Source organism: Pelomonas nitida (assembly GCF_043555975.1).
GTDB lineage: Bacteria > Pseudomonadota > Gammaproteobacteria > Burkholderiales > Burkholderiaceae_C > Pelomonas > Pelomonas nitida.
Window position 1 is genome coordinate 169,465 of record NZ_JBIGIA010000010.1, and the last position, 57,671, is coordinate 227,135.

Consider the following 57,671-nt stretch of genomic DNA (forward strand, 5'->3'; position numbering starts at 1 on the left):
CGCTGCGCCGGAGCCCCTTTTGAAGCCCATCGCCAAGTCCAGCAAGCTCGCCAGCGTCAGCTATGACATCCGCGGCCCCGTGCTCGACAAGGCCCGTCAGATGGAGGAAGAGGGCCAGAAGATCATCAAGCTCAACATCGGCAACACGGCGGTGTTCGGCCTGACGCCGCCGGACGAGATCGTGCAGGACATGATCCGCAATCTCGGCGATGCCGGCGGCTACACCGACAGCAAGGGGTTGTTCGCGCCGCGCAAGGCGGTGGTGCACTACACGCAGCAAAAAGGCGTCAAGGGCGTCACGGTGGACGACGTCTACCTGGGCAACGGTGCTTCCGAGCTGATCCAGATGGCGATCAATGCGCTGGTCAACGACGGCGACGAGATCCTGATCCCTGCGCCCGACTTCCCGCTCTACACGGCCGTCGTCGGGCTGTCGGGCGGTCGTCCGGTGCACTACCGCTGCGACGAAGGCGCCGGCTGGCTGCCTGACCTGGCGGACATCGAGTCCAAGATCACGCCGCGCACGCGCGGCATCATGGTCTGCAACCCGAACAACCCGACCGGCGCGCTGTACCCGAACGACCTGCTGCTGGGCATCATCGAGCTGGCCCGCAGGCACCAGCTGGTCGTCTTTGCCGACGAGATCTACGACAAGACGCTGTACGACGGCAACACGCACACCAGCATGGCTTCGCTGGCCGACGACGTGCTGTTCATCACCTTCAACGGCTTGTCGAAGAACTATCGCTCCTGTGGCTACCGCGCTGGCTGGATGATCGTCAGCGGCGAGAAGCGCCATGCCCGGGACTACATCGAGGGCCTGAACATGCTGGCCTCGCTGCGGCTGTGCTCCAACACGCCCGGCCAGCTGGCCATCCAGACCGCACTGGGCGGGCACCAGAGCATCGACGACCTCGTCGCCCCCACCGGGCGGCTGTGCCGCCAGCGTGACCTGGCCTACGAGCTGCTGACGCAGATCCCCGGCGTCAGCGTCGTCAAACCCAAGGCTGCGCTCTACATGTTCCCGCGGATGGACCCGAAGATGTACCCCATCGCCGACGACCAGCAGTTCGCCTACGAACTGCTGGCCGAGGAAAAGGTGCTGATCGTCCAGGGCACCGGCTTCAACTGGCCCGAGCACGACCATTTCCGCCTCGTCTTCCTGCCCAACGTGGACGACCTGCGCGAGGCCGTCGGCCGCATCGACCACTTCCTGGCCGGCTACCGCCGCCGCCACACCAGCTGAAATCCTGGTGGGACGAGCCGCCCGAGCGAAGCGCGGCGGGCCGTCCCCAACTGACATTGACTGAAAGCCCTGCAATGAAAGCGATCCAAGTCGGCCTCATCGGCCTCGGCACCGTCGGCGCCGGCACCTTCAACGTCCTGCAGCGCAACCAGACCGAGATTCGTGGCCGCGCCGGCCGGGGCATCGAGATCGCCATGGTGGCGGCGCGCAATGCCGAGCGGGCCAAGGCTTACCAGGCCGTCGTGGGCGATGCCGTGCCCGTCGTCGGCGACGCGCAACAACTGGTCGACAACCCGGCGATCGACATCGTCGTGGAGCTGATCGGCGGCATCGAGCCGGCGCGCTCGCTGGTGCTCAGGGCCATTGCCAACGGCAAGCATGTCGTCACGGCCAACAAGGCGCTGCTGGCGCTGCACGGCACGGAGATCTTCGAGGCCGCGCGCGAGAAGGGCGTCGTGGTGGCGTTCGAGGCCGCCGTGGCGGGCGGCATTCCCATCATCAAGGCGCTGCGCGAAGGGCTGACGGCCAACCGCATCGAATGGATCGCCGGCATCATCAACGGCACGACCAACTTCATCCTGTCGGAGATGCGCGGCAAGGGCCTGGACTTCGCCACCGTGCTGAAGGAGGCGCAGCGCCTGGGCTACGCCGAGAGCGACCCGACCTTCGACATCGAAGGCGTGGACGCCGCCCACAAGCTCACCATCATGAGCGCGATCGCCTTCGGCGTGCCGGTGCAGTTCGCCAAGGCGCATGTGGAAGGCATCTCCAGCCTGCAGGCCACCGACATCAAATACGCCGAGCAACTGGGCTACCGCATCAAGCTGCTGGGCATCACGCGCCGCCGTGAAGGCATCGCAGGCGCGCCGGCCGGCACGCCCGGCATCGAGCTGCGCGTGCACCCGACGCTGATCCCGTCCAGCCGCCTCATCGCCAACGTCGAAGGCGCGATGAACGCCGTCGTTGTGCAGGCCGATGCCGTCGGCACGACCTTGTATTACGGCAAGGGCGCCGGTGCCGAGCCCACCGCGTCGGCCGTCGTCGCCGACCTGGTGGATGTGACCCGCCTGCACACCGCCGACCCCGACCACCGCGTGCCTCATCTGGCCTTCCAGCCCGATGCAATGAGCGACACGCCGGTGCTGCCCATGGCCGACGTGCAGACGGCGTTCTACCTGCGCCTCGTCGTGGCCGACCAGGCCGGCGTGCTGTCGCGCATCACCACCATCCTGGCCGAGCACGACATCTCCATCGACGCCGTGCTGCAGCGCGAGTCGGCGGAAGGCGAGCGGCAGACCGACCTCATCATCCTCACGCACGACACCGTCGAGGGCCGCATGAACGAGGCGCTGGCCAAGATGCAGAGCCTGCCCACCGTGCTGGCGCCCATCGTCAAGCTGCGCAAGGAAGAGCTCGCCTGAGTGAGTGGCGTCGTCAGGTGCCAAAATCCGGCATCGCTCCACCGATGCCGTTCCTGATGCCTGACGCCACCCGTTCGCTGGTCGAATTAGTCGACGACTTCTCCAGCATTCTCGCGAACGACCCTGGGCCTCTCGCGCCAGACCGCCAGGAGTACGTGCACAACCTGCACGGCGCGGGTGTGGAGGATCAGGTGGCCTTGCTTGAGCGTCAGATTCGTCTGACCCGAGGCGGCCAGCTCTACTACTTCAGTGGCATGCGGGGCACGGGCAAGAGCACCGAGCTCAAGCGCCTCGAGTTGATGCTCAACGGCCGCCCGAACACGCGGGCCTATGTCGTTGATGCCCTCGACTACATCAGCGACACGCATGAGCTTGACACCTTGGACCTGCTGCTCGTCGTGGCGGCAGCGTTCGCGCATCGGCTGAGCCAGGATGACGCCCTGGGCGAGCCGCAACTCGACCAGGAAGGTCCGTTGAAGCGCTTCAGTACCTGGCTGCAGAGTGACGTCGAGATCCAAGGCGCCACCGTCGCCGGCATCAAGGTCGACTTCAAGCGCCAGCAGCAGAGCATCATCCAGCGCATCCGTGCCTTCGACCTCGCGCGCCAGGAGCGTGTGATGGCCGAGTGCCAGGCCTTCATCACCGACATGGCGGATGCGGTGCGGCAGAAATGGAAGATCGAAAAGGTCGTGCTGATGGTCGACTCGCTGGAGCGGCTGCGCGGCGTTGGCAGCGGTGCGGCGCAGATGTTCGAGCGCATCGTCAAGGTCTTCTACGGCGATGAGCGCCGTCTGCGTGTCCGCGACGTGCAGATGGTTTTTTCGGTGCCGCCGTACCTGCCTTACCTCACCAATGTGAAGGCCTTCGTGCAGCTGTTCATGCTGGCCTCCGTGCGTGTTTGCCAGCCGCCGGACGTGGCACGGCGCCAGCCGCGGCCTGAGGGGCTGGATGCGCTGGAGACCTTGGTCACGAAGCGCTTTGCCGATTGGCAGCGCGTTCTCAGCCGCGACGCGCTGCACAAGCTGTGCATCCACTCCGGTGGCGATTTGCGCCAACTGCTGCGCCGGCTGCTTGCCAGCACGCTGGAGCACGCCGCTTTTCTGCCGCCTGAGCGGCTGCCGCTGCAGGCAGGCGACGAGGTCATCCAGACCGTGCTGGACGCGCACCGGGTCGATTTCGAGGATCTGGTCGTCCAGGCCGAGTACCCGCTGCTCAAGAGCATTGCGGAGCGCAACGCGCTCGAACTGCCCGAGCGGTCTGACCTGCCCGTGCTGGCCCATTTCTTCGATCTGCGGGCCGTCTTGAACTACCGCAACGGCAAGGATTGGCTCGACATCAATCCCTTGCTGTGGCCCTTGATCGATAGCTGGACACCTCCCGCCCCCCATGCAAGCCCCGCTGCCGGCAGCGCTTGAGGTCGCGCTGGCCCAGGCCTGGCGCCCGTTGGAGCGCCGCCTGCGGCTGAACCAGGGTTTTGCTGTCATGCCGGTCATCGTCCGGGAGCCGATGCTGGTCTCGCCGCTGAAGGCGCGCCTCGAAGCCTGGATGCGGGCGCAGTCCTGGAACTGGGTGGACGTGAGCCTGGCGGACCCCCGCGGCTTTGCCGAGCGGGCCTTGCTGTCGCTGTTTGCGCAGCTGCGCGCCAAGCCGGCACGGCTGGCCTGGTTCGAGGCGCATCGCGGCGCGAACGAGGCCGACTGGGTGGAGCAGCGCCGCGAGCTGTTCAGCCGCCTGAACGAGCGGCGTGGTCGGCTGGAATCGGAACTGGCAGGGGCGCTGCTGCTGTTGCTGCCAGCCGGTGGCGAGCGCGATGCGGGCCGCTATGCGCCCGATTTGTGGCATGTCCGGGGGCCATCGTTGCGTCTCCAGGCGAGTGAGCCCGTTCGTGCCCCGGCGCCGCCCGAGCCGGTGGCCGAAGCGCCGTCGGTCGCCGTGCCCCTCGCGGCTGCCCAGCCCGGGCCGGCGGAGCTGCGGTGGCGGGAGCAATGGGCTGCCGTGTTTGGCGACAGGCCCGTGTCGGCACTGAAGCAGAGGGACCAGCGTATCCGGTCCCTCTCGGTGGCAGACGGCGTCCATGCCGTGGATGAGGCATGTCGCAGCGGCCGGCTGACGCAGGCGCGCGAACTGGGGCAAAACCTGCTGGGCCTGGCCCGGCTGCGGCAGCGGGCCGCAGTGTCATCTGCGGAGGAGCTTGCCTGGGTACTGGGTGCCGTCGGCCAGGTGGCGAGGGCGCAGGGCGACTGGGCGCAGGCCGAGGGCGTCTACCGCGAAAGCCTGGCACTGAGACGGCAGCGTGCGGAGCGTTTGGGCGACACGCCCGAGGCGCTGCGCGACCTGTCCATCTCGCTGGACAACGTGGGGGACGTGGCGAGGGCGCAGGGCGACTGGGCGCAGGCCGAGAGCGTCTACCGCGAAGGCCTGGCGCTGCGGCGGCAATTGGTGGCGCTGCTGGGCGGCACGCCCGAGGCGCTGCGCGACCTGTCCATTTCGTGGAGCAACGTGGGCCGGGGGGCGGAAGCGCAGGGCGACTGGGCGCAGGCCGAGAGCGTTTACCGCGAAAGCCTGGCGTTGAGCCGGCAACTGGTGCAGCGACTGGGTGACACGCCCGAAGCACTGCGCGACCTGTCCGTTTCGTTGAACAACATGGGCCAGGTGGCCACGGCGCAGTGCGACTGGGCGCTGGCCGAGAGCGTCTACCGCGAGGGCTTGGCATTGAGCCGGCAACTGGTGCAGCGGCTGGGCGACACGCCCGAGGCGCTGCGTGACCTGTCGGTCTCGCTGGACAACATGGGCCGGGTGGCGGAAGCGCAGGGCGACTGGGCGCAGGCCGAGAGTGTTTACCGCGAAAGCCTGGCGTTGAGCCGGCAACTGGTAGAGCGGCTGGGCGACACGCCCGAAGCGCTGCGCGACCTGTCCATTTCGTTGAACAACGTGGGCGGGGTGGCGGGAGCGCAGGGCGACTGGGCGCAGGCCGAGAGCGTCTACCGCGAGGGCTTGGCGTTGAGCCGGCAACTGGTGCAGCGGCTGGGCGACACGCCCGAGGTGCTGCGCGACCTGTCCATTTCGTTGAACAGCGTGGGCCGGGTGGCGGAAGCGCAGGGCGACTGGGCGCAGGCCGAGAGCGTCTACCGCGAGGGCTTGGCGTTGAGGCGGCAACTGGTAGAGCGGCTGGGCGGTACGCCCGAGGCTCTGCGTGACGTGTCGGTATCGCTGGACAACGTGGGCCGGGTGGCCATGGCGCAGGGCGACTGGGCGCAGGCCGAGAGCGTCTACCGCGAAGGCCTGGCGCTGCGACGGCAATTGGCGGAGCGGCTGGGCGACAGGCCCGAGGCGCTGCGCGACCTGTCCATTTCGCTGAACCATGTGGGCGACGTGGCGAGGGCGCAAGGCGACTGGGCGCAGGCCGAAAGCGTCTATTGCGAGGGCTTGGCGTTGAGCCGGCAATTGGTGGAGCGGCTGGGCGGCACGCCCGAGGCGCTGCGTGACCTGTCCCTTTCGTTGAACAACATGGGCGACGTGGCCACGGCGCAGGGCGACTGGGCGCAGGCCGAGAGCGCCTACCGCGAAAGCCTGCGCATCAGTCGGCAACTGGCGGAGCTTCTGGGCGGCACGCCGGAATCGCTGAACGATCTGGCCATGGGCCTGGCGAATCTGGACCGGTGCCCTGGCGGCAACCCCGCTGCGCGGGCCGAGGCCTTGCAGATTCGTGAGGCTCTGGTGCAGCGTTGTCCGGATGTGAAGCGCTACCGCGACGCGCTGGCTGCGCTGAAGGCTGACAATCCGGCTTCCGTTCCTGACGCCTCATCATGAAGTACATCTCCACCCGCGGTGACCAGACCGAACGCGGCTTCTCGGACATCCTGCTCGAAGGCCTGGCGCCCGATGGCGGCCTCTACCTGCCCAAGACCTACCCGAAGGTCGACGCCGCCACGCTGACGCGCTGGCGCGGCCTGGCGTATGCCGACCTTGCGTTCGAGATCCTGTCGCTCTACATCGACGACATCCCGGCCGACGATCTGCGGGCGATCACGCGCCGTGTCTACACGGCAGAAGTCTTTGGCACCGACAAGATCACGCCGCTGACCTGGCTGGGCACGGGCATCGCGCTGCAAGGCCTGTCCAACGGCCCCACGCTGGCCTTCAAGGACATGGCCATGCAACTGCTGGGCGCCTTGTTCGAGTACGAACTGGGCCGCCGCGGCGAGACGCTGAACATCCTGGGCGCGACGTCGGGTGACACCGGCAGTGCGGCCGAATACGCGATGCGCGGCAAGAAGGGCGTGAACGTGTTCATGCTGAGCCCGCACGGTCGCATGAGCCCCTTCCAGCAGGCGCAGATGTTCAGCCTGCAGGACGCCAACATCCACAACATCGCCGTGGAAGGCGTGTTCGACGACTGCCAAGACATCGTCAAGGCAGTGTCGGCGGACCTGGCCTTCAAGCGCGAGCACCGCATCGGCACGGTGAACTCCATCAACTGGGCGCGGCTGCTGGCCCAGGTCGTCTACTACTTTGCGGGCTACTTCCAGGCCACGAAGAGCAACACCGAGAAGGTCAGCTTCACGGTGCCGTCGGGCAATTTCGGCAATGTCTGCGCGGGCCATGTGGCGCGCCAGATGGGTCTGCCGATCGACCGGCTGGTGGTGGCCACCAACGAGAACGATGTGCTCGACGAGTTCTTCCGCACCGGCCACTACCGCCCGCGCGGCACGGCCGACACGCACGAGACCTCCAGCCCGTCGATGGACATCTCCAAGGCCAGCAATTTCGAGCGTTTCGTGTTCGACCTGCTGGGCCGCGACGGCGCGCGCGTGAAGCAGCTGTTCGGCGCCGGGCAGTTCACGCTCAGCGCCGGTGAGCATGCCGAGATCGCGCGCTTCGGCTTCGGCTCCGGCCGCAGCACGCATGCCGACCGCATTGCCACCATTCGCCGCTGCCATGCCGAACACGGCATCGTCATCGACCCGCACACGGCCGACGGCCTCAAGGTGGCCCTGGAAGCGCGCGCTGCCGACACGATCATGCTGGTGCTGGAGACGGCGCTGCCTGCCAAGTTCGCCGCCACCATCCACGAGGCGCTGGCCATCGAGCCGCCCCGGCCCGCCGCGCTCGACGGCATCGAGGACCTGCCCAAGCGGGTCACCGTCATGCCGGCCGATGCCGAGCGAATCAAGGCCTACATCCATTCCCATGTCTGACGGCAAGAAGCCCGCGTTGATCGCACTGGACGATGTGCTGGCGTCGCTGCTGGCGCAGATGACGCCGCTGACCGGCACCGACACCGTCGCCACGGTCGAGGCGCGTGGCCGCGTGCTGGCGGCCGACCTGGTCTCCCCGGTGGACGTGCCGCCCGAGGACAACTCGGCGATGGACGGTTACGCGCTGCGCTTTGCCGACCTGGCCGCCCCGCTGCCCGTCACGCAGCGGGTGCCGGCCGGCAGCGTGCCCGTGCCGCTGCCGCCCGGCGAGGCCGCGCGCATCTTCACCGGCGCGCAACTGCCACCGGGCGCCGACACGGTCGTCATGCAGGAGCATGCCGAGCTGGTGGACGGCCGCCTGCGCGTCACGCAGCCCGCCCGGGCGGGCCAGCATGTGCGCCGCCGCGGCGAGGACGTGCGGACCGGCTCGGTCGTGCTGCCCGCCGGCACGCGGCTGGACGCCGTCTCGCTGGGCCTCGCGGCCACGGCCGGTGCAGCGCAGCTGACCGTCGCGCGCCGGCCGCGCGTGGCGCTGTTCTCGACCGGCGACGAACTCGTCATGCCGGGTCAGCCGCTGCCGCCCGGTGCCATCTACAACTCCAACCGCTTCACGCTGCGGGCGCTGCTGGAGGGGCTGGGTTGCGAGGTCGTCGACCTGGGCATCGTGCCGGACCGGCTCGACGCGACCCGCGCAGCGTTGCGCGACGCGGCTTCGCGGGCCGACGTCATCGTCACCTCCGGCGGCGTGTCGGTCGGCGAGGAAGACCATCTCAAGCCCGCCGTGCAGGCCGAGGGCCGGCTGGACCTGTGGTCGGTGGCCATCAAGCCGGGCAAGCCCTTCGCTTACGGCAAGGTGCGCAGGCCCGGCGCCAGCGCCGAACCGGGTGGCGAGGGCGAGGCCCATTTCATCGGGCTGCCCGGCAATCCGGTGTCCAGCCTCGTGACCTTCCTCGTGCTCGTGCGGCCGGTGCTGCTGAAGCTGCAGGGCGCCACACAGCTCGCGCCACGCGGCTACCGCGTCGCGGCCGGCTTCGACTGGCCCAAGCCCGACAAGCGCCGCGAGTTCATGCGTGTGCGGCTGGACGAGGCTGGCGGCCTGGCGCTGTTCGGCAACCAGAGCAGCGGCGTGCTGACCTCGGCCTTCTGGGCCGACGGCCTGCTGGACAACCCGGCCGGCCAGGCGTTCGCCAAGGGCGACTCGGTGCGCTTCATCCCGTTCGCGGAGTTGCTGGCATGACGGTCACCGTGAAACTGCGCTTCTTCGCGTCGCTGCGGGAGAAGCTGGGCGAAGGCGAGGCGCTGGTACTACCCGATGGCAGCACCGTCGGCGCGGCCCGTGAGGCACTGCGCTCGCGCGGCGGCGTCCATGCGGAAGCACTGGCCCCCGGCCGTGCGGTGCGCTCGGCACTCAACCAGAAGATGTGCACCGAGTCAGCCGTGCTGGCGGACGGCGACGAGCTGGCGTTCTTCCCGCCCGTGACCGGCGGATGAAAGGCTTGCATCTCACGGCCGACTTGCGCGGCTGCGACCCGTCGGCGGCTCGGATGTTCGATGCGGCACAGCTGTCCCGCCTATGCCAGCACGCCGTGAGTCTGTCGGGCCTGACAGGCGTGGCCGAGCTCATGCATCGTTTCGGCCCGGCCGACGGGCAAAGCGGCATCACCGGCGTCGTGCTGCTGGCCGAGTCCCACGTGGCCGTGCACACCTGGCCGGAGCTGGGGGCGGTAACGCTGGACGTCTACGTCTGCAACTACGGCGGCGACAACAGCGAGAAGGCCCGCGTGCTGCTCGACGCCTTGATTCAGGTGTTCGAGCCGAGCGAAGTCAGCCGCCAGCAACTGCTCAGAGGCTGATCCGCGCCGCTGCACCCACGCCCGCCGTGTAGGCCTCCTCGAACACCGAATAGCTCGCCAGGTCGGCATGCGCGAAGGCGATGCGGCCGCGCGCCTCGTTCAGCGCCGCCAGCGCCGCCGACCCGCGCACGCCCGGCGTCGGGATGCTCATCGCATGGCCGAGGCGGCACAGGTCGATGCGGGCCAGCTTGGCCGGCAGGTCGGGGTGCGTCTGCGCCAGCTCATCCGTGACGACGCGTGCCCAGTGCTGCCAGGGCTGCTTCAACAGGTCGCCACGCTGTGCGGCGGGCAGCGCGAAATAGGCGGTCAGCAGCGGCGGGCGAGGCGTCGGGTCCAGCGACTGGTGGCGGGCGTCGACATAGCCCAGTGCTGTCGTGCCGTAGCGCACGTTGTCCCAGGCCGGCGGCGCGCCGGGGCGGGTCAGCAGCGGCTCGCGCAGCGCGAGGTTGGCCGTCAGCCAGGGTGCATAACTGAATTGGCCGGCGGCCTGGCGCAGCGCATCCGGCGGTGAGGCCAGCAGCCTGGCGGCGATGAACAGCGGCGTGGCCATGACGACGGCGCGGGCCTGCCAGCGCTCCGGCGCCCCGGCGGCTTCGTTCCAGGCCAGCAGGTCCACGCCGTGTTTGCCCTCCGTTACGCGCAGCACCACGCGGCCGACGTGGAGGCGGTCGCGCAGCGGCTCGGCGAGTCGGGCCGACAACCAGCCGTTGCCCTCGGCCCAGGTGAGCACCGGCTCACGCTCCGCGGTCTCGTCGCCTGGCGCATGAAAGCCGTGGCGGCTGGCGAAGTAGTGCAGGCCGGCCCAGGCCGACACCGTGGCCGCGCCGGCACCGAAGTCGTCGCGGCAGCAGTAGTCGAGGTACCAGCGCAGGCGGATGTCGGTCAGCGCGTTCGCGTCCAGCCAGGCGGCGAAGGTCTGTGCATCGAGCGCGGCGTGGCCGGGTGTCCAGCGCGCGTGGCGCGTCGGCATGGCGAAGCCCAGCTCGCGCTGCGCCTGCGCCACCAGCGCCGAGAAGCGGCGGTACTGCTCGCGGGCAGCTGGTGTTTGCGGCGGCGGCAGCAGGCCGTCGCGCCATTCGCCGTCGATGAACAGGCGCTCCTGCGGGCTGTGGCACAGGTGCCGCTCGTCCCATTCGGTGCGGCCCAGCACCTGGCGTGACAAGCCCAGCTCGGCCAGCAACTGCGCGACTTCGCGCGCCTGCGCGCCGGGCAGCGGCAGGTAGTGGGCGCCGAGCGGGCAGGGCGCGCCGCCCACGGTGTGGCCGCGGCTGTTACCGCCCGCCTGGGCTTCCAGGTCCAGCAGCGCGAGGTCGGTGACGCCGCGCTGGCTCAAGGCGCGCGCGGCGGCCAGCCCCGCAATGCCGGCGCCGACGATGACGACGTCGGCCTTCCTGAGCGGCCCGTCACCCGCGGGCAGTTCGCCGCGCAGCCGGTGGCCGCGTTCGGGGTGGGTGCCGACCCAGCCGCCTTGCAGCGGCGGTGTGTCGGGCGTGCAGCCGGCTGCGGCCAGGCCCGCGAGCAGCAACTCACGCCGCTTCAATGCACCTGACCCCATTCTTCCTCGAAGGTCTGCACCAGCGCCTGGTTGCTCAGCCGGTTCACTTCGGTCGGCACGCGGGCCATGTCGGGCGGGAAGTCCAGCAGCGCCGGCAGGCTGCTCGGGCTGACGAAGCGCAGCCCCGGCGGGAACTGCGTGGGCCGCCGGAACGGCCGGCGCGCCGCCAGCACGAAGCCCCATTCGCCGAAGCTGGGCACATGGGCGTGGTAGGGCGTGGTGGTCAGCCCGGTCGCCTCGATGGTGGTCACGACGGTCCAGAAGCTGCGCCGCGCGATCAGCGGTGACGTGGTCTGCACGACGGCGTAGCCGCCAGCAGCAAGGTGCTGATCCACCAGTTCGTAGAAGCTGGCCGTGTAGAGCTTGCCGAGGGCGAAGTTGGACGGGTCGGGGAAGTCGATGACGATGACGTCGAACACGTCCTGCTGCTGCTCCAGCCAGCCGAAGGCGTCGGCGTTGACGATGCGCAGCTTGGGCGACGACAGCGAATGGCCGTTCAAGGCCGCGAGCTTCGCGTTGTCGCGGAACAGCGTGGTCATCAGCGGGTCCAGCTCGACGAGGGTGACCTGCTCGACGCTCGGGTACTTGAGGATCTCGCGCACCGCCATGCCGTCGCCGCCGCCGAGAACCAGCACGCGCTTCGGCGCGCCGTGCGCCGCCATGGCGGGCTGCACCAGCGCCTCGTGGTAACGGTATTCGTCCTTGGAATGGAACTGCAGGTTGCCGTTCAAGAACAGCCGCGTGCCGGCGCGGCCGTCGGTGACGACGATGCGCTGGTAGGCGCTGCTCTGCTTGAAGACGATGTGCTCGCCGTAGAAGCGGTCTTCGGCCCAGGTGGTCAACTGCTCGGCGCCCAGCAGCGCGGTGAACAGCATGAGCGCGGACAGCGCGCAAGCCGCCGTCAGTGAGACGCGTGCCCGCAGCTCGGCGCGGAACAGCCACAGCGCCCACACCGCCACGGCCACGTTCAGCAGGCCGAACGCCACGCCTGTGCGCACCAGGCCCAGGTGGGGCACCAGCACCAGCGGGAAGGCCAGCGCGACGAGCAGCGCGCCGAGGTAGTCGAAGGTCAGCACCTGCGAGACCAGGTCCTTCAGCCCGTAGCGCGCGCTGAAGTGGCGCTTGAGGATGCGCATGACCAGCGGGATCTCCAGCCCCACCAGCGTGCCGACCAGCAGCACCAGCGCGTAGAGCAACACGCGGAAGGTGGCGGCCTCGCCCGGCGGCAGCAGGCTGTGCACGGCGAACAGCGCCGCCGGCATCAAGCCGCCGACGACGCCCACCAGCAGCTCCACCTGCAGGAACACGCCGACGAGCTGGCGCTCGACGAAGCGCGACAGCCATGAGCCCAGGCCCATCGCGAACAGGTAGACGCCGATGACCGTGGAGAACTGCAGCACGGAGTCGCCCAGCAGATAGCTGGCCAGCGCGCCGGCCGCCAGCTCATAGACCAGGCCGCAGGCTGCGATCAGGAAGACGCTGGTCAGTAGCAGCAGCTCGGCGACCGAGACGCGGGAGGCTGCGGGGCTTTGGGAATCGCTCAAGGCTTGGGTGGCGTCAAGGTGACCGAGAACGCCAACCGCTTGCCGTCGGCGCTGGCGGCGATGTTGCGCACGGCGCCGCCCAGCTCGGGCAGGTCGGCGAACGGCTGGAAGCTGCTGCCGGGCTTGCCGTCCCAGCGCAGGAACAGGTGGCCGCGGGCCATCAGCAGCGAACCGTCGGGCAGCCACGCGAAATACTGGCTGCGGTTGGCGGGCTTGTCGCCCCCGGGCAGCGGCGGTGTCTGGACGAGCACCTGCGGCTGCGCGTCGCCCGGGCCCATGGCCGCGACGACCCAGCGGTCGGCATCGGTCTGGTCGACGAAGGTGGCACGCTTGCCGTCCGGCGTGCGGCCAAAAGAGCGGCCGGGCTTGGCGGTAAGCAGCGTCTGCTGGCCGGTGGTGCGGTCGATCAGCACGGCACGGTGCTGGTTGCGCTCGGGTACGTCGTCGACGATGAACGCGGCCAGCAGCGAGGGTGTGACCCATGCGTGGTAGCCGATGCGCTTGGTCGGCACGACGGGCGCGACGGGCTTGCCGTCCCAGCCGAAGCGCCACAGCGAGGGCTCGTTCATCTCGATGCCGTAGGCGGGGTCTGCGGTGATGACGCGGATGGCCGAGAACCCGCTGCCGTCGGCCAGCGGCGTGGGTGAGTAGAGGTTCTCGGTGGTCGCGGTGACGGCCGTCGTCGCGCCGCTGGCGATGTCGTAGCGGTAGACGTTGTTGGAGCCGGAGCGCCCCGACGCGTAGACCACGGCCGCACCGTCGGGCGTGAAGGCCGGCTGGCTGTTGCTGCCCTTGCCGGGCGTGATGTTGCGCACGTCGCGGATGCCGGCCTTGACGTCCAGCTGGGCGACGAAGACGGCCACGTCGGGCGGCGCGTCGGCGGCGCGGGCGGACCACGCGGGCAGGGCGAGTGCCAGAAGCAGGGCCTGGGCGAGGCCGCGGGCGGTGAATCTCATGGAAGGGGCCTGTGCAGTCGTTCGGCGGAGCGCGAGTGTCCGCTAGAAGCTGACGGCCTGCGGCAACGCCTTGCTCCAGTAGAAGATGTCCCAGCCGGCGCGCAGGCCGCCGGTGGTGAACGGGTCGGTGGCGATCAAGGCCTCGACGGCTGCCTTGTCCGGCGCGCGCAGCACCCACAGGCCGCCCACCGGCGTTGCCTCGGGCGATTCGCGCAGCGAGCCTGCCGCGCGCACCACGTCCTGGTGCGCCGCCACCCATTCGAGATGGGCCTGCAGCAACTGCCGGTGCAACTCAGCGGCGCCGGGTTTGTCGTGGAAGCGGACGGCGAACAAGGTCCAGTCTTCGTGGGCGTTCGTCGTCAGCGCGGAGAAGTCGTGGTTCAGCGGCGCGGCCTGAGTCGACTCACCCATGAATCGCCGCGGCGATGATGTGACCGATGGACAGGCACATCGCGCCCACCACGATGGCCAGCGCGACGTTCTTGTGCTCCACGATCTCTTCCCACAGCTTGTAGGGCGTGATCTTGTCGACGATGACGAAGGAGACCCAGAAGATGACGACGCCGATGATGGCGTACATCATGGAGCCGAGGACGATTTCGGGTTTGAGCCAGTCGAGGGTCATGGTGATTGCTCCAGGTGTGTGGTCCTACTTGTGGCCGCCGCCGCCGCTGCTGTAGCCGCCATAGCTGCCGCCGCTCGAGCTGCCGGAATAGCCGCTGCGCGTGCTGCTGCGGCATTGCTGGTACTCGGCACTGTTCTCGCCGAAGCTGTCCTTGTAGCGCTGGCAGTCGTCCCTGGAGCAGGCGCGCAGCAGGGCGAACAGCAACACGATCAGCAGCAAGCCGATGAGGATGTTGCGCAGCAGCGTGCCGCCGCTGCTCTTGAAGGCGGAGGCGTCGCGCGCGAACTGCGCGGCAGGCGCTTTCAACCCGAAGGCCTTCTGCACGGCCGCCGCCGGCAGCGTCTGGCCGCCGCTCCACGTGACCTCCGGGCCCTGCTTTTCTCGGCTCAGCAGGTGCTGGCCGTCGGGGCTGGCGAAGTCGGTCACCTGCACGCGATCGTCCAGCCGCACGGGCCAGTAGAACTCGCCCAGCACATGCGTCGTCTTGGCGCCGTAGACCCAGCGCTGCCGGTAGCTGCGGCCTTGCCACGTGACGCCGCCACGGCCCTGGCTTGGCGCGCCCGTCAAGGTGCGCACCAGGCTCCAGCCTTCGCGCGTGTCGACGAGGAAGGCGAAGCCGGCCAGGCGGTTGTAGAGCAGGTATTCACGCCAGAAACTCTGCTCGTCGTCTGCGTCCTCGGGGATGTCGCAGCGCTCCTGGTAGCCGACGACCTGCCAGGCCAGCGGCTTCTCGCCCGCCAGCGCCAGCGTGCCGGTGCGGCCCAGCGGGATCAGCGGGTCCAGCCCCGGCGGCTGCGCGATGAAGCCCAGCGCCTTGGCGTCGCCCTCGGGCAGGTCGACGATGGCCTGGCACTGCGCGCAGGCCATGCTCTTGCTTTGCGCCAGCTTGGGCGCCAGCGGCGCGCCGCAACTGGGGCAGGCGATGGACCGGCCCTTGAACTTCGCCTCGGCAACGGATTCGCCCTCGGCCGTCGTGCGCAGGCCCTGCAAGGCCAGGTCGGCGAGCTTCACGCCGCGGCCTACGCTCCATACGGGCGGGCCGTCCTCGCGGAACTCCAGCGAGCCGACCTCGTCGCGATCGTTGCGCAACTCCACCACGCGGCCAGTGCGCGGCACGCGCGGCAGTTCGCCCTCGGCCGCCCGCAGTGCGGCGTCGACGACGGCGGCGACCTGCCAGCGTTGGCCAGCGAGCGTCAGCGGCAGGCCGACCTGCGGCTCACGCGGTGGGGCGTCGGTGAGGGGTGCTTCCAGGCTGAGGACGAACTGCCCGTTGTCCTCGCTGAGCCAGGCGACGCGTGTCTGACCGCTGGCTTCGAACAGCAGATGCCATTCGTTCCAGTTGCCCAGGTCCGAGCCGCGCTGCACCCGGCCGACCACGGCGAAGCCGCTGCCCATCCAGCGGCCGGTGGCGCCCAGCTGCAGCGGGGAGTAGTCCTCGAAGATCTCCGCGCTCTGGCCGATGCGCGCCAGCGTGTCGCCGTCGCGCAGCAGCGTGCTGCGGCAGAAGCCGCAGACGGCCGTCGACGAGGCAGCGCTGGCGAACTCGACCGGCGCGCCGCAGTTGGGGCAGCTCGCGCGCCAGCGGCGCTGCGCGGCTGGCGCGGGGTCAGCCAAGCTTCTTGAGGAGGTCGGCCTTCTTCGCGGCGAATTCCTCGTCGGTCAGGATGCCCTTGGCCTTGAGGTCGCCGAGCTTCTCGAGCAGCGCGACGATGTCGTCGGGCCTGCTGGCCGTCGGGGCGGGGGCGGCGGTGCCCACACCGGCCAGGCCCTGGCCCAGCGTCTGCGCGAGCGTCTGGCCCAGGGCCACGCCGGCGCCCAGGCCCACGGCTTCACCAGCGATGCCGCTGCCACCGTTGCCCACGCCCTTGGCCATCTCGGGCAGTGCCTGGGCCGCCTGGTATTGCATGAACTGGCCCATGTTCTGGCCAATGATGCCCATGCCGATGCGCTGGTCGAGGATCTTCTGCAGCTCCTCGGGCAGCGACACGTTCTGCATCGTGACCGACAGCAGCTCCAGCCCCAGCGCCGAGAAGGCGGGCGCCGTGGCGTTCTTCAGCGCGTTGGCGAATTCGACCTGGTTGGCAGCGAGATCCAGGAAGGGCGTGCCGCTGCCGGCCACCGCGTCGCTGATGTGCTGCAGCATCAGCCCGCGCAGTTGGCCTTCCAGGTCGGCGACGGTATAGCGTTCTCGCGTCCCTGAAATCTGGGTATGAAAAGCCTTGGGGTCCTGGATGCGGAAGGCATAGTTGCCGAACGCGCGCAGCCGCACGGCGCCGAAATCCTTGTCGCGGATGGAGATCGGTTGGCTGGTGCCCCAGCGCTGGTCGATCTGCTGGCGGGTGCTGAAGAAATAGACGTCGCTCTTGAAGGGCGACTCGAACAGCTTGTCCCAGTTCTTGAGGTAGGTCAGCACCGGCAGCGTCTGCGTCGTCAGGCGGTGCGTGCCGGGGCCGAAGACGTCGGCGATCTGGCCTTCGTTGACGAACACGGCGACCTGGGATTCGCGCACGACGAGCTGGCCGCCGTTCTGGATTTCCATGCCGGCCATCGGGAAGCGCCAGGCCAGCGTACCGTCGCCATCCTCGGTCCATTGGATGATGTCGATGAACTGTTTCTTGATGAAATCCATCAGAGCCATGTCGTTTCCCGGATGCGGTAGAGAAAAAGTTAGGCGGGAGTATCCGGCGCACATGGCCTGTTGCTTGTGCCAAACAGGTGAATCTCACCGCCGGTCAGGGTGAGAATCTGTGTCATGTCGCGAGTTTGTATCCAGACCGAAGATTTTGACCTTGGCCACGAAACCTTGGCGCTGCGCGCCGACGATGGCGGCGTCGGCGCCGTCGTTGCCTTTGTCGGCACGGTGCGGGAGCACAGTGCCGGCGAGCAGGTCAGCGCGATGGAGCTGGAGCATTACCCCGGCATGACCGAGGCGGCCATCGAGGCCATGGTGGATGACGCCTTCGCGCGGTTCGACATCCGTGCGGCCCGGGTCATCCACCGCGTCGGCCGGCTGGAGGCGCGCGACCAGATCGTGCTGGTGCTGGTGAGCAGCGCCCACCGCGGACAGGCCTTCCAGGCCTGCGAATTCCTGATGGACTATTTGAAGACCCAGGCGCCGTTCTGGAAGAAGGAACACACCCCCGCCGGCGCCCACTGGGTGGATGCGCGCGTGGCCGACGACGAGGCGCTGGCCCGCTGGGGCATCGTGGCGGGGAACGCAGCGTGAACGCGCTGGCGGTGGCCGCTGGTGCGGCAATCGGGGCGTTGACCCGCTGGCAGGCCGGCTTGCTGTTCAACACGCGCTGGTCGGGGTTTCCGCTCGGCACGCTGCTGGTGAACCTGGTGGGCGGTTTCCTGATCGGCATCGCGCTGGAGTGGTTCGGTCGCCAGCCCAACGAGGTGCTGAAACTGTTGCTGGTGACCGGCTTCCTGGGCGGGTTGACGACGTTCTCGGCGTTTTCGGGCGAGTCGCTGGCGCTGCTGCGCCATGGCGAGCTGGGGTTGGCCGCCTTGCACACGCTGGCGCATGTCATGGGATCGCTGTTCGCCGCCTGGCTGGGCATGCGACTCGTGCAGGCCTTGATCTAGGACAACTTGAAAAGCGCCAGGGGGCGCCCACTTGGCATCGCAACTGGAGGAATGATCCATGCGTGCCGACAAGTTCACCACCCGTTTTCAGGAAGCCCTGAGTGATGCCCAGAGCCTGGCGCTGGGCCGAGACAACCCCTACATCGAGCCCGTCCACGTGCTGTCGGCGATGCTGGCGCAGGACGATGGCCCGCGCGCGCTGCTGGAACGAGCCGGCGTGAAGGCGCCGGCGCTGAAGACGGCGCTGGAGGGCTTGATGGCCGGCCTGCCGCAGGTCAGCGGGGCCGGGCAGACGGTGCAGGCGGGCCGTGACCTCGTCGCGCTGCTGCAGGCGGCCGAGAAGGAGGCCACCAAGCGTGGCGACCAGTTCATTGCCAGCGAGATGTTCCTGCTGGCGCTGGCCGACGCCAAGACGGACCTGGCGGGCGTCGTGCGCGGCCACGGCCTGACGCGCAAGGCGCTGGAGGCGGCCATCGAGGCGGTGCGGGGCGGCCAGTCCGTGGACAACGCCGAGGCCGAAGGCCAGCGCGAGGCGCTCAAGAAGTACACGCTGGACCTGACCGAGCGCGCCCGCCTGGGCAAGCTGGACCCGGTCATCGGCCGCGACGAGGAGATCCGCCGCGCCATCCAGGTGCTGCAGCGCCGCAGCAAGAACAACCCCGTCTTGATCGGTGAGCCGGGCGTGGGCAAGACGGCCATCGTCGAAGGCCTGGCGCAGCGCATCGTCAACGGCGAGGTGCCCGATTCCCTGAAGAACAAGCGCGTGCTGGTGCTGGACATGGCGCTGCTGCTGGCCGGCGCCAAGTACCGCGGCGATTTCGAGGAGCGTCTGAAGGGCGTGCTGAAGGAGGTGGCGCAGGACGAAGGCCAGACCATCCTGTTCATCGACGAGATCCACACCATGGTGGGCGCCGGCAAGGCCGAAGGTGCCATCGACGCCGGCAACATGCTGAAGCCCGCGTTGGCGCGTGGCGAGCTGCACTGCATCGGCGCGACGACGCTGGATGAATACCGCAAATACGTCGAGAAGGACGCGGCGCTGGAGCGCCGTTTCCAGAAGGTGCTGGTCGACGAGCCCAGCGTGGAGGCCACCATCGCCATCCTGCGCGGGCTGCAGGAGAAGTACGAGGTGCACCATGGTGTGGAGATCACCGACCCGGCCATCGTTGCCGCGGCCGAGCTGAGCCACCGCTACATCACCGACCGCTTCCTGCCCGACAAGGCCATCGACTTGATCGACGAGGCAGCGGCCAAGATCAAGATCGAGATCGACTCCAAGCCCGAGGCGATGGACCGGCTCGACCGCCGCATGATCCAGCTCAAGATCGAGCGCGAGGCCGTGCGCAAGGAGAAGGACGAGGGTTCGCTGAAGCGCTTCGCCCTGATCGAAGAAGAGCTGGGGAAACTGCAGCGCGAGTACGAGGACCTCGAAGAGATCTGGACCGCCGAGAAGGCGCAGGCCCAGGGTTCGGCCCACGTCAAGGAAGAGATCGACCGCATCCGTGTGCAGATTGAGGAACTCAAGCGCAAGGGTGACTTCAACAAGCTCGCCGAGCTGCAGTACGACCGCCTGCCCAAGCTGGAAAAGCAGCTGAAGGAAGCGCAGGACAAGGAGGCCAGCAAGGCCGGCGGCAGCAAGCCGCAGCTGCTGCGCACGCTGGTCGGCGCCGAGGAGATCGCCGAGGTCGTGGCGCGGGCCACGGGCATTCCGGTGTCCAAGCTCATGCAGGGCGAGCGCGAGAAGCTGCTGCAGATGGAAGCCAAGCTGCATGACCGCGTGGTGGGCCAGGACGAGGCCATCCAGGCCGTGTCCGACGCCATCCGCCGCTCACGTGCCGGCCTGTCCGACCCCAACCGGCCGCTGGGCAGCTTCCTGTTCCTCGGCCCCACGGGTGTCGGCAAGACCGAGCTGTGCAAGGCGCTCGCCGGCTTCCTGTTCGACAGCGAAGACCACATGGTGCGTATCGACATGAGCGAGTTCATGGAGAAGCACTCGGTGAGCCGCCTGATCGGCGCGCCTCCGGGCTATGTCGGCTACGAGGAGGGCGGCACGCTGACCGAAGCCGTGCGCCGCAAGCCTTACTCCGTGCTGCTGCTCGACGAGGTGGAGAAGGCTCACCCGGACGTGTTCAACGTGCTGCTGCAGGTGCTGGACGACGGCCGGCTCACCGACGGCCAGGGCCGCACGGTGGACTTCAAGAACACCGTCATCGTGATGACCAGCAACCTTGGCTCGCAGCACATCATGGCGCTGGCGGGTCAGGGCGAGGACGTCATCCGCGATGCGGTGTGGGGCGAGGTCAAGAGCCATTTCCGGCCCGAGTTCCTGAACCGCATCGACGAGACGGTCATCTTCCATGCGCTGGGCGCCGAGCACATCAAGTCCATCGCCAAGATCCAGCTGCGTCAGCTCGAGGCGCGCCTGGACAAGCTGGAGATGAAGCTGGATGTCTCCGACGCGGCGCTGGACGAGCTGGCCAAGGTCGGTTTCGACCCGGTGTTCGGCGCGCGGCCGCTCAAGCGCGCCATCCAGCAGCGGGTGGAGAACCCGCTGTCCAAGCTGATCCTGGAAGGGAAGTTCGGTCCCAAGGACCTGATCCCGGTGGACGTGGACGGCGGCGAGTTCTCGTTCGGCCGCGTCGTCCACTGACGGTTACGGCTGCGCTCCGTAGGTGACGGTGTTGGACTGCAGCGCGAAGACGCCGGCGTAGGTGCGCAGCCAGACGGTGGTTCCGGATTGCTCGATGAGCGATCCGGCCATTTCCAGGTCGAAGCGTGGGCTCACGAAGGCGGATCTGAAGATGACCTTCTGCTCACCGGCGCTGGATTCGGGCTTGTCGCGGTTGTAGAAGGTCAGCAGCTTGCGGTAACCCGCGCGAAGGTCGTCGCGCAGAGCGGCCGTCTGGGTGTCGCTCAAGGCAGCCAGGCTGTCCAGCGAGTAGCTGCCGGGCAGCTGCAGCACGTATTTCGTCGACCAGGGCTTGCCGTTGGCGCCGGTGGCTTCGATGAACAGCGCCGCGCCGGTGTTCAGCGTTGTTTCGTTGACCTTGATGACCAGCAGATAAGGCGTCAACCGCACGGTGGCCGTCGTGCCGTCGGGTTGCAGCGCCAAGCGCTGCGTTGCGGCGGCCTCCTGGAACAGCGTCACGGGGTCGACCTTGACCTTGCCGGTCAGCTTGGCGGCGTCGGCCTTGGTCGCCGACTCGATCATCGACACGTTGGCCGCCACGCCGAGCGGCCCCAGCAGGCCCAGGGCTGCACCGGCGCCGCCGAAGTTCTGCGAGTAGACGATGGATTTCTCGTTGTTCAGATGCTGCGCGGTATGGTCGGCGCGCTTGATGGTCTCGGCGATTGCGACGCCATGGGTGTCGGCGGGCGAGCGGACCCGGGCCGTGGGCAGAGCGGGCGCGGCCGCGCAGCCGGCAAGCGTGGCGGCCGTGAGGGCGAGCAGGAACAGGCGCATCGGGCGCATGGGAAACCTTCGTGAAGTGGGAAATTACCTGGTAGGGCACGCAGCCGAGGTGCGCGCACGGCCCGAAGTATGGCGCCATCACGTAACAAGTCCGTGAGGCGGCAATGCCCCGGGTTGGCGCGGCTCATGCGGTCTTCGGCGAGTCTCCGATCAGCGTCTGGTCGGTCTCGACGCGGTTGCGGCCGGAGTGCTTGGCTCGGTAGAGCGCTTCGTCCGCCCGCTTGAGCGCGCCGGCCACCGGCGCCCCGGGTGGCGCCAGCGCGACGCCGAAACTGGCCGTGACGCTCAAGCGGCCGCTGCTGCTGCGGATCTCGGCCTGCTGAACCCGCTCGCGTAACTTCTCGGCCAGCCGGCCGGCGTCGTCCAGGCGGATGCCCCGGCAGGCGATGAGGAATTCCTCACCCCCCAGCGCCCGAAGACGTCGCTGGTGCGCAGGTTGGCGGCGACGACGGCGGTCACGCGCTTGAGCACCTCGTCGCCGCAATCGTGGCCGTGGCGGTCGTTGATGAGCTTGAAGTGGTCGATGTCCAGCAACACCAGCGTTGCGCCCTGGGCGGCTTCTTCGAAGTCGTCCAGCGCCTGCTCCAGCCCGCGGCGGTTCAGCACGCCGGTGAGTTCGTCGATGGTGGCCAGCCGGCGCAACCGGTCTTGCTCGATGCGCAGTTGCCGCGTACGCGTCGTCAGCGCGTCGATCTCCTGCCGCTGTCGGTTGTGGCGCCGGTTGAGCTGCTTCCAGCGGCGCAGCGCCAGCAGCGAGGCGACCAGCAGCCAGCCGCACAGAATGCCCAGATAGATCCGTTCGTGGTGGACCCAGACGCCCTTGAGCGTCAGCCGGCGCAATTGCAGATCGTGCTCCTGGCCGGTCAGCTCGGAGGGCAGGTCGATGGCCACGGCCGTCGCGTTCTCGAGCCCCGGGCGGTTGTATTCGCGCGGCAGATCGAACTGCTGCACCCACCATTCCGGCACCGTCAGCTCTGCGAGCTGCAGCGCCAACGGCTGGGCCAGGTCGCGGGGGCGCAGGTTGATGGAGTGGATGCGTGCGCTGTTGGCGTCGTCCACGCGGGAGAAGCGCGGGTCGAAGTTGCGGATCCCGACGCGCACGTGCGGCGCGGGGCCCTGGTAGCGAATGTCCAGCTCCAGGGTGTCGAAGCCGCTGAGGTCAAGCCCCCGGGCCGGGTCGTCGCCGCCCAGCACGAAGGTCAGGCCGCAAGGCTGATACGGCGCCGGCGCCGTGTAATGACAGTGCCAGTGCAGGTCGTCGGCGTCGCGCCATTGCACGGGCGTCCCGGCGGCGGCCGGACCGGGCGTCAACAGGTAGAGATTGGAGGCGGTGCCGGGCGCCGTCAGCTCCAGCGTGCGCGGCGGCACCAGCTCGACAGCCAGCAGCGCCACGACCGTCAGCACGATGCCGGCCATCAGCAGATTGGGTTTGCTCAGGTCGTATCGCACTCAGCCAGGGAACGATGAAGGGGGGGCAGGGCCACTGTAGGGCCGGCAGGGCGCCAAGTCTCGCTCAACGGCCGCTTCCCGTGTCAAAGGTCACTGTCTGCGGCGGCGCCGATAGCGTGGCCTGCGGGTTTTGCCGTCAGTGCGGTGCACCGGTTTGGGGTCAAGATGTGGCATGGACGGGCTGCTCGACCTCTATCACCGCCACGCCGACTGGCGAGACCTGACGCTCGTGCTCCTGTCGCCGCTGTTCGGCGTGTTCATCGCGCTGGAGGCCTGGCGGTTTCGCCGCACCGGCGTGTTTGACTGGCGCGACACGCTCGACAGCCTGAACAGCGGCGGCAGCTACCTGGTGGTCGACCTGCTGCTGCTGGGCGTGCTGGTGCTGCCGGCGATGGGCTGGGTCTACGAGCACCGTCTCTGGACCATCGACATCACCCCCTGGCGATTCGCCGGGCTGTTCCTGCTGGTGGAGCTGCTCTATTACGGCTTTCACCGCGCCAGCCATCGCGTTCGCTGGTTCTGGTGCGCGCATGTCGTGCATCACGGCTCCGAGAAGATGAACTTCGGCACGGCACTGCGGCAGAGCTGGTTCTATCCCGTAGCCGGCAACTGGTTGTTCTACCTGCCGGCGGTGTGGCTGGGCTTCCAGCCACGGTGGGTGCTGTTCGCGCTGTCGTTGAACCTGGCCTACCAGTTCTTCGTGCACACGACCTGGGTGAGCCGCCTGCCGCGCTGGTTCGAGTTCGTGTTCAACACGCCGTCGCACCACCGGGCTCACCACGGCCGCAACCCGCAGTACATCGATCGCAATTTCGGCGGCACGCTGATCCTGTTCGACCGGCTGTTCGGCAGCTTCGAGCCCGAACGCGCGGCGGTGGATTACGGGCTGGAGCATCCCGTGCGCACGCACAACCTGTTCTGGCTCAACGCGCACGAGTGGCGCGCGATGTTCCACGACATGCGTTGCGAGAAGACCTGGGGCCTGCGCCTGGCGCACCTGTGGAAGCCGCCGGAATGGCGGCGGCATGGCAACGGTTTCAGGGCTTGAGGTGTTTGGCCAGGAAGGCCGCCATCCGGTCCGCGAAGTCGACGCGGTTGCTGGTGATGCTGAAGCCATGGCCTTCGCCGGGATAGCTCACCCATTCGGGTTCGTTGCCCGCCTCGCGTAACGCGTCGCGCATGCGCTTGCCGTGGGCCAGCGGCACGCGCAGGTCGTTCTCGCCGAAGGCCAGTAGCACCGGCCGCTTCAGGCGCGCCGCCTGCTTGAGCGGCGAGTTCGCGACGATCATGTCGGCGTCCTTCACGGCGTCGCCCACCATGTCGGGCAGCCGGTACTGGCGGCCCGCTTCGGGGATGTCGTCGCGTACCCACCAGGAGCCGCTGACGTAGAGGTCCAGGTCGGTCACGGCCACCCAGGCAACGCCGCATTGGTAGAGGTCGGGGTCCTTGATGAGCCCCATCAGCGTGCTGTAGCCCCCGTAGCTGCCACCGGCGATACAGGCCTTGTCGCTGGCGATGCCCTGTTGTTGCGCCCAGCGCAGCGCATCGGCCACATCGTCCTGCATGGCCTGGCCCCACTGCTTGAACCCGGCCCGGTAGTGCTCATGGCCGTAGCCGGTGCTGCCGCGGAACTCGGGCTCGATGACGACGAAGCCGCGCGACGCCAGGAACTGGCCATAGGCCCGCCAGCCCCACACGTTGCCACGCACCCAGGGGCCGCCGTGCACCAGCACCACGGCTGGCAGCGGGCCCTGCGCATCGGGCTTGCGCGTCACCCATACCGGCAGGTCACGGCCGTCGCGGGCCTGCGTGCGGTGGAAATCCATCTGCGCCATCTCCGCCGGCTTCACGTCGTTGCGCACGCGGCCCACAGCACGCCAGGGCTTCTCGCCGTCGGGCGGCTGCGCCTGGTAGACCCACCACTGGCCCGGGTCGCGGTCGCTGTAGCTGCGCACCAGCGCAGTCATGTCGGGCTGGCCGCAACGGCGGCAGTCGATGCGGTTGATGCGGCCCGGCATGCGCGCATCGACCTCGGCCTGCAAGGCTTTCAGTGCGGGATGGAACCACACCGTGGTCTCGCCATCGGTGGTCAACCGCACACCCAGCGCAGCGCCGCCGCCCTCGTTGAGCATCTGCCCCCAGAAGTCGAAACCTGGCGCCGTGACGACGGGTTGAGGCGCCGGCGCGCCGCGCTCGACGTCGTAGCGGCTCAGCACCAACTGTTGGTCCTTGCTCGGGGTGTGCAGCACGTAGAGCTGGCCAGCGTCGTCTACCGAATGAGGGCTGAAAGGCGTCTGGAACAACGGTGTGTCGTAGAGCTGGCGCCAAGCCTGCTCACCGGGGCCTCGCCAGTAGGCGCCTTTGCGGCCCTGATGTTCAGTGACGGCCACGCGCAGTTCGCCGCGGCTGTCCGTCAGCCAGTCGATGGTGTGGGGCGGCGCCTGGGACTCCAGGCTGCGCGTGCGGCCCGTGCGGGTGTTCAGCCACAGCGGTGTCGCGATGTGGTCGGCGTCGTTGCTCACATGAGCGATGAGCACCTCGTCCCCGGTCTTGCCGGGCTGAGGCGCTGGCACGCGCAGCAGACGGTGGTTCCAGTCCAGCAGGCGCTCGTTGCGGTTGGAACCGTCGGTGATGACGGGCTTGCCCATGCGCCGCACCAACTGGCGCATGTCGCTGCCGTCGGGGTTCACGGCGAACAAGCCCGGTTGGCCGTTGGGGCGGCCGCTGCCGTTGGATTCGTCCACGACGCCGAAGATCAGTCGGTTGTCGTTGACCCATTGCACCTGGGCGATGTCGCCGTCCGAGAACTGTGCCGCGCGGACGACCTTGCCGCTGCTCAGGTCGAAAACGGCCAACCCCACGCGCCCGAGGCCCTTGGCCGACGTGAGGGCCAGCAGCCGCCCGGAGGGCGACAGCCGCACATCGGCGATGTCGGGGTCCTTGAAGAACACCTCGGTGGGCGGTGGCGCCGCGTGGGCGCAGGTCAGCGTCAGCCAGAGGCCGGCGATGGCGCCGGCCCAGTGCTTGATGGTCTTCAAGGTCTCCTCCAGGGCCTCTTCGGTGGCGGCGGCGAAGCATAAGCCCCTGTTTCAGCGGGCCCGCGTCCGTCGTGGGTGCAAATTCCCGGTGCCGCGCCCCGCCGGCCCGACGCGCTGCAAGCGAGTCTCCCCGCGATACGAAAGCCTGGCCCTCGGGTGTGCGCCGGCTGCGTGAGAATGTGACGCCATGATTTCAGCCTCCCCCGACGACGCCCCGGTCGTCATCATTGGCGCCGGCCTGGCCGGCCTCACCGTGGCCTTGCACGTGGCCGACAGCGTGCCCGTCGTCGTGCTGGCCAAGCGAGAACTTGGCGAAGCCGCCACCGCCTGGGCCCAGGGTGGCATCGTCGGCGTGCTGGGCAGCGACGACAGCATCGACAGCCATGTGCGCGACACGCAGGAAGCCGGCGCGGGCCTCGTGGACGAGGCCACGGCGCGTTTCATCGCCGAGCGCAGCGCGGCGGCCGTGGGCTGGCTGGTGGCGCAGGGCGTGCCCTTCACGACGGACGACACCGGCCCCATGGGGCTGCACCTCACGCGGGAAGGCGGCCATGCGGTGCGCCGCATCGCGCATGCGGCCGACGCCACCGGCAAGGCCATCCACGAGCAGCTGCTCGACGTGGCGCGCCGCCACCCCAACATCCAGCTCTGCGAGCGCTGGATGGCGCTGGACCTGATCACGTCGCGCCACGCGCAGCGCGACGAACCGACGCGGGTGTACGGCGTCTATGCGCTCGACATCGACCAGCAGCGCGTCGAGACGCTGGCCGCGCGTGCCGTCGTGCTGGCCACGGGCGGCGCGGGCAAGGTGTATCGCTACACCACCAACCCCGACACCTCCACCGGTGACGGCATCGCGATGGCCTGGCGGGCCGGCTGCCGCGTGGCGAACATGGAGTTCATCCAGTTCCACCCGACCTGCCTGTACGTGCCCAACGCGCATCCGCAGGACCGGGGCTTCCTCATCACCGAGGCGCTGCGCGGCGAGGGCGCGCACCTGAAGCTGCCCGAGCAACTGGGCGGCACGCGCTTCATGGCGGCGCACGACGAGCGCATGGAGCTGGCGCCGCGTGACATCGTCGCCCGCGCCATCGACTTCGAGATGAAGAAGCATGGCCTGGACCATGTGTGGCTGGACGCCACGCACCTGGGCGAAGCCTTCCTCATCGAGCATTTCCCGACGATCCATGCGCGCTGCCTGAAGCTGGGCATCGACATCGCCCGGCAGCCCATTCCCGTCGTGCCGGCGGTGCATTTCACCTGTGGTGGTGCGGTGACGGATCTGGCCGGTCGCTGCGACCTGCCGGGGCTCTATGCGGTTGGCGAGACGGGCTACACCGGCCTGCACGGCGCCAACCGGCTGGCCAGCAATTCGCTGCTGGAATGCGTGGTGCTGGGCCAGACCTGCGCGGCAGACATCCTCGGCCAGGCGCCGCGGGAAGCAGCGCCGCTGCCGGCCTGGGATGAAAGCCAGGTCGAGAACGCCGACGAGCAGGTCGTCATCGCCCACAACTGGGACGAACTGCGCCTGCTGATGTGGAACTATGTCGGCATCGTGCGCACCACCAAGCGGCTGGAGCGCGCGCTGCACCGCATCGAGCTGTTGCGGGGCGAGATCGACGACTACTACGCCAACTTCCGCGTCACGCGCGACCTGCTGGAGCTGCGCAACCTGGTCGACTGCGCGGAGCTCATCGTCCGCTCCGCGCTGATGCGCCATGAGAGCCGTGGCCTGCACTACAGCCGTGACTACCCGCAGACGCTGCCGGTCAGCTTCCCGACGGTGTTGATCAGCGAGCGGCGCAGGCGCTGAGTCGGCACGCGGCCAGCCGCTCTATCAGCGGCTGCCGCGCCGGCCTTTGATCCCTGGACGGGCCATGGCGGGCGCTCAGGCGTAGAGCGCGGCCGGGTTTTCCGAGGTGCGGCTTCCTACAGCCGCTGGGTCAGCGTGAGCTTGATGTTACGGCCCGGCGCGTAGACCGCTTCGGCCAGATAGGGCTGCACGCTGCGGTTGAACAGGTTGTCCACGCTGAGGTTGAGCTTGGTGTCGGCCAGGCGGCCGCTGCCCTGCCACTGTGCGAACAGGCCATGCAGCGCATAGCCCTTGGAGGCGGGTAGCGCATAGGGCACGACCTCGTCGTCGGGCACCTTGGTCTGCGCCGCAACGAATTTGCCCTGCCAGCCCGCCGCGATGCCGGCGCTGGGCCATTTGCCGCCCACCACCAGGACCGCCTTGGGCGCACCGATGTCGATCAGCGGCTGATTCTTGGTGGCCCAGGGGTCGCGGATGGAGCCCTTGTGCTCGCCCTCCATCCAGGCCAGCGAGGCGTTGGCGAAGTAGCGGCGTGCGTCGTAATGTGTTTCCACTTCAACGCCCTGACTCTCGTAGCCCGGCAGGTTGCGATAGAACGGCATGTTGGGCGGCCGCGCAGTGCCGGGCTCGACGAACACACCGAAGCGCTTGTGGATGTTGTCGTGCACGCGGTTGCGGAAGAGCGTGAGCGTGGCGGCGAAGGCGTCGCCGGCGGACAGCCAGTTGCCGCGCTCGTACTTGAGCCCGCCGCGCAGGGCGGTCACCCGCTCCTTGCGCAGGCTGCGGCTGGTGGCGGGTGCGCTGCTGGCGGCCGATTGCACTTCGAACACTTCGTCGATCACCGGCGCCCGCCAGGTGCGGCCGGCGTCGGCGAACAGCGTGGTCTCCGGCGTGGCGCGCCAGGCCAGGGACAGGTGTTGCGACCAGCCGTCGTGTTCGACCTCGCGGTAGTCGTGGCCTGCTGCCGGGTCGTTGTAGCGCGGTGCGAAGTTGGGCTTGCCTGCGGTGCTCACGTGGTCATAGCGCAGCCCCGGCGTGAGGCTGAAGTCGCCCCATTGCAGCCGGTCTTCCAGCCAGCCGGACACGGTGCGCTGCGTGCCGGAGGGCATGTAGTAGGGCTGCAGCCAGCCGTAGTTGTAGCTGGCATCGGCCGTGCGTGTGTGCAGGAACATCAGCGTGTCGCGCTTGTGATGCTGGGCCTGCACGTCCAGGGCCAGCTGGTGCTGCACGGCGGCGGTGGCGAAGCTGGCGGTATTGCTCAGCTCGAACTGGCGGTCACGGTAGCTGGCGTGGCTTTCCTTGCCGAGGCTGGCGGCGAAGTCGCTGGTGATGCTGTCCGGGCGCGAGTCGTCCTGCTGGCTGAGCGACTGGCTGAGCTTGAGCTGCACATCCAGCAACGGTTGGCCGGCGGGCGTGTAGCGCCATTGCAGGGCCTGGGTGCGGTCGGTCTGGTCGCGCCAGAGCACTTTGCGCAGCCAGGCCTCGCGCTCGCCGTAGCGGGCGATCTCGGCCGGCGTGGGCGCAGGGACTTCATCGCGCTTGGCGGCAAACGGCGACCATGCCTTGCTGCGGCCCTCGATATGCGAGAGGGTCAGCCGGCTCTCGCCCAGCGGCAGCGTCAGCTTGAGCAGGCCCGAGCGGCTGTGGCTGGCCGAGAACTCGTACTCGCTGCCGTCTGCACGGGTCTGGTTGCCGGAATCGCGGGCAGTCAGCGCGGCCAGGAACTCCCAGGCCACCGCCGAGCCCGGCGCGGCGCGGGTGAAGACGCTGCCGGAGCTGATGCGCTGGCCGTCGTTGCTCGCGTAGCCCAGCTTGACCAGGCCGCCCAGCCGCTCGCCGGGGCGCAGCAGATCGGACGCGTCCTTGCTTTCCACCAGGATGGTGCCGCCGAAGCCGCCATTGCCATAACGCACCGAGTGCGCGCCCTTGTCGACCGTGATGCGCTTGATGAGTTCAGGCTCGATGAAGATGGAGCCCTGGCGATATTTCTCGAAGCCCTTGTTGGCGCCGTCGAGCTGGACCCGCACGTCCTCCACATCGCCAAAGCCCCAGATATTCAGGCTCTGTCCGCCCGGGCGCCAGCTGCCGTTGAGGTCCACACCGGGCAGGTTGTCCAGCAACTGCTGCACGGTCAGCGCCTGTTGGCGCTCGATCTCATCGGGCGTGATGCGGGTGGTGCCCGGCGTGATGCTGCTGATGCCGTAGACCCTGACGGTGGGCAACTCGGCGGGGGCGGCAGCCGACGTGGCAGCCGGGGGCGGTGCGGCAGGCCGTGCCGTGGCATCGGAGTCGGCCTGCGCGGTCAGCGGGGCGAGTGCGGCGAGAAGCGGTAGGAGTCGGAGCGAGGGGCGGTGATCGAAGCGCACGAAACAGATGCAAATGAGAATGATTCGCAATGAGTTTACATGCGCTTCACAGTCGCTTTGCAGTTCGTCCGGGCAAGGGCTGTGACAAGCCGCAGCCGTGTGGCCGCCCGGCGGGCTTTCAGCCGCTGCGTGCGCGCAGCGCCGTGCGGGCCTGCACGAAATTGAACGCGTAATTCACGGCCTCGGCGATCGCGTGGTCGATCTCCAGCCGCTCGTGTTCGGTCAGGTAGAAGGAGAAGTCCACCTCGTGCCGGATGTAGCGCGGTGGCAGGCGGTTGAGCGCCACGCAGGCCACGTCGCACAGCAGGTCGTTGCTGTTGGCGATCTCGGGGTGATCCTTGGCGGCGTCCATCACGGCGGCGAACACTTCGCGTTCGTGGTGGTTGTAGAGCGAGCTGAAGTCGGCGAGGGCCATGGTCTGCCTTTGAGAAGAAGACGCGAGGTGTCGTTGACGGCGCGTTGGGGCGCCAGCCCCGACTGTTCCAGATCAGGCCGCGCCTATGCCCGGGGTGATTCCCGAGGTCGGCGCTGCGGTGGCCGATCGGCGGGCGGCCGTGAAGTCCAGCATGCGGTTGATGCAGGCCTGGGCTTTCACGCGCAGCGGCTCGTCCACCTGGATCTGCGGTTCGCCACTCTCCAGGCAGTCCACCAGATTGGCCAGGCCGTTCATCGCCATCCACGGGCAGTGGGCGCAGCTCTTGCAGGTGGCGCTGTTGCCGGCCGTGGGCGCCTCGATGAGCGTCTTGCCCGGCGCCAGCTGGCGCATGCGGTGCAGGATGCCGTTGTCGGTGGCCACGATGTAGGCCGGCGCGTTGCCCTCGACGACGGCCTTGATGAGCGCCGACGTGGAGCCCACCACGTCGGCCTGCTCGACGACGCTCTTGGGCGACTCCGGGTGCACCAGCACGAGGGCGCCGGGATGCTGCTCGCGCAGGATTTCCAGCTCCAGCCCGCGGAATTCGTCGTGCACGATGCAGGCGCCGTTCCACAGCAGCATGTCGGCGCCGGTCTGCTCCTGGATGTAGCGGCCGAGATGCCGGTCGGGCGCCCACAGGATCTTCTGGCCCTTGGCGTGCAGGTCGGACACGATCTCCAGCGCGCAGGAACTGGTCACCATCCAGTCGGCGCGCGCCTTCACGGCGGCGCTGGTGTTGGCGTAGACGACGACCTGGCGGTCGGGGTGGGCGTCGCAAAAACGCGCGAAGTCGTCGGCCGGGCAGCCCAGGTCCAGCGAGCAGGTGGCGTCCAGGTCGGGCATCAGCACGCGCTTCTCGGGGCTGAGGATCTTGGCCGTCTCGCCCATGAAGCGCACGCCGGCGACGACCAGGGTCTGGGCCGCATGGTCGCGGCCGAAGCGCGCCATCTCCAGCGAATCGGAGACGATGCCGCCGGTGGCCAGGGCCAGGTCCTGCAGCGCACCGTCCACGTAGTAATGCGCCACCAGCACGGCGTTGTGCTGCTTGAGCAGGGCGGCCGCGCGTTCGGCCAGGGCGTGGCGCTCGGGCGGCGTCAGCGGTGCCGGCACCTTGGCCCAGGCATGCGCGGTGGAGCAGGCGCCGGCGGCGTCCTGCCGGGTGTAGTCGAAAAGGGTCTGGGACATCGGGGGCAAAGCGGGGCCGGTTACTGGCCGCAAGTGTCGCGCAGAGCCGACCCGCTTGCCCTCGGGCGCAGGCTTGGCCGGGCTCAGGGCAGGCGAATCCAGTCGCCTTCCATGACGCGCTGCGTCGTGGATCGCCCGTTGTCGACACGGTAGGTCACGGAGAGCTGCTTGCGCTGGCCCGGGGCCGGGTCGCCGCCGACGAGGCCGTTGCTGACCTCGGCCTCCAGCCGGCCGCCGCGCACCTGGCCGCGCAGCGCCTGGGTTGCATCCATGCGGCGGTTGCCGGCGCCGTAGTCGGCGCGTTCGATGGTGAGGCGGCCGCCCGCCTGCCGTGCCGGGCCCCAGTCGCCACGGCTCCAGCCGACGAACTGGTTGCCGTCCACCGTGCTGTATTCGCGGTACTCGAAGGTGCGCTGCTGGCCTCGCGAGTCGCGCGCCACGATGCGCAGCACCTTGGTCTGGCCGGGGGCGGGGTCCAGGCCGCCGAAGGTGTCGTTGCCCAGGCGAAAGCGCAGGTCACGTCGGGCCAGGTCGCGCAGCCGGTCGGTCACGTCGGCCTCGCGCCCGCCCACGCCGTAGGTGGCGTAGAGGATGGTGTACTGGCCGTCGTCATGGCCGTCGTTGCGGCCGTCATCGCGACGACCACCGTCTCCGTGCCAGCCGCGTTCCCCGCCATCGCCCCAGTTGCCGCCGCCCCAGCCGAGGAAGCGCGCGCCGTCGATCCAGTCGTGCTCGCGGTACTCGAAGGTCTGCTCGCGGCCGCTGCGGTCGCGTGCGTAGATGCGCAGCGTCTTCGTGCGGCCGGGCGCGGGGTCGACGCCGAACAGGTCGTTCTCCAGCTTGAAGCGGCGGTCGCGCCGTGCCAGGTCACGCAGGCGGCCGGTCACGTCCACATGGGCGCCGTCGGTGCCGTAGCGGGCGTGCAGGATGACGAAATCGCCGTCGTCGTCGGCATGGGCGGCCAGGGAGACGCCAGCAAGCAGGCTGGTGCCCAGGGACAGGAGCAGGGGGCGTCGTTGCATGGCAGTGGCCTTTCTTGCGCTGGATAAACCGCGCATGGTCGCATGGTTGTCTGCTCAACGTGAGCGCGCCGCGCCGGGTGGACAAGGGCGATGCGCCGCCACCGTAAGCCTTCGTAACCGGGCTGCTCAGGCCTCGGCGAAGAAGCGGCTCGGCGGCATGCCGACCGTGCGGGTGACCATGGCCGAAAAGGCGCTTGCGCTGGCGTAGCCCAGCTCGGCGGCGATGTGGCTCATGGGCCGGCCGCGCGCGGCCAGCGTGAGCGCGTGCGCCAGCAGCAGCTGCGAGCGCCACTGCGCAAAGCTCGTGCCCAACTGCTCACGGAAGAGCCGGCTCAGCGTGCGCGGGCTGGCGCCGGCCTCCAGCGCCCACTCGTCCAGGCCGGCGTGGCGGCCGGGCTCCTCCAGCATCGCCTCGCACAGCCGCCGCAGCCGGGCATCGCGCGGCAGGGCCACGCCCAGCGCCAGCGGCCGGGCGCGCCGCAGCTCGGCCAGCACGAGTTGCTCCAGGCAGTGCCGCCGGGCGTCGTCGTCGGGGTCTTCCGGCGGCGTCGGGTCGGGGGTGATGGGCAGCGCCAGCACCAGCTCGCGCAGCAGCGGCGACACCTCCAGCACGCGCCCGACCTGCCAGGCCTCGCCGGCCAGCAGCTCGGGGCCCAGGTAGAGCGTGCGCAGGTCGCACTGCTCGATGGCGGTGACGGCGTGGACGACGCCGGGCGGAATCCAGACCGCGCGCGACGGCGGCACGATGTAGGTCGACGCCTCGGTGTTGACGCGCACGGCGCCCGTCATCGAGAAGACCAGCTGCGCCCAGTCATGCCGGTGCGGCTGGATGTCGGCCAGGTGTTCGAGCACGCGCGCCTTGGCCCGCAGCGGCCGCTGCGGGGTGGGCGCGAAGCGCTCGGGCGAGAAGGACGGAAAGCTCCGGCGGCCGGACATGGCTGGATTTCGATAGAACTTGACGAACCATCGTAACTGCGCCGCCGTCCTGCTCTCTAGAGTGCGGGGATGAATGCCGCTCTTGCATCCTCCATCGACGCTGGCCAGCAGCGCCAGCGCGACATCGCGACCATCTCCACCATCGGCATTGCCCACGGCAGCTCGCACTTCTTTCACCTGTTGCTGCCGCCGCTGTTCCCGGCCTTCATCAACGAGTTCGGCCTGAGCTATTCGGAGCTGGGCCTGCTGGTGACGGTGTTCTTCGTCATCTCGGGCGTGGGCCAGGCACTGTCGGGCTTCGTCGTCGACCGCTTCGGGGCGCGGCCGGTGCTGTTCGCTGCCATGACGAGCTTCTTCTTCGCGTCGGTGGCTGGCGCGCTGGCCCAGGGCTTCGGTGGGCTGATGCTGGCGGCGGCGCTGGCCGGCGTGGGCAACGCGCCATTCCACCCGGCGGACTTCACGATCCTGAACAAGCGCGTGTCGCCGTCCCGGCTGGGGCACGGGTTCTCCGTGCACGGCATCAGCGGCAACCTGGGTTGGGCGCTGGCGCCGGTGTTCTCGATGAACATCGCTGCGGCCACCGGCAACTGGCGCTTCGCTTACGTGGGCACGGCGCTGGTGGCGCTGGCGGTGTTGGCGCTGCTGTTCTGGCAGCGCGACGCCATCGACGACCGCCAAGGCTCCTGGGGCCACGCCAAGCCGGCGGCAGGTGCCCAGATTGAACACCCGATGGCCTTCCTGAAGCTGCCGTCGGTGTGGCTGTGCTTCTCGTTCTTCTTCTGGACGACGGCGGCGCTGTCGGCCATCCAGAGCTTTGCCAGCCCGGCGCTGCAGCAGATCTACGGCCTGCCGCTGGCGCTGACGGCCTATGTCGTCACCGGCTACATGCTGACCGGCGCGGTGGGCATGGTGTGCGGCGGCTTCCTGGTCAATCGCGCCGAGCGGCTGGAGCGCACCATCGCCTGTGCGATGTGCTTTGCTGCCGGCATGTTGCTGCTGACCGCCACCGGCTGGCTGCCGGGCGGCCTGGCGGCGGCCGTCGCGGCGCTGGCCGGTTTCGGCACCGGGCTGGCCGGCCCGTCGCGCGACCTGCTCATCAAGCGCGCCTCGCCCCCCGGTGCGACGGGGCGCGTCTATGGCACGGTGTACTCGGGCCTGGACATCGGCTTCGCCGTGGCCGCGCCGGTGTTCGGCGCCATCCTCGACCACGGCCTGCCGCGCGCGGTGTTCGCCGGGTCGGCCGCTGCGCTGACGATGGGCATCCTGTCGGCCGGGCTGGTGGGGCTGGGCTTGGCGCGGCGGCGCACGCTGGCCGCAGCCGCCGGCTGAGCCACGCCAACGCGTTTCACCCGCGCGGCTGACCGTGCCGTCGCATTCAAGGGCGCCTGCATGGCACGGGCCGGTGCGGTTGGGCTCGCGATGGGTCGTAGCGCTTCCATCATGCGGCGACTTGATGGGTCGCGCTCATTCGCCTTGCCATCCAGTTCGGAGACCGCATCTCCGTCAACTGACTTCCGAGCGGTTTACACAAAAACTTGGACACGCCCTTGTCGACTTGACTTCTGCGGTGCCGCGTTTGGCGACAATGTTCGCTTGCAATAGACGTGGTCACCCCATGAGTTCCGTTATTCGTGCCGCCCTTGTCGTCGTGCTCGCCCTGTGCGGCGTTGTTCTTGCTGCGGTCTTTGCCATCAATGCGGTTCATGGGGCCAGCTTGTTGGACTATGCCAAGCCAGTGGTGGCCGTCTTGGTGGCGGCTCGTCTACTGTTGTGGCTTCGCCAGGACCGCGTCGAGACAAAGGGGCAAGCAGACAAGGCCCGCAGTGGCCGAAATACAAAAATGATCGCCATTGGCCTCGCCATTGGGCTGGGCGCACCGCTCGTGCTTTTTTGGCTCATCACGTCGGTCAGCAGGTAGCGCGTCCTCGGGTCGCTCTTGTGCCGTGAGATACGGTCACAAGGCTCTCGACTGCTGGGCGTGTTTTGCGGCAGACGGTGGGCGCGATGGACAGGCGTGCTGATGCTGCTCGGCATCGGTTTGTATCCCGTCTTGAAACCGGATAAAGCCCACGTCACCGGTGAAGCGGGGCGCGAAGCAAGCACGATCGGTCGTTTCATTTTCTTGCTGCTGCTGATGACCTGGTGGATCTGGGCGTTCGGTTTCTCGGCCAAGGCCAAGCGCTTCTTCCGCATCGGCGGCAGCGCAGCACCCTGAGCGGCTGGCCCTACCATGCGCTGAATCGTTTGCCTGGGTGATGCCCACAGCCGCATGAAATTCAAGAACTTCGTCACTTCGCCCGTCCTTGAGCACAACGCCTTCCTGGCCTTGCTGGTGGCGGTCAGCGTCGCCTTTGTCTGGATCTTGCTGCCCTTTGGCGGCGCGGTGTTCTGGGGGGCGGTCATCGCCATCGTGTTCCGCCCGGTCTACGCGCAGTTGCGTCAGCGCTGGCCGCGCTGGCCCACGGCGTCGGCGCTCGCCACGCTGTCGCTGATCGTGTTGATCGTCGTGCTGCCGCTGGCGCTGCTGACCGGCATGCTGGTGAAGGAGGGCGCGGCGTTGTACCAGCGCGTGCAGTCCGGCGAGACGGATTTCGCGCGCTACTTCGAGCAGGTGGTGGCCGTGTCACCGGACTGGCTGCACAGCCTGCTGCAGCATTTCGGGCTGACCGACTTCAAGGAACTGCAGGCCCGCATCAGCGCGGCCATCGGGCGCGGCAGCGAAGCCATCGCCACGCAGGTCTACAGCGCCGGGCAGAACGCGCTGGACATGGTGGTGGGCTTTTGCGTGATGCTCTACCTCGCGTTCTTCCTGCTGCGCGACGGCGCTGCGCTGAGCGACCGCATCCGCGACTCGGTGCCGCTCGCACCGGACCATCGGCGCCATCTCGCGGCCAAGTTCATCACCGTCATTCGCGCCACCGTGAAGGGCAACGTGCTGGTGGCCGCCACGCAAGGCGCGCTGGGTGGCCTGGCGTTCTGGTTCTTCGGCATCAAGGGCGCGCTGCTGTGGGCCGTGGTGATGGGCTTTCTGTCGCTGCTGCCGGCCATCGGTGCGGGGCTGATCTGGCTGCCGGTGGCGATCTACTTCCTCGTCACCGGGGCGGTCTGGCAGGGCGTGGTGCTGATCCTCTACGGCGTGCTGGTCATCGGGCTGATCGACAACGTGCTGCGACCGCTGCTGGTCGGTAAGGACACGCAGATGCCCGACTACCTGGTGCTGATCTCCACCATCGGCGGCATGGCCGTGTTCGGCATCACCGGCTTCGTCATCGGCCCGGTCATCGCGGCGATGTTCATGGCGGTGTGGGACCTGTTCGCCACGGCCCGGCAGGCCGCGCTGGCCGCGCCTGCGGCCGTCACAACAGACGAGGCCGCCCCTGGCGATCAAGGCTAGCGCGGCCACCGCGCGCCGGGGCTTCATCGGCTGGGTGAGCCGGCATGCCGGCCGACTGGCGGCGGTGCTGGGCGGGGTTGGCGCCGGCTAAAGTGCCGCCATGACCACACCCGTCACCTCTTCACGCCTCGCCGGCCATGCGCTGGTGGAGGCGCTGATCGCGCAGGGCGTCGACACCGCATTCGGCGTTCCCGGCGAATCCTTCCTGGCCGTGCTCGACGGCTTCCACGAGTACCGCAGCCGCATCCGCTTCGTCGCCTGCCGGCAGGAAGGCGGCGCGGCTTTCATGGCCGAGGCGCAAGGCAAGCTGACGGGCCGACCCGGCATCTGCTTCGTGACCCGCGGCCCGGGTGCGACGAACGCCAGCATCGGCCTGCACACCGCCTTCCAGGACAGCACGCCGATGATCCTGTTCATCGGCCAGGTCGCCAGCGACCAGCGTGACCGCGAGGCCTTCCAGGAGGTGGATTACCGCCAGATGTTCGGCCCCGGGACGCTGGGCATGGCCAAGTGGGTGGGCGAGGTGCATGACGCCGAACGGCTGCCCGAGTACGTCGCGCGCGCCTTTCACACGGCCCAGCAGGGCCGCCCGGGCCCGGTCGTGCTGGTGCTGCCGGAGGACATGTTGACGCAGGCCATCGCCGCGCCGGTGATCGCGCCCGCACGGCCCGCAGTGGCGGCGCCCACGCCCGCGGCGCTGGCCGAGCTGCGGGAGCGGCTGGCCGCGGCGAAACGGCCGCTGGTCATCGCCGGCGGCGGCGGCTGGACGGCCGAGGCCACGGAGGCGCTGCAGCACTTCGCCGAAGCCTGGCAGCTGCCGGTGGGCTGTGCGTTCCGCTTTCAGGACTTGTTCGACAACAGTCACCCGAACTACGCCGGCGACGTGGGGATCGGCATCAATCCCAAGCTGGCCGCGCGGGTCAAGGCCGCCGACCTCATCCTCGCCATCGGCCCGCGCCTGGGCGAGATGACGACCGGCGGCTACACGCTGCTGCAGGCACCGCGGCCGGCTCAAGCGCTCATCCACATCCATGCCGGCGCCGAGGAGCTGGGCCGCGTCTACACCGCCGAGCTGCTCATCAACGCGAGCATGAGCCAGGCCGCGCCGGCGCTGGCGCTGCTGCCGCCGCCGGCCGAGCTGCCCTGGCGCGACTGGACGGCGGCGGCGAACGCCGACTACCGCGCCAACCTGCAGCCCACGCCGGTGGCGCCGCTGGACATGGCCGAGGTCATCCGCCTCATCGACGCCAAGCTGCCCGAAGGCACGATCTTCACGAACGGTGCCGGCAACTACAGCGGCTGGCTGCACCGCTTTCACCGCTACACGGCGCTGCACCGCTTCGGCAAGACGCAGCTGGCGCCGACATCGGGTGCCATGGGCTACGGCGTGCCGGCAGCGGTCGCCGCTTCACTGCTGCAACAACGCCCCCAAGCCACCGCTTCGCGTCGGCTGCCCCCCGAGGGGGATCAGCCGGCTTGGGTCGGCCCGGCGCCGGCTGAGGACCGCTGGGTCGTCAACATCGCCGGCGATGGCGACTTCCTGATGACCGGCCAGGAGCTGGCCACGGCCACCGGCTATGGCGCCAGCAAGCTGCTGGTCGTCGTGGTCGACAACGGCACCTACGGCACCATCCGCATGCACCAGGAGCGCGAGTACCCGGGCCGCGTGTCCGGCAGCGACCTCTTCAACCCCGATTTCGCCCGGCTGGCCGAGGCCTTCGGCTTCGCGGCGTTCAAGGCCGAGAGCACCGCCGAGGTGGGCCCGGCGCTGGACGCGGCCATTGCCGGCGGCAAGCCGGCGCTGCTGCACCTGCGCCTGTCCAGCGACGTCTCCACCTCCCGCACCACGCTCACGGCCATCCGTGATGCCGCGCAAAAGAAGAACACCCATGCTTGAACTCCAACTCCGCGGCGACTACATCGAGCTCGACAAGCTGCTCAAGGCCACCGGCCTAGTCGAAAGCGGCGGCCGGGCGCGCGTGCTGATCGCGGCCGGCGAGGTGAAGGTCGACGGCAACGTCGAGCTGCGCAAGACCGCCAAGATCCGCGCCGGCCAGGTGGTCGAGTTCGGTGGTCAGCAGGTCAGCGTCACGGCCCCTGCCTGACAGGGAAGTCCCTTTCCCTAGTTTGGCAATTTCAGGGAATGCCCTGCGTTGACCCGTTGAAGCGAAAACGAAACACTGTTCCAGCTGCTCGCTGAACGAGAAGAATTGCCGGATGCCGCCGGGCATGCGGGCCTCGACAGCGGTGGCAGCGCGGTGCGCCTGCTGTGCCCGCTTCCGTCGCCTGACGTCCGTGCGAGCCGGTGCCGCGCGTGCTGCCAGCCCCCCTCGGCCTGCTGCCGAGTTCTCCGTTCCCCGACCGATGACGCGCTGCGCGCCTGACCCCTGACGGGCCAGGTGCGGGGTGGGCCTGCGCCTGCCTCTCCCGCGCCACGACCACGGGGCGCTCACGCACAACGATCAGCGCGTCCCGCAGCCAGCGAGGGCGCGCGCAGGAGACGCTCTCATGATTTCACGCATGCCCAACCGGGGCCTGCTGGCTTCGTCCATCTCGCTCGGCCTGCTGGCCTGCGGTGGCGGCCAGGGCAGCCCTGTCGCGTCGGTGACGACGCCGTCCAGCAGCAGCACCACCGCCACGGCCCTGGCCGCGAACGGCGCGACGCCGGCTGCCACCGCCAGGCCGCTGGCCGCGCGTGATCCCAAGCCCATCGCGCCCGCGCCCACGCCGGCCATCGACGCCGTCACGCTGACCGACACGAGCGCGCCGCTGCTCTTCGACGTCGGCACGCGCAGCTACGCCGCGCCGGCCACCATCAGCGGGCTGCACAACCCCAGCAACTACCGCGCGGCGCCGCGCCTGCCGGGCTGGCAGTTCGCGACCGTCGACCCCACCCACGGCGTGCTGACCTTCGAGCGCGAGACGGCGCCGGACATCGGCTGGCACGGCCAGTCGCGCAAGGGCAAGGTGCTGGTCACCGGCGGCTCGTCGGCCGCGGCCAACCGCGTCTACACGGTGTTCAACAAGGAGCAGCTGTTGGCCGCGCTGCGCGAGGCGAAGAACGAACCCAAGATCATCCGCATCGTCGGCCACATCGACTTCCGCTGGCGCGACAACAACACGGTGTTCGAGGAGTACACGGGCTTCCTGGACCAGAAGAACGGCGGCTCGTTCTCCATTCCGTCCAACACCACGCTGGTGGGCATCAACGACAGCAACGGCCGGCCGGCGCGCATCACCGGCACGCAGATCCTCATCGGCCTCGAAGCCGCGCAGGCCGCGGGCGGAGACCCGGAGGCCGACTTCAAGAAGTGGGTCGCCGCCGGCAAGGACCCCGAGCTCTACCCGACCTGGACGCGCAACATCATCCTGCGCAACCTGCAGATCGACACGCCCTGGGACGTGAACCCCGAGGACAGCGGCAACGCCTACATGGACGGCCTGACCGTCACGCGCGGCCAGCAGATCTGGATCGACCACGTGACCATCAGCGACGGCGACACGCCTGACTCGCTGGCCAGCGACACCCGCCACGACGGCGCGCTGGACGTGGTGCGCGGCAGCGACTACGTGACGATCTCCAACAGCGTGTTCAGCAAGCATCACAAGACCACGCTGGTCGGCAATGGCGACGCCGGCCGCGCCTGGAGCGACGCCGGCCGCCTGCACGTGACGCTGACCGGCAACTGGTGGAACTTCCCCGGCAGCCGGCTGCCGCTGGTGCGCTTCGGCCAGCTGCACATGTATAACAACCTCATCACCGGCAGCACGACGACCAGCGACGACGACCTGAAGTTCGGCTCCGGCCTGGATGCGCGCTACCAGTCCGACGTCCTCAACGAGAGCAACTTCTACGAGTTCACGGGCCTCAAGCCCAAGGAGGTCTGCGGCAAGTTGGCGGGCGGCAAGGACGCGATCTCGATGCGCAGCAGCGGCCACCGCTTCATCAGCGACAAGGGCGATGACGGCAAGGCGATGACGGCCGTCATCGACATCTCGCTGCAGGGCTGCGAGGGCGTGCCTGTCGCGCAGAACTGGGTGCCGCCATACGCCTACACGCTGCGCAGCGCCGACGTGGTGCGCACCGCCGTGCAGGCCGCCGCCGGCGCCGGCCGGCTGGGCAGTTACGCGACGTCCGGCCCGGTGCCGTCGCCGCTGCCCAGCTCGCCCACGCCCAGCCCGACGCCGGCGCCCACGCCGGCACCCACGCCGGCTCCAACCCCCGCGCCCACGCCGGCCCCGACGCCAGCGCCCACGCCCGGCACCGCCTGCACCGTGACGCTGCCCTGCGCCACCGGCAGTGGCGAAGCCGTGCTCAGCAGCGTCGTCACGGCCAACGTGCCCGCCGCCAGCTACGCCCAGGCCACGGGCACCTACACGATGAGCGGCGCCGGTGTCGTCAACACCGGCAGCCCTTACGCGTTCAACTTCAAGTACACGCTGCTGACCGGCGACTTCACGTTCACGGCCCGTGTGCTCGCGCAGGGCGGCAGCGCCGACTCGGCCCGTGCTGGCGTCCTCGCGGCGGACGCGTTGACCGGCACACCGGTCTACGCATGGACGGCGCGCTACGCGTCCAGCGGCGAGATCCGGGCCGCCATCAACGCCAACAACAAGGCAGCGCTGAGCGGCTTCTCGACGTCGACGCCGCCGGTCTGGGTGCGCGTGCAGCGGCGTGGCAACGCGCTGTATTCGGCCGCGTCCGCCGATGGTGTGACCTGGGCCGAGAAGACCAACGTCAGTGTCACGGCCAGCAGCCTCTACGTGGGCTTGGCGCTTTCGTCGGGCAGCAACAGCGCGGTCGTGACGGCCGATTTCGACAACGTCAGCATCGTCGGCGGTGGCCGATGAGGGAAGGAAGCGCAGCGATGAAATTCGAACGACAAGCCCTGGCCGCGCTGCTGGCGGGCCTCGCCATGGGGGCGGCCCAGGCAGACGCCGTCAATGAAGTGGCTTACGGCTCGATCAGCGGTACGGCCATCACGTTCTCGGAGCTGACCGACGGCGCCACCCTCGACGGCCTGCTGAGCAGCGGCGGCGTGCAGTTCGGCGAGCGTTTCTTGGGCCAGGAACTGGCCGTGGCCAAGGCGCCGCGGCTGGGCTCCACCACGCAGCAAGACTGGTTCGACGACCTCAGCCACGGCAGCCCCGCCGCAGGCCTGACGCTGCTGGCCGGCGCCGCCGGCGCCAACCTCGGCGCCTACGACTACGGCGACGCCAATGGCGTGGCGCTGTTCGGCGCGGGGCCGCTGGCCGGCGCTGCCGACGGCTTCGGCGCCATCTCGGCGCGGTTCGCGTCGCCGGTGTCGGCGCTGGGCTTCCAGCTGCGCGACGCCGACGGCGGTGCGATCACGCTGAGCCTCTACCGCCTTGACGGCAGCCTGATCCAGAGTGTCGACCTGAGCGGCCGCACCGATGGCTTTTTCGGCTTCTCGCGCAGCGGTGCGACGGCAGACGTCGCCGGCTTTTCGCTGACCAACCGCGACGGCTACTACGGCGTGTCGCTGGACAACCTCGTGCTGTCCGTGGCGGCGCCGGTGCCCGAGCCCGGCAGCTATGCGCTGATGCTGGCGGGCATGGCCGTCATCGGGGGCGTGGCGCGGCGGCGCCGGCGCGATTGAAGCCGCGCCGCTGGCCTTGCCGTGTCAGTGCGCCAGCAGTTCGAGCAGCCGGTCCAGGCCGCCTGCGTTGATGGCGATGCGTGCCTGCTCGCGCACCTTGGGCTTGGCGTGGTAGGCCACCGACAGGCCGGCGGCGCCCATCATCGGCAGGTCGTTGGCGCCGTCGCCAACGGCCATCGCCTGCTCGGGCCGGCAGCCGACGCGTTCGCAGCACGCCAGCAACATCAGGCGCTTCTGCTCGCCGTCGCAGATGTCGCCCCAGTCCTGCATGACGACGCGGCCGGTCAGCGCGCCGCCTTCGATCTCCAGCTCGTTGCTGCGCACGAAGTCCATGCCCAGCTCGGCGGCCACAAACCGCGCGAAGAACGTGAAGCCGCCCGACACGAGCACCAGCTTCAGCCCGGCCGCCTTCAGCACCGCGCACAGCTCGCGCGCGCCGGGGTTGAACGTGAGGCGCTCGGCCAGCACGCGGTCCAGCACGGTGGCGGGCACGCCGGCCAGGATGGCCAGGCGGCGGCGCAGGCTGTCGCGGAAATCGGTGATCTCGCCACGCATCGCGGCCTCGGTGATGGCGGCGACTTCCTGGCCCTTGCCCGCCAGCGCGGCGATCTCGTCGATGCACTCGATGCCGATCAGCGTCGAGTCCATGTCGAACGCAGCGAGCTTGAAGTGCGACAGCGGGGGCAGGGCGGGGCCGTCGCGCAGGACGAGGCCTTGGGTGTCGGTGGAGGTCACGGGGTCGGGAAATCGGGGCCGGCGAAGGCCCGGATTATCCCGCGCGGCTCAATGGCGGCGGCGCAGCGCCAGCAGGCCCAGCCCACCCAGCAGCAGCGCGGCGCTGGCGGGTTCGGGGACGGCGGTCAGGATGCCGAGTTCGAAGCTCGCGCCGTTGGCCAGCCCCACGCCGTTCATGTTCACCGTCACGCTGTGATCGGTGAAGCTCAGGCGCGATGCGTTGAAGCCGGCGATGGTGGTGCCGACCAGCGTCACGCCGGTGATCTTGGTGCCGCTGCCGTACAGCGCGGCGAAGGTGAAGGCGTTCGTCGTGATGTCGTCGAACCCGGCGCCGCCGCCTGTGTATTGATAGCGGATGCCGTTGTCGCCGATGTCGACCGTCTGCGTGCCGGCGCTCAGCGTGTCACAGATCTGCGCAGGGCCCGGGCAGGTGATTTCGATGCCGCTGCCGACCACGACGCTGTCCAGCGTGTGCCGGGCCGAGCTGCCGACGTAGTCGTAGTGCACATCCACCGTCGTGCCGAGCAGGCTGTCGGCATGGGCCACCACAGGCAGCAGTGCGGCAACAACGAAAGCCAGCTTCTTCATCAGGGTCTCCCGGTCAACGGATGGTCAGTCTAGGCAACCCGTCCGCCGCTGGCCCTCCCTAGCTTGCCTTGACCGGCTGCCCCAGCAACCGCAGCACCTCGCGCACGGCCTGGGCGCGGTCTTGCGGGCTGGAGAGCTGCTTCTCGATGCGCAGCTTCTCGTTGCCCACCAGCTTGATGTTGCGGTTCTTCTGCACCAGCTCGATGACGCGCATCGGGTCGATGGGCGGGTTGGGGCGGAAGTTGAGGTTGATGATGCTGGGCGCCGCATCCACCTTGATGACGCCGTAGGGCTTGGCCAGCACGCGCAGCCGGTGCAGGTCGAACAGCGTCTGGCCCTGCGTGGGCAGCTTGCCGAAGCGGTCGGTGATTTCCTCCAGCATCGCGTCGATCTGCTCGGGCTTGTCCGCCGTGGCCAGCCGCTTGTAGAGCGAGAGCCGCACCTGCACGTCGCCGCAGTAGGCGTCGGGCAGCAGGGCCGGGGCGTGCAGGTTGATCTCGGTGTTGGTGGAGAACGCGCCGGTGGGCGAGAGGAGGTCGGGCTCGCGGCCCGACTTGAGCGCGCGCACGGCCTCGCTCAGCATGTCGTTGTAGAGCTGGAAGCCCACTTCCATCATGTTGCCGCTCTGGTTGTCGCCCAGCACCTCGCCGGCGCCGCGGATCTCCAGGTCGTGCATGGCGAGGTAGAAGCCCGAGCCCAGTTCTTCCATCGCCTGGATGGCGTCCAGCCGCTGCGTGGCCTGCTTGGTCAGGCCTTGCAGGTCCGGCACCATCAGGTAGGCATAGGCCTGGTGGTGGGAGCGGCCCACGCGGCCGCGCAGCTGGTGCAGCTGGGCCAGGCCGAACTTGTCGGCGCGGCTGATGATGATGGTGTTGGCGCTCGGCACGTCGATGCCGGTCTCGATGATGGTGGAGCACAGCAGCAGGTTGTGCTTGCCCTGCACGAACTCGCGCATGACGCGCTCCAGCTCGCGCTCCGGCATCTGGCCGTGGGCGATGACGATGCGCGCCTCGGGCACCAGCTCCTCGAGCTTCTGGCGCCGGTTCTCGATGGTCTCGACTTCGTTGTGCAGGAAGTAGACCTGGCCGCCGCGCTTGAGCTCGCGCAGCACCGCCTCGCGGATGGTGCCGCTGCTCTCGGCGCGCACAAAGGTCTTGATGGCCAGCCGGCGCTGCGGCGCGGTGGCGATGACCGACAGGTCGCGCAGGCCCTCCAGCGCCATGCCGAGAGTCCGCGGGATGGGCGTGGCCGTCAGCGTCAGCACGTCGACCTCGGCGCGCATGGCCTTCATGGCCTCCTTGTGGCGCACACCGAAGCGGTGTTCCTCGTCGATGACCAAGAGGCCCAGCCGGTTGAACTTCACGTCAGACGACAGCAGCTTGTGCGTGCCGACGACGATGTCGATGGTGCCGTCGGCGATGCCTTCCATCGCCGCCTTGATCTCCTTGGCCGAGCGGAAGCGGCTCATCTCCGCCACCTTGACCGGCCAGGCGCCGAAGCGGTCGGCGATGTTCTGGTAGTGCTGCTCGGCCAACAGCGTGGTGGGCGCCAGGATGGCCACCTGCTTGCCGCCCATGACCGCGACGAAGGCGGCACGCAGCGCCACCTCGGTCTTGCCGAAGCCCACGTCGCCGCAGACGAGGCGGTCCATGGGCTTGGGCGAAATCATGTCCTGGATGACCGCGTGGATGGCGGCGCGCTGGTCGGGCGTTTCCTCGAAGCCGAAGCTCGCTGCGAAGGCTTCGTAGTCGTGGCCCGAGTAGCGGAAGGCGTGGCCCTCGCGGGCGGCGCGGCGGGCGTAGAGGTTCAGCAGCTCGGCGGCCGTATCGCGCACCTGCTCGGCGGCCTTGCGCTTGGCCTTTTCCCACTGGCCGCTACCCAGCTTGTGCAGCGGGGCTTCTTCCGGGCTCACGCCGGTGTAGCGGCCGATCAGGTGCAGCTGCGACACGGGCACGTACAGCGTCGCCTTGTCGGCGTATTCCAGGTGCAGGAACTCGCTCTTCTGGCCGTCGCCCACGTCGATGTTGACCAGGCCGCAGTAGCGCCCGATGCCGTGGTTGATGTGCACGACGGGGTCGCCCACCTTCAGCTCTGACAGGTCCTTGATCAGCGCGTTGACGTCGCTGACCTGCTCCTGCTTGCGGCGGCGGCGCGTGGTGGGCGTCGTCGCGAACAGCTCGGTCTCGGTGATGAGTTGGACCGGGCGTTCTGTGTCGACCCAGAAGAAGCCCGCGGCCAGCGGCGCCGCCGTGATCGCGTATTTCTCGTCACCCGCCCAGAACTCGGCCAGGTCCTTCACCGACGGCGGGTCGATCTTGCTGTCGCGCAGCTGCTCCAGCAGGCTCTCGCGCCGGCCCTCGCTTTCGGCCACCAGCAGCACGCGGTGCGGCGTGCTCTTCAGGTGCGCCTCCAGCCGCGCCATGGGCTCCTGCGTGCCGCGCTCGACGCTGACGTCGGGCAGCGGCCGCGCAAAGTCGACGGGCTCGGCGCCGCGCACGGACAGCACGGCGTGTGGCTTGGCCAGGCCGAAGAAGTCCTCGGCCGTCAGGAAGATGTCTTGCGGCGGCAGCAGCGGCCGCTCGGGGTCGTGCTGCAGGAAGCGGTGGCGTTCCTTGGTGTCCGTCCAGAAGCGCTGGATGGCCTCATCCACCTCGCCGTGCAGCGCGAGGCCCGCCTCGGCGCCCAGGTAGTCGAACACGGTCGCTGTCTGCTCGAAGAAGATCGGCAGGTAGTACTCGATGCCGCCCGACGCGATGCCCTCGCCGATGTCGCGGTAGAGGCGCGATTTGGTCGGGTCGCCGTCCATCTTCTCGCGCCAGCGGTTGCGGAAGGCCTTGCGCGCCGCCTCGTCCATCGGGAACTCGCGGCCGGGCAGCAGGCGCACGTCGGGCACGGGGTAGAGGCTGCGCTGGCTGTCGGGGTCGAACACGCGGATGGAGTCCACCTCGTCGCCGAACAAGTCCACGCGGTAGGGCACGGTGGAGCCCATCGGGAACAGGTCGATGAGGCCGCCGCGCACCGCGTACTCGCCCGGCTGCACGACCTGGCTGACGTTGGTGTAGCCGGCCAGCGTGAGCTGGCTGCGCAGCGAGGCTTCGTCGAGACGCTGCTTCTGCTTGAAATTGAAGGTCGTGCCGGCCAGGAAGCTGGGCGGTGCCAGGCGGGCCAGCGCGGTGGAAGCGGGCATCAGCACGACGTCGATGCTTTTCGTCTTCTTGCTCTGCAGCAGCTCCCACAACGTGGCCAGCCGCTCGGAGATCAGGTCCTGGTGGGGGCTGAAGCTGTCGTAGGGCAGGGTCTCCCAGTCCGGGAACACGGCGACCTTGAGCTCCGGCGCGAAGAACTTCAGCTCGTCCTCCAGCCGCTGCGTGTCGCCCGGCTCGGCGGTGAACACGGCCGCGAGGCGCCCGGCGTCGCGCTGCTGCTGCACGAAGCGGGCGAGCAGCAGGGCGTCGGCCGAACCCAGCGGGCGGGGGTGGGTGAACTTCTTGCCGGGTTGAACCACCGGCAGCGAGGACAGCGTCATGAGGACCTACAAACGACAACAGCCCCGAAACGGGGCGGGGGCCTGTGCGCCACGCGGCCTTTCGGCTCTCGGCGGCTCGCTGGGTGGGCGGCCGGCGGTCGTGGCGTTAACGAGCACGTGAATTTTAGGGACGCCATGGCCTTTGGCCGATGGTCAGGGGTATGGCTAGCATCTCGACTCGTCACACCGGAGATTTCATGCGCCGTCGCCACGCCCTGAGCCTGCTTGCCACATCCCTGGCCCTGAGCCTGCCCGCGCGGGCCGCACCCAGCGAGGGCGAACGCTTCCATCAGTGGCTGGGCGCCCAGTGGGAGCTCACCTTGCAGCGCCAGCCCATCCTGGCCACGTCGCTGGGCGACCCGCGCTACAACGACCGCTATGTCGATGACACCACGGCAGCTCACCGCGCGCAGACCCGCCGTGAGCTGCAGCAGCAGCTCAAGGAGCTGGCGGGTTTCGACAAGGCCAGGCTCTCGGCCAAAGACCGCGTGTCCTACAGCATGCTGAAACTGGACCTGGAGCAGGACCTCGCCGGCCAGCGCTTTCCCGACTGGATGCAGCCCATCAGCCAGATCGGCGGCATGCCCAGCTTCCTTGCGCAGATGGGCAGCGGACAGTCCATCCAGCCGTTTCGCAGCACCAAGGACTACGACGACTGGCTCAAGCGCCTGGCGCTGGCCGTGCCCAGCTTCGACGGCACCATCGCCAATATGCGTGCCGGGATGAAGGCCGGCGTGACCCAGCCCCGCGCCGTCATGGACAAGGTGCTGCCGCAGCTGCAGGCGCTGGCCGTGAGTGATCCTGAGAAGAGCCTGTTCTGGGAGCCGATCAAGGCCTTCCCGGAGGCCGTGCCGGCCGCTGACCGCGAACGCATCACGGCAGCCATGCGCGAGTTGCTGTCCACGCGGGTGCTGCCGGCCTACGCGCGGCTGCTGGCATTTGTGCGCGACGACTACCTGCCCAAGGCCCGCGCGAGCACGGCGTGGTCGGCGCTGCCCGACGGCAAGGCCTGGTACGCCTACCGGGTTCAGCAGTCCACGACGCTGAAGCTGACGGCCGACGAGATCCACGCGCTGGGCCGCAAGGAAGTGCAGCGCATCCTCGGCGAGATGGAGGGCGTGCGGCGCCAGGTCGGCTTCGAGGGTGACCTGAAGGCCTTCTTCAAGTACCTGCAGGACGACCCCAAGTTCTACTTCACGCAGGCCGAGGACCTGCTGGCCGGCTACCGCACGCTGCAGAAGAAGATCAACGGCCTGACGCCCAAGCTCTTCGACATCCATCCCAAGGCTGACTACCAGGTCAAGGAGGTCGAGGCCTTCCGCGCCGAGAGCGCTGCCGGCGCGTCCTACGAGGAGCCCTCGGCCGACGGCTCGCGGCCCGGCGTGTTCTATGTGAACACCTTCAACCTGAAGGCCCAGCCCATCTACGGCATGGAGACGCTGTCGCTGCATGAGGCCTCGCCCGGCCATCACTTCCAGATCTCCATCGCGCAGGAGGACACGACACTGCCGGCCTTCCGCCGCTTCGGCAGCCACTACACGGCCTATGTCGAAGGCTGGGCGCTGTATGCCGAGAGCATCGGCAAGGAGCTGGGCCTCTTCACCGACCCCTACCAGTGGTACGGGCGGCTGTCGGACGAGCAGCTGCGCGCCATGCGCCTGGTGGTGGACACCGGCCTGCACGCCAAGGGCTGGACGCGCGAGCAGGCCATCCGCTACATGCTGGACAACTCGTCCATGGTGGAGAGCGACGTGGTCTCGGAGGTCGAGCGCTACATCGTCTGGCCCGGCCAGGCGCTGGGCTACAAGATCGGCCAGTTGGAGATCACCAAGCTGCGCCGCGAGGCCGAGGTGGCGCTGGGCGACCGGTTCGACGTGAAGGGCTTTCACCGCGTCGTGCTGACGGCCGGGCAGGTGCCGCTGCCCGTGCTGCGGGAGCTGGTGCAGAGCTGGGTGAGCGAACGCAAGGGCGGTTGATACCGCCACACGCGCGGCGGAATTCCGCCGGCGGCGGGCGGGCTTGGTTCTATGTGGCGGAAAATCGCCGCACAACGCGCAAAATCCCTGCGCATTGCCCGGGTGCGACGGCGCACAAGCTTGGCACGCAAGCTGCTCATCCTGGGGCATCCAACCCAGGAGACAGCATGTCCGCCATCCAGTCCCCGTCCTCGGCGTCACCCAGCGCCGCGGCGGATCCCATCGAGTTCAAGCGCGTCAAGGCGATCTTCGTCGGCTCCATCGGCAACCTCGTCGAGTGGTACGACTTCTACTGCTACGCCGCGTTCTCGCTGTACTTCTCGTCTGCCTTCTTCCCGTCCAGCGACCCGGTCGCTCAGTCGATGTCGACGGCCGCCATCTTTGCGCTGGGCTTCTTCGTGCGCCCCATCGGCGGCCTGCTGTTCGGCTACATCGGGGACCGCTACGGCCGTCGCCTGGCGCTGATGCTGTCGGTGCTGCTGATGTGCGGCGGCTCGCTGATGATCGCCTGCTCGCCGACCTACGCGACCGTGGGCGTGTGGGCCCCGGCGCTGCTGCTCTTCGCGCGCCTGCTGCAGGGCCTGAGCCTGGGCGGTGAATACGGTTCCAGCGCGACCTATCTCTCCGAGATGGCCACGTCCAAGCACCGCGGCTTCTACTCCAGCTTCCAGTACGTGACGCTGATCGGCGGCCAGCTGACCGCGCTGGTCGTGCTGCTGGTGCTGCAGAACTTCGTGCTCGACACCGCCGAGCTGAAGGCCTGGGGCTGGCGCATCCCGTTCTTCATCGGCGCTGGCCTGGCCATCGTGGCCCTGATCATGCGTTCCGACCTGCCGGAGACCAAGGCCTTCGAGACCCAGCGCGCCCGCAACAAGGACCGCATGGGCGGCTTCAAGCTGCTGATGCAACACCCGCGCGAGTGCCTCATCGTCATCGGCCTGACCATGGGCGGCACGCTGGCGTTCTACGTCTACACGACCTACATGCAGAAGTTCCTGAAGCTGTCGGTCGGCCTGACCGACGCGCAGACGACCGCCGTGTCGGCCGGCAGCCTGGTGTTCGCCGCGATGCTGCAGCCGATCTACGGCGCGCTGTCCGACCGTATCGGCCGCAAGCCGCTGCTGCTGGGCTTCGCCATCCTGGGCACCATCTTCACGGTGCCGCTGCTGACGGCCATCCGCCACGCCCAGGGCCCGTGGGAGGCCTTCGGCCTGATCGCCTGCGCCTGGCTCATCGTCAGCGGCTACACGTCGATCAACGCGGTCGTGAAGGCCGAGCTGTTCCCGGCCTCCATCCGTGCCACCGGCGTGGGCGTGCCCTACGCCATCGCGGTGTCGGTGTTCGGCGGCAGCGCCGAGTACGTGGCGCTGTGGTTCAAGCAGTCCGGCATGGAGAGCGGCTTCTACTGGTACGCGACCGCCGTCATCGCCTGCTCGCTGATCGTCTACCTGCTGATGCGCGACACGCGCCGGCATTCGCGGATCGATGCTGAGTCTGCCGAGACCTGATCGCGCCGCGCCGCGCTGGCTGCGCTCCGTCGCGCGGCTGGCGCTGCTGGCCCTGGGCGGCGTGGCTTTGGCCTACGCGGTCTGGTGGCTGTCCCTCGACCTGGCCCTGGCCCAGACCCGCGACGACGCGCAGCGACACCTGCGCTTCGTCGCCCATGAGCTGACCGGCGCGCTCGACAAGTACGAGGCAGTGCCGCAGGTGCTGGCCCGTCATCCGGCGCTCTCCGCGCTGCTGGCCGAGCCGGCCTCCAAGGCCCGGGCGACCGAGGTCAACGCGCTGCTGGAGGGCGTCGCTCACGACGCCGCCGCAGCCGCCATTTTTCTCATCGATGCCAAGGGGCTGACCCTGGCGTCGAGCAACTGGCGCGACGAACAGACGTTCCTCGGCCAGACCTACGCCTACCGCCCGTATTTCCTCGACGCGCTGGCGCGCGGCAGCGGGCACTTCTACGCGCGCGGCGCGACGACCGGCACGCCCGGCTACTTCATCGCGCACCGGCTCAACGGCCCGCGGCCTGGCGTCGTCGTGCTCAAGGTCTCCATGGAGGAGATGGAAGTCAACTGGGCCCGCAGTGCGGGTGAGCTGATGCTGGCCGATACGCTCGGCGTGGTGTTTCTTGCCACGCGCCCGGAGTGGAAGTACCGCGCGCTGCGCCCGCTGACGGCGGCGATGCGCGCCGATCTGCAGGCCACGCAGCAGTATGGTGATCTGCCGCTGGCACCGCTGCAGCGCAAGGTGTCGAGCCTGCCCACGGCGGAGCGCGTCGAGCGTGTGGCCATGGGCACCGCGTCGCTGCGCGCGCTGGTCATCGAGCAGCCCGTGGACAGCCGCGGCTGGACGCTGTTGTCCTTCACCGAGATCCACGGCGCCGAGCAGATCGCCGCCGGCCGGGCCTGGGCGACGGCGCTGGCCTGGGTTTCGCTGCTGCTGGCGCACGCCTATTGGCAGCTGCGCCGCCGCCGGGCACGCGAGCGGCTGGTCGCCCAGGGCGAGTTGCGCGCCGCCCATGACAACCTGGAGATGCGCATCGCCGAGCGCACGCGCGAACTGCTGGCGCGCGTGGACGAACTGCACCGCACCGAGCGCACGCTGCGCGCCACGCAGGACGAGCTGGTGCAGGCCGGCAAGCTGGCCGTGCTGGGGCAGATGGCGGCCAGCATCACGCATGAGATCAACCAGCCGCTGGCGGCACTGCGCGCGCTGAACGACAACGCGCGCGTCTTCCTGGAGCGCGGCATGCAGGCCGACGCCGAGGCCAATCTCGACGCCATCGCCAACCTCACGCAACGCATTGCCGGCATCGTCGCCCAGCTCAAGGGCTTTGCGCGGCGCGACGAGTTGCGCGTGCAGCCGGTGCCGGTGGCGCCGGCCTTCCATGCGGCACTGGCGCTGGTCGGCGCCGAGGCGCGCCGGCAGGGCGTGCGGCTGGACTGCCCGCCCGTGCCCGACGGCCTGGCCGTCATGGGCCAGCAGGTGCGCATCGAGCAGGTGCTCGTCAACCTGCTGCGCAACGGCATCGACGCCAATGCCGAGAAGGGCGGCGGCACGGTCACGCTGAGTGCCACGGTCGAGGGCGACCAGGCGCTGCTGCGCGTGACCGACGACGGCCCCGGCCTCAGCGAGGACGTGCAGGCGCGGCTGTTCGAACCCTTCTTCACCACCAAGCGACGCGGCGACGGTCTGGGCCTGGGCCTGTCCATCTCCGCGTCCATCGCCAACGCCCTCGGCGGCTCGCTGCAAGGCGGCAACCGGGAGCAGGGCGGCGCGCAGTTCACGCTGCGCCTGCCCATCGCCTGACAATTTCCGCATGGCCTGGATCGAACCCTCCGATGTGCTGCTCGTCGAAGACGACGAGCATGTGCGCCTGGCCACGCTGCAGAGCCTGCGGCTCGCCGGCCTGCTGGCTCATGGCGTGGACTCCGCCGAGGCCGCGCAGGCGTGGCTGACGCCCGGCTTCGCCGGTGTCGTCGTCTGCGATGTGCAACTGCCCGGTGCCAGCGGCCTGCAGCTGCTGCAGGCCCTCGGCCAGCAGGACCGGGAGCTGCCCGTGGTGCTGGTCACGGGCCATGGCGACATCGGCATGGCGGTCGAAGCCATGCGCGACGGCGCCTGGGACTTCATCGAGAAGCCGTTTTCCGTCGAGCACCTCGTCGAGGTGGTGCGCCGTGCGCTGGCGCAGCGCCGGCTCGTGCTGGAAAACCGCCGCCTGAAGGCGCAGCTGGAGGATCAGGGCGTGGGCGGGCCGGCGGCCGGGCTGCTGGGCGCCAGCGCCGCCATGGAGCAGGTCCGCACGCTCATCGGCACGCTGGGCGCGGCGCGGGTGGATGTGCTGATCCACGGCGAGACCGGCGCGGGCAAGGAAGTCGTCGCGCGCGCGCTGCATGCGGCCAGCGGCGCGCGCGGCGCCTTCGTCGCCATCAACTGCGGCGCGCTGCCCGAGAGCGTGTTCGAGTCCGAGATCTTCGGCGCCGAAGCCGGCGCCTACACGGGCGCGGCCAAGCGCCGCATCGGCAAGCTCGAGTTCGCCGGCGACGGCACGGTGTTCCTCGACGAGATCGAGTCCATGCCGCTGGCGCTGCAGGTCAAGATGCTGCGCGTGCTGCAGGAGCGCAGCGTGGAGCGCCTGGGCGCGAACACCGTCGTGCCGCTGGCCTGCCGCATCGTCGCGGCCACCAAGGTGGACTTGCTGGCGCTGGCCGCCGAAGGGCGTTTCCGCGAGGACCTGTTCTACCGGCTGGACGTGGCCAGCATCGAGCTGCCGCCGCTGCGCCAGCGCCGCGAGGACATCCCGCTGCTGCTGAGCCATTTCTGCGCGCAGGCGGCCGAGCGGCTGCAGCGCCAGGTGCCGGCCTGGACGGCCGAGCAACTGGCCGCCTGGCAGGCGCGCGACTGGCTGGGCAACGTGCGCGAACTGCGCAATTTCGCCGAGCGCTGGGTGCTGGGGCTCGTCACCGAGGCGCCCGTGGTGCTGCCGCCGGCGCAGAGCAGCGAGCCCGCGCCGCTGCCGGCAGCGCCGCTGGACGAAGCGCTCGCGGCCGTCGAGCGACAGTGGATCGTGCAGGCGCTGCAGGAGAGTGGCGGCAACATCGCCAAGGCCGGCGAGCGCCTGGGCCTGGCACGCAAGACCTTGCACGACCGCATCCGCCGCCTGGGCCTGGACGCCGACGCCTACCGCAGCGGCGCGTGACGGCTTGACTGGCTGCGCCGCCGCCGGCCCCGCTGACCGATGACGGGTGACGCTCAGGTCACCGGCAACGGCGCCGGTGCGCCGCGTTCGCGGTGGGCCCATCGGTACAGCAGCGGCAGCACCAGCAGCGTCAGCACGGTGGACGACAGGATGCCGCCGATGACGACCGTGGCCAGCGGCCGCTGCACCTCGGCGCCGGTGCCGGTCGCCAGCGCCATGGGCACGAAGCCCAGTGACGCGACCAGCGCCGTCATCAGCACCGGCCGCAGCCGGGCCAGCGCGCCGTCGCGCACGGCGGTGTCCACGCTGGCGCCGGCGTCTCGCAACTGGCGGATGAAGCTCAGCATGACCAGCCCGTTGAGCACCGCCACGCCCGACAACGCGATGAAGCCCACCGCGGCCGAGATGGACCAGGGCAGGCCGCGCAGGGCCAGGGCGAGCACGCCGCCGGTCAGCGCAAACGGAATACCAGTGAACACGAGCAGTCCGTCGCGCAGATTGCCGAACATCGCGAACAGCAGCACCAGCACGGCCGCCAGCGCCAGCGGCACGACCACGCGCAGCCGCTGGGCGGCCGACTGCAGCTGCTCGAAGCTGCCGCCCCACACGCTCCAGGTGCCGGCCGGCAGCGTCACCTGACGGGCCACCGCGGCCTGTGCGTCGGCCACGAAGCCGCCCAGGTCGCGGCCGGTCACGTTCGCGCTGACGACGACACGGCGCTGGCCGTTCTCGCGTGACACCTGGTTGGGGCCTGGCGCCAGCGTGAGCGTCGCCACCTCCGCCAGCGGCACGGACCGCACCTGGCCGTCGGCGCCGCGTGGCAGCGGCACCGGCAGGCGACGGAGCGCGTCGAGGTCTTCGCGCACGGTTTCGGGCAGCCGCACGACGATGTCGAAGCGGCGATCACCCTGGACGAGCTGGCCGGCCTCGCGGCCCGCGATGGCCGTGGCGACGGCGTCCTGCACGTCGGCCAGCGCCAGCCCCAGCCGGCCCGCCCGCTCGCGGTCCACCTGCACGCTGAGCATGGGCAGGCCGCTGGTCTGCTCCACGGCCACGCCGGTGGCGCCGGGCACCGCGCGCAGCACGGCCGCCACCTGCTGCGCCGCGGCCTGCAAAGCCTCGGCGTCGCCGCCGAACAGCTTGACCGCCACGTCGGAGCGCACGCCCGACAGCAACTCGTTGAAGCGCAGCTGGATGGGTTGCGAGAACTCATAGCCGCTGCCGGGCAGACGCTCGGCCTCTTCGCGGATGGCGGCCAGCAGCTCGTCGCGGGTCTTGCGTGGCTCGGGCCAGTCGGCCATGGGCTTGAGCATGATGTAGCCGTCGGAGATGTTGGGCGGCATGGGGTCGGCGGCGATCTCCGCCGTGCCGGTGCGGGCGAAGATGCGCTCGATCTCAGGGAAGCGCGCCTTCAGCCGCGCTTCCAGCCGCTGCTGCAGCTCGACGGACTGGCTCAGCGACGTGCCCGGCATGCGCAAGGCCTGGATGGCGAAATCGCCCTCGTCGAGGTTGGGCACGAACTCGCTGCCCAGGCGCGTGGCCAGCGCCGCGCAGACCGCCACCAGCATGGTGGCCGCCGTCAGCACCACGGGCGCCTGGCGCAGCGTCGCGTCCAGCAGCGTGCGGTAGCGGCGCTCGGCCCAGCGCATGGCCGGCACGGTCTTCTCGTCCACGCGATGCCCGATGAACAGCGCCACGGCCGCCGGCACGAAGGTGATGGACAGCAGCATCGCGCCGCCCAGCGCCAGCAGCACCGTGATGGCCATCGGATGGAACATCTTGGCCTCGACGCCGCCCAGCGCCAGCAGCGGCAGGTAGACGACCATGATGATGAGCTGCCCGAACAGCAGCGGGCGGCGCGCCTCGCGGGCGGCCTCGAAGACCTCGGCGAAGCGCTCCTGGCGTGTCAGCGCGCGCCCCGCCGCGGCCTGCGCGTGGGCCAGCCGCCGCACGCAGTTCTCGACGATGACGACCGCGCCGTCCACGATGATGCCGAAGTCCAGCGCCCCCAGGCTCATCAGGTTGGCGCTTATGCCGGCCTTCACCATGCCGCTGAACGTGAACAGCATGGCCAGCGGGATCACCATTGCCGTGATGACGGCGGCGCGCACATTGCCCAGCAGCGCGAACAGCACGGCCACCACCAGCGCGGCACCTTCCAGCAAGTTGTTGCGGACGGTGCGGATCGCCTTGTCCACCAGCACGGTGCGGTCGTACACCGGCACGGCGCGTACACCGGCGGGCAGCGTCTTGTTGATGGCCTGCATGCGTTCGTCCACCGCGCGCGCCACCGTGCGGCTGTTCTCGCCCATCAGCATGAACACGGTGCCCAGCACCACCTCGCGCCCGTTCTCCGTGGCGGCACCCGTGCGCAACTCGCGGCCGGGGCCGATGTCCGCCACATCGCGCAGCCGCACGAGGCCCGACGGGGCTCGCGTCACCACGATCTCGCCCAGCTCGGCCGTCGTGGCGGCCTGGCCCAGCGTGCGCACGAGCACCTGCTCACCGGTCTTTTCGATGTAGCCCGCGCCCTGGTTGCCGTTGTTGCGTTCCAGCGCGTTGACCAGATCGGCCAGGCCCAGCCCGTAGGCGGCCAGCCGCTCCAGGCTGGGCGCGACGACGAACTGCTTCTGGTGGCCGCCGATGCTGTTCACCTCGGTCACGCCCGGCACGGTGCGCAGCTGGGGCTTGATGACCCAGTCCTGGATCTCACGCAGGTCGGTGGGTGTGTAGGCCGTGCCTTCGTCTGCTTCCACCGTCCACAGGTAGATCTCGCCCAGGCCCGTCGAGATCGGGCCGAGGGTCGGCGTGAGGCCGGCCGGCACGCGGGCTTCCTGCAGCCGCTGGTTGACGAGGTTGCGCGCGGCCTGGAGGTCGGTGCCATCGCGAAAAATCGCCGTCACCTGCGACAGGCCGTAGCGCGACAGCGAGCGCGTCTGCTCCAACCCCGGCAGGCCGGCCATGACGGCCTCCACCGGCACGCTGACGCGTTGCTCCGTCTCCAGCGGGGAATGGCCCGGTGCCTGCGTGTTGACGACGACCTGCACGTTGGTGATGTCGGCCACCGCGTCCACCGGCAGCCGCGCGGCGCTGTAGACACCCAGGCCGGCCATGGCCGCCACGCCCAGCATGACGAGCCAGCGCTGCGCGATGCACCAAGCGATGATGCGTTCAAACATGGTGATGCTCCCTCAATGGTCGTGGGCCGCGCTGGCCTTGCCCAGCTCGGCTTTCAGCACGAAGGCGTTCTTCGTCGCGATGCGGTCGCCCGGCGTCAGCCCGGCGACGATCTCGGTCTGCGTGTCGTCGGCTCGGCCGGTCGTCACCACCGCGGCTTCGAAGCCGCCGGGCACGGCCTTGAAGACGACGGTCTGCCCGTCCAGCGTCTGAACGGCGTCGGTGGGCACGGCCAGGGGCACGGGGATGTCGCCGCCCAGCACTTGCACCGTGACG

The 57,671-nt window shown here is 69.3% G+C and carries 44 protein-coding genes and 1 pseudogene (1 of these 45 running past the window's edge); 25 read left to right on the forward strand and 20 right to left on the reverse strand.

Annotated elements, in window-relative coordinates; all coding sequences use genetic code 11:
* Positions 1–19: 19 nt before the first annotated feature.
* The 8 genes from ACG00X_RS14595 (at position 20) to speD (ending at position 9,718) form a co-directional block, all read left to right on the forward strand.
* Positions 20–1,246, forward strand: a complete 1,227-nt coding sequence (locus tag ACG00X_RS14595; RefSeq protein ID WP_394488918.1) for a pyridoxal phosphate-dependent aminotransferase — start codon at positions 20–22, stop codon at positions 1,244–1,246.
* A gap of 74 nt (positions 1,247–1,320) precedes the next feature.
* A complete protein-coding gene (locus tag ACG00X_RS14600; RefSeq protein ID WP_394488919.1) occupies positions 1,321–2,667 on the forward strand; it encodes a homoserine dehydrogenase in 1,347 nt (448 codons plus the stop codon).
* Positions 2,668–2,723: 56 nt separating this feature from the next.
* Entirely contained in the window at positions 2,724–4,082 is a 1,359-nt protein-coding gene (locus ACG00X_RS14605) for a hypothetical protein (protein ID WP_394488920.1), read from the forward strand.
* Positions 4,054–6,477 (forward strand): tetratricopeptide repeat protein, encoded by a 2,424-nt coding sequence (locus ACG00X_RS14610; protein WP_394488921.1) that lies wholly within the window; start codon positions 4,054–4,056, stop codon positions 6,475–6,477. The genes ACG00X_RS14605 and ACG00X_RS14610 overlap by 29 nt, the downstream gene beginning before the upstream one ends.
* Positions 6,474–7,865, forward strand: coding sequence for a threonine synthase (gene thrC, locus ACG00X_RS14615; protein ID WP_394488922.1), 1,392 nt, complete (start codon positions 6,474–6,476; stop codon positions 7,863–7,865). The genes ACG00X_RS14610 and thrC overlap by 4 nt, the downstream gene beginning before the upstream one ends.
* Positions 7,858–9,102: a molybdopterin molybdotransferase MoeA gene (locus tag ACG00X_RS14620; RefSeq protein WP_394488923.1), complete on the forward strand. Its 1,245-nt coding sequence runs from the start codon at positions 7,858–7,860 to the stop codon at positions 9,100–9,102. The genes thrC and ACG00X_RS14620 overlap by 8 nt, the downstream gene beginning before the upstream one ends.
* Complete coding sequence (gene moaD / locus ACG00X_RS14625; RefSeq protein WP_394488924.1) at positions 9,099–9,356, forward strand: molybdopterin converting factor subunit 1; 258 nt, start codon at positions 9,099–9,101, stop codon at positions 9,354–9,356. The genes ACG00X_RS14620 and moaD overlap by 4 nt, the downstream gene beginning before the upstream one ends.
* The gene (gene speD, locus ACG00X_RS14630; protein WP_394488925.1) at positions 9,353–9,718 is read left to right on the forward strand and encodes an adenosylmethionine decarboxylase; all 366 of its coding nucleotides are present in this window, start codon (positions 9,353–9,355) and stop codon (positions 9,716–9,718) included. Before moaD ends, speD begins: the two co-directional genes overlap by 4 nt.
* On the opposite strand, the gene ACG00X_RS14635 is transcribed toward speD, so the two are convergent.
* The 7 genes from ACG00X_RS14635 to ACG00X_RS14665 are packed head-to-tail and all read right to left on the reverse strand — an operon-like array spanning position 9,708 to position 17,036.
* A complete protein-coding gene (locus tag ACG00X_RS14635) occupies positions 9,708–11,273 on the reverse strand; it encodes an FAD-dependent oxidoreductase (protein WP_394488926.1) in 1,566 nt (521 codons plus the stop codon). The two genes, speD and ACG00X_RS14635, sit on opposite strands and share 11 nt — an antisense overlap.
* On the reverse strand, positions 11,255–12,817 hold the full coding sequence (locus ACG00X_RS14640; protein ID WP_394488927.1) for a polyamine aminopropyltransferase: 1,563 nt from the start codon (positions 12,815–12,817) through the stop codon (positions 11,255–11,257). The genes ACG00X_RS14635 and ACG00X_RS14640 overlap by 19 nt, the downstream gene beginning before the upstream one ends.
* Complete coding sequence (locus ACG00X_RS14645; RefSeq protein WP_394488928.1) at positions 12,814–13,773, reverse strand: TolB family protein; 960 nt, start codon at positions 13,771–13,773, stop codon at positions 12,814–12,816. Before ACG00X_RS14645 ends, ACG00X_RS14640 begins: the two co-directional genes overlap by 4 nt.
* A gap of 42 nt (positions 13,774–13,815) precedes the next feature.
* On the reverse strand, positions 13,816–14,184 hold the full coding sequence (locus ACG00X_RS14650; protein ID WP_394488929.1) for a YciI family protein: 369 nt from the start codon (positions 14,182–14,184) through the stop codon (positions 13,816–13,818).
* Entirely contained in the window at positions 14,177–14,398 is a 222-nt protein-coding gene (locus ACG00X_RS14655) for a DUF350 domain-containing protein (RefSeq protein WP_394488930.1), read from the reverse strand. Before ACG00X_RS14655 ends, ACG00X_RS14650 begins: the two co-directional genes overlap by 8 nt.
* A gap of 24 nt (positions 14,399–14,422) precedes the next feature.
* The gene (locus ACG00X_RS14660) at positions 14,423–16,012 is read right to left on the reverse strand and encodes a DUF4178 domain-containing protein (RefSeq protein ID WP_394488931.1); all 1,590 of its coding nucleotides are present in this window, start codon (positions 16,010–16,012) and stop codon (positions 14,423–14,425) included.
* A complete protein-coding gene (locus tag ACG00X_RS14665; protein ID WP_394488932.1) occupies positions 16,005–17,036 on the reverse strand; it encodes an SPFH domain-containing protein in 1,032 nt (343 codons plus the stop codon). Before ACG00X_RS14665 ends, ACG00X_RS14660 begins: the two co-directional genes overlap by 8 nt.
* A gap of 114 nt (positions 17,037–17,150) precedes the next feature.
* On the opposite strand from ACG00X_RS14665, the gene ACG00X_RS14670 reads away from it, so the two are divergent.
* The 3 genes from ACG00X_RS14670 to clpB are packed head-to-tail and all read left to right on the forward strand — an operon-like array spanning position 17,151 to position 20,636.
* Entirely contained in the window at positions 17,151–17,624 is a 474-nt protein-coding gene (locus tag ACG00X_RS14670) for a molybdenum cofactor biosynthesis protein MoaE (protein ID WP_394488933.1), read from the forward strand.
* Positions 17,621–17,986 carry a fluoride efflux transporter CrcB gene (crcB, locus tag ACG00X_RS14675; RefSeq protein ID WP_394488934.1) on the forward strand — a complete coding sequence of 122 codons (366 nt, stop codon included), beginning with the start codon at positions 17,621–17,623 and terminating at the stop codon, positions 17,984–17,986. Before ACG00X_RS14670 ends, crcB begins: the two co-directional genes overlap by 4 nt.
* 58 nt (positions 17,987–18,044) lie before the next feature.
* Complete coding sequence (gene clpB / locus ACG00X_RS14680) at positions 18,045–20,636, forward strand: ATP-dependent chaperone ClpB (RefSeq protein ID WP_394488935.1); 2,592 nt, start codon at positions 18,045–18,047, stop codon at positions 20,634–20,636.
* A 3-nt stretch (positions 20,637–20,639) separates the two neighbouring features.
* Here the strand turns inward: clpB and ACG00X_RS14685 are convergent, their stop codons facing one another.
* Together ACG00X_RS14685 and ACG00X_RS14690 are read right to left on the reverse strand one after the other, a co-directional pair.
* Entirely contained in the window at positions 20,640–21,458 is an 819-nt protein-coding gene (locus tag ACG00X_RS14685; RefSeq protein WP_394488936.1) for a hypothetical protein, read from the reverse strand.
* Positions 21,459–21,582: 124 nt separating this feature from the next.
* Positions 21,583–22,874, reverse strand: a pseudogene (locus tag ACG00X_RS14690) (GGDEF domain-containing protein).
* A 205-nt stretch (positions 22,875–23,079) separates the two neighbouring features.
* Between ACG00X_RS14690 and ACG00X_RS14695 the strand changes: the two are divergent.
* On the forward strand, positions 23,080–23,955 hold the full coding sequence (locus ACG00X_RS14695; RefSeq protein ID WP_394488937.1) for a sterol desaturase family protein: 876 nt from the start codon (positions 23,080–23,082) through the stop codon (positions 23,953–23,955).
* On the opposite strand, the gene ACG00X_RS14700 is transcribed toward ACG00X_RS14695, so the two are convergent.
* Positions 23,945–25,945, reverse strand: coding sequence for a S9 family peptidase (locus ACG00X_RS14700; RefSeq protein ID WP_394488938.1), 2,001 nt, complete (start codon positions 25,943–25,945; stop codon positions 23,945–23,947). The genes ACG00X_RS14695 and ACG00X_RS14700 overlap by 11 nt on opposite strands.
* Positions 25,946–26,132: 187 nt before the next feature.
* Here ACG00X_RS14700 and nadB point away from each other — a divergent pair, with 187 nt between their 5' ends.
* Positions 26,133–27,758 (forward strand): L-aspartate oxidase, encoded by a 1,626-nt coding sequence (gene nadB / locus ACG00X_RS14705; RefSeq protein ID WP_394488939.1) that lies wholly within the window; start codon positions 26,133–26,135, stop codon positions 27,756–27,758.
* Positions 27,759–27,874: 116 nt separating this feature from the next.
* Here the strand turns inward: nadB and ACG00X_RS14710 are convergent, their stop codons facing one another.
* The 5 genes from ACG00X_RS14710 to ACG00X_RS14730 form a co-directional block, all read right to left on the reverse strand.
* The gene (locus ACG00X_RS14710) at positions 27,875–30,124 is read right to left on the reverse strand and encodes a TonB-dependent receptor domain-containing protein (RefSeq protein ID WP_394488940.1); all 2,250 of its coding nucleotides are present in this window, start codon (positions 30,122–30,124) and stop codon (positions 27,875–27,877) included.
* 118 nt (positions 30,125–30,242) lie between these two features.
* Complete coding sequence (locus ACG00X_RS14715) at positions 30,243–30,539, reverse strand: late competence development ComFB family protein (RefSeq protein ID WP_394488941.1); 297 nt, start codon at positions 30,537–30,539, stop codon at positions 30,243–30,245.
* A 72-nt stretch (positions 30,540–30,611) separates the two neighbouring features.
* Complete coding sequence (gene nadA / locus ACG00X_RS14720) at positions 30,612–31,724, reverse strand: quinolinate synthase NadA (protein ID WP_394488942.1); 1,113 nt, start codon at positions 31,722–31,724, stop codon at positions 30,612–30,614.
* A gap of 83 nt (positions 31,725–31,807) precedes the next feature.
* Positions 31,808–32,746, reverse strand: coding sequence for a hypothetical protein (locus tag ACG00X_RS14725; protein ID WP_394488943.1), 939 nt, complete (start codon positions 32,744–32,746; stop codon positions 31,808–31,810).
* Between the two features lie 126 nt (positions 32,747–32,872).
* Positions 32,873–33,682 (reverse strand): AraC family transcriptional regulator, encoded by an 810-nt coding sequence (locus tag ACG00X_RS14730; RefSeq protein WP_394488944.1) that lies wholly within the window; start codon positions 33,680–33,682, stop codon positions 32,873–32,875.
* A 69-nt stretch (positions 33,683–33,751) separates the two neighbouring features.
* Between ACG00X_RS14730 and ACG00X_RS14735 the strand changes: the two genes are divergently transcribed.
* From ACG00X_RS14735 to ACG00X_RS14770, 8 genes are all read left to right on the forward strand, one after another.
* Positions 33,752–35,011, forward strand: a complete 1,260-nt coding sequence (locus ACG00X_RS14735; RefSeq protein WP_394488945.1) for an MFS transporter — start codon at positions 33,752–33,754, stop codon at positions 35,009–35,011.
* 286 nt (positions 35,012–35,297) lie between these two features.
* On the forward strand, positions 35,298–35,600 hold the full coding sequence (locus ACG00X_RS14740; RefSeq protein ID WP_394488946.1) for a hypothetical protein: 303 nt from the start codon (positions 35,298–35,300) through the stop codon (positions 35,598–35,600).
* Positions 35,601–35,696: 96 nt separating this feature from the next.
* Positions 35,697–35,897, forward strand: a complete 201-nt coding sequence (locus ACG00X_RS14745) for a hypothetical protein (RefSeq protein WP_394488947.1) — start codon at positions 35,697–35,699, stop codon at positions 35,895–35,897.
* Between the two features lie 54 nt (positions 35,898–35,951).
* Positions 35,952–37,076, forward strand: a complete 1,125-nt coding sequence (locus ACG00X_RS14750) for an AI-2E family transporter (RefSeq protein ID WP_394488948.1) — start codon at positions 35,952–35,954, stop codon at positions 37,074–37,076.
* Positions 37,077–37,176: 100 nt separating this feature from the next.
* The gene (locus ACG00X_RS14755) at positions 37,177–38,973 is read left to right on the forward strand and encodes a thiamine pyrophosphate-binding protein (RefSeq protein ID WP_394488949.1); all 1,797 of its coding nucleotides are present in this window, start codon (positions 37,177–37,179) and stop codon (positions 38,971–38,973) included.
* On the forward strand, positions 38,966–39,181 hold the full coding sequence (locus ACG00X_RS14760; protein ID WP_394488950.1) for an RNA-binding S4 domain-containing protein: 216 nt from the start codon (positions 38,966–38,968) through the stop codon (positions 39,179–39,181). Before ACG00X_RS14755 ends, ACG00X_RS14760 begins: the two co-directional genes overlap by 8 nt.
* Positions 39,182–39,584: 403 nt before the next feature.
* Complete coding sequence (locus ACG00X_RS14765; protein WP_394488951.1) at positions 39,585–41,927, forward strand: pectate lyase family protein; 2,343 nt, start codon at positions 39,585–39,587, stop codon at positions 41,925–41,927.
* Positions 41,928–41,944: 17 nt separating this feature from the next.
* On the forward strand, positions 41,945–42,697 hold the full coding sequence (locus tag ACG00X_RS14770) for a PEP-CTERM sorting domain-containing protein (protein ID WP_394488952.1): 753 nt from the start codon (positions 41,945–41,947) through the stop codon (positions 42,695–42,697).
* A gap of 24 nt (positions 42,698–42,721) precedes the next feature.
* Here the strand turns inward: ACG00X_RS14770 and serB are convergent, their stop codons facing one another.
* Genes serB through mfd form a run of 3 tightly spaced genes read right to left on the reverse strand, consistent with a single transcriptional unit; the run spans position 42,722 to position 47,546 of the window.
* Positions 42,722–43,432: a phosphoserine phosphatase SerB gene (serB, locus tag ACG00X_RS14775; protein ID WP_394488953.1), complete on the reverse strand. Its 711-nt coding sequence runs from the start codon at positions 43,430–43,432 to the stop codon at positions 42,722–42,724.
* Between the two features lie 48 nt (positions 43,433–43,480).
* Positions 43,481–44,020 carry a PEP-CTERM sorting domain-containing protein gene (locus tag ACG00X_RS14780; RefSeq protein WP_394488954.1) on the reverse strand — a complete coding sequence of 180 codons (540 nt, stop codon included), beginning with the start codon at positions 44,018–44,020 and terminating at the stop codon, positions 43,481–43,483.
* Between the two features lie 58 nt (positions 44,021–44,078).
* Positions 44,079–47,546, reverse strand: coding sequence for a transcription-repair coupling factor (gene mfd / locus ACG00X_RS14785; RefSeq protein WP_394488955.1), 3,468 nt, complete (start codon positions 47,544–47,546; stop codon positions 44,079–44,081).
* A gap of 197 nt (positions 47,547–47,743) precedes the next feature.
* On the opposite strand from mfd, the gene ACG00X_RS14790 reads away from it, so the two are divergent.
* The 4 genes from ACG00X_RS14790 (at position 47,744) to ACG00X_RS14805 (ending at position 54,218) form a co-directional block, all read left to right on the forward strand.
* Entirely contained in the window at positions 47,744–49,522 is a 1,779-nt protein-coding gene (locus ACG00X_RS14790) for a DUF885 domain-containing protein (protein ID WP_394488956.1), read from the forward strand.
* A 167-nt stretch (positions 49,523–49,689) separates the two neighbouring features.
* Positions 49,690–51,030 carry an MFS transporter gene (locus ACG00X_RS14795; protein WP_394488957.1) on the forward strand — a complete coding sequence of 447 codons (1,341 nt, stop codon included), beginning with the start codon at positions 49,690–49,692 and terminating at the stop codon, positions 51,028–51,030.
* The gene (locus ACG00X_RS14800; RefSeq protein WP_394488958.1) at positions 51,008–52,828 is read left to right on the forward strand and encodes a sensor histidine kinase; all 1,821 of its coding nucleotides are present in this window, start codon (positions 51,008–51,010) and stop codon (positions 52,826–52,828) included. Before ACG00X_RS14795 ends, ACG00X_RS14800 begins: the two co-directional genes overlap by 23 nt.
* Positions 52,829–52,838: 10 nt before the next feature.
* Positions 52,839–54,218: a sigma-54-dependent transcriptional regulator gene (locus tag ACG00X_RS14805; protein WP_394488959.1), complete on the forward strand. Its 1,380-nt coding sequence runs from the start codon at positions 52,839–52,841 to the stop codon at positions 54,216–54,218.
* Positions 54,219–54,271: 53 nt separating this feature from the next.
* On the opposite strand, the gene ACG00X_RS14810 is transcribed toward ACG00X_RS14805, so the two are convergent.
* Positions 54,272–57,397, reverse strand: a complete 3,126-nt coding sequence (locus tag ACG00X_RS14810; protein WP_394488960.1) for an efflux RND transporter permease subunit — start codon at positions 57,395–57,397, stop codon at positions 54,272–54,274.
* Positions 57,398–57,409: 12 nt separating this feature from the next.
* A protein-coding gene (locus ACG00X_RS14815; protein WP_394488961.1) for an efflux RND transporter periplasmic adaptor subunit crosses the window boundary here: on the reverse strand, positions 57,410–57,671 show its 3' portion. 929 nt of this gene lie beyond the right edge of the window; the window shows 262 of its 1,191 coding nt (coding positions 930–1,191); the start codon falls outside the window, past its right edge; its stop codon occupies positions 57,410–57,412.

Excerpts from the sequence above, each read along its gene's own strand:
- ACG00X_RS14770 (WP_394488952.1), top strand. The coding sequence starts at position 41,945 with ATGAAATTCGAACGACAAGCCCTGGCCGCGCTGCTGGCGGGCCTCGCC.
- ACG00X_RS14725 (WP_394488943.1), bottom strand. The coding sequence starts at position 32,746 with ATGCAACGACGCCCCCTGCTCCTGTCCCTGGGCACCAGCCTGCTTGCT.
- ACG00X_RS14650 (WP_394488929.1), bottom strand. The coding sequence starts at position 14,184 with ATGGGTGAGTCGACTCAGGCCGCGCCGCTGAACCACGACTTCTCCGCG.
- ACG00X_RS14740 (WP_394488946.1), top strand. The coding sequence starts at position 35,298 with ATGAGTTCCGTTATTCGTGCCGCCCTTGTCGTCGTGCTCGCCCTGTGC.
- moaD (WP_394488924.1), top strand. The coding sequence starts at position 9,099 with ATGACGGTCACCGTGAAACTGCGCTTCTTCGCGTCGCTGCGGGAGAAG.
- ACG00X_RS14760 (WP_394488950.1), top strand. The coding sequence starts at position 38,966 with ATGCTTGAACTCCAACTCCGCGGCGACTACATCGAGCTCGACAAGCTG.
- ACG00X_RS14715 (WP_394488941.1), bottom strand. The coding sequence starts at position 30,539 with ATGGCCCTCGCCGACTTCAGCTCGCTCTACAACCACCACGAACGCGAA.
- ACG00X_RS14665 (WP_394488932.1), bottom strand. The coding sequence starts at position 17,036 with ATGGCTCTGATGGATTTCATCAAGAAACAGTTCATCGACATCATCCAA.
- ACG00X_RS14695 (WP_394488937.1), top strand. The coding sequence starts at position 23,080 with ATGGACGGGCTGCTCGACCTCTATCACCGCCACGCCGACTGGCGAGAC.
- ACG00X_RS14605 (WP_394488920.1), top strand. The coding sequence starts at position 2,724 with ATGCCTGACGCCACCCGTTCGCTGGTCGAATTAGTCGACGACTTCTCC.
- ACG00X_RS14730 (WP_394488944.1), bottom strand. The coding sequence starts at position 33,682 with ATGTCCGGCCGCCGGAGCTTTCCGTCCTTCTCGCCCGAGCGCTTCGCG.
- ACG00X_RS14805 (WP_394488959.1), top strand. The coding sequence starts at position 52,839 with ATGGCCTGGATCGAACCCTCCGATGTGCTGCTCGTCGAAGACGACGAG.
- ACG00X_RS14685 (WP_394488936.1), bottom strand. The coding sequence starts at position 21,458 with ATGCGCCCGATGCGCCTGTTCCTGCTCGCCCTCACGGCCGCCACGCTT.
- thrC (WP_394488922.1), top strand. The coding sequence starts at position 6,474 with ATGAAGTACATCTCCACCCGCGGTGACCAGACCGAACGCGGCTTCTCG.
- ACG00X_RS14620 (WP_394488923.1), top strand. The coding sequence starts at position 7,858 with ATGTCTGACGGCAAGAAGCCCGCGTTGATCGCACTGGACGATGTGCTG.
- ACG00X_RS14670 (WP_394488933.1), top strand. The coding sequence starts at position 17,151 with ATGTCGCGAGTTTGTATCCAGACCGAAGATTTTGACCTTGGCCACGAA.
- clpB (WP_394488935.1), top strand. The coding sequence starts at position 18,045 with ATGCGTGCCGACAAGTTCACCACCCGTTTTCAGGAAGCCCTGAGTGAT.
- ACG00X_RS14735 (WP_394488945.1), top strand. The coding sequence starts at position 33,752 with ATGAATGCCGCTCTTGCATCCTCCATCGACGCTGGCCAGCAGCGCCAG.
- ACG00X_RS14600 (WP_394488919.1), top strand. The coding sequence starts at position 1,321 with ATGAAAGCGATCCAAGTCGGCCTCATCGGCCTCGGCACCGTCGGCGCC.
- ACG00X_RS14655 (WP_394488930.1), bottom strand. The coding sequence starts at position 14,398 with ATGACCCTCGACTGGCTCAAACCCGAAATCGTCCTCGGCTCCATGATG.
- mfd (WP_394488955.1), bottom strand. The coding sequence starts at position 47,546 with ATGACGCTGTCCTCGCTGCCGGTGGTTCAACCCGGCAAGAAGTTCACC.
- ACG00X_RS14645 (WP_394488928.1), bottom strand. The coding sequence starts at position 13,773 with ATGAGATTCACCGCCCGCGGCCTCGCCCAGGCCCTGCTTCTGGCACTC.
- nadB (WP_394488939.1), top strand. The coding sequence starts at position 26,133 with ATGATTTCAGCCTCCCCCGACGACGCCCCGGTCGTCATCATTGGCGCC.
- ACG00X_RS14800 (WP_394488958.1), top strand. The coding sequence starts at position 51,008 with ATGCTGAGTCTGCCGAGACCTGATCGCGCCGCGCCGCGCTGGCTGCGC.
- ACG00X_RS14790 (WP_394488956.1), top strand. The coding sequence starts at position 47,744 with ATGCGCCGTCGCCACGCCCTGAGCCTGCTTGCCACATCCCTGGCCCTG.
- ACG00X_RS14635 (WP_394488926.1), bottom strand. The coding sequence starts at position 11,273 with ATGGGGTCAGGTGCATTGAAGCGGCGTGAGTTGCTGCTCGCGGGCCTG.
- ACG00X_RS14765 (WP_394488951.1), top strand. The coding sequence starts at position 39,585 with ATGATTTCACGCATGCCCAACCGGGGCCTGCTGGCTTCGTCCATCTCG.
- nadA (WP_394488942.1), bottom strand. The coding sequence starts at position 31,724 with ATGTCCCAGACCCTTTTCGACTACACCCGGCAGGACGCCGCCGGCGCC.
- ACG00X_RS14750 (WP_394488948.1), top strand. The coding sequence starts at position 35,952 with ATGAAATTCAAGAACTTCGTCACTTCGCCCGTCCTTGAGCACAACGCC.
- ACG00X_RS14780 (WP_394488954.1), bottom strand. The coding sequence starts at position 44,020 with ATGAAGAAGCTGGCTTTCGTTGTTGCCGCACTGCTGCCTGTGGTGGCC.
- ACG00X_RS14610 (WP_394488921.1), top strand. The coding sequence starts at position 4,054 with ATGCAAGCCCCGCTGCCGGCAGCGCTTGAGGTCGCGCTGGCCCAGGCC.
- ACG00X_RS14755 (WP_394488949.1), top strand. The coding sequence starts at position 37,177 with ATGACCACACCCGTCACCTCTTCACGCCTCGCCGGCCATGCGCTGGTG.
- ACG00X_RS14810 (WP_394488960.1), bottom strand. The coding sequence starts at position 57,397 with ATGTTTGAACGCATCATCGCTTGGTGCATCGCGCAGCGCTGGCTCGTC.
- ACG00X_RS14795 (WP_394488957.1), top strand. The coding sequence starts at position 49,690 with ATGTCCGCCATCCAGTCCCCGTCCTCGGCGTCACCCAGCGCCGCGGCG.
- speD (WP_394488925.1), top strand. The coding sequence starts at position 9,353 with ATGAAAGGCTTGCATCTCACGGCCGACTTGCGCGGCTGCGACCCGTCG.